This window comes from Kitasatospora sp. NPDC017646 (assembly GCF_044329365.1).
Classification (GTDB): domain Bacteria; phylum Actinomycetota; class Actinomycetes; order Streptomycetales; family Streptomycetaceae; genus Kitasatospora.
The window spans coordinates 1-53,395 of the sequence record NZ_JBIRJC010000001.1 but is presented as its reverse complement, the minus strand read 5'-3'; the positions used below and the strand labels follow the sequence as shown (position 1 = coordinate 53,395).

Annotated in this window: 59 protein-coding genes and 5 pseudogenes (1 of these 64 cut by a window edge); 34 read left to right on the top strand and 30 right to left on the bottom strand. The window is 73.8% G+C overall.

Going from position 1 to position 53,395, the window contains the following annotated elements:
- Positions 1-790, top strand: partial view of an aldo/keto reductase gene (locus ACH4J0_RS00320; protein WP_396235418.1) — the 3' portion only. The gene continues 224 nt to the left of window position 1, outside the view; 790 of the gene's 1,014 nt are visible here — the last part of the coding sequence; its start codon lies off the left edge, out of view; it ends in the stop codon at positions 788-790.
- 63 nt (positions 791-853) lie between these two features.
- Here ACH4J0_RS00320 and ACH4J0_RS00315 read toward each other — a convergent pair.
- A pseudogene (locus ACH4J0_RS00315) lies at positions 854-1,094 on the bottom strand (alpha/beta hydrolase); the annotation flags it as partial.
- Between ACH4J0_RS00315 and ACH4J0_RS00310 the strand changes: the two are divergent.
- Positions 1,005-1,478 (top strand): annotated as a pseudogene (locus ACH4J0_RS00310) (DUF4253 domain-containing protein); the annotation flags it as partial. The pseudogenes ACH4J0_RS00315 and ACH4J0_RS00310 overlap by 90 nt on opposite strands.
- A 30-nt stretch (positions 1,479-1,508) precedes the next feature.
- Here ACH4J0_RS00310 and ACH4J0_RS00305 read toward each other — a convergent pair.
- On the bottom strand, positions 1,509-2,114 hold the full coding sequence (locus ACH4J0_RS00305) for a hypothetical protein (protein ID WP_396235417.1): 606 nt from the start codon (positions 2,112-2,114) through the stop codon (positions 1,509-1,511).
- Between the two features lie 175 nt (positions 2,115-2,289).
- Between ACH4J0_RS00305 and ACH4J0_RS00300 the strand changes: the two genes are divergently transcribed.
- Entirely contained in the window at positions 2,290-2,619 is a 330-nt protein-coding gene (locus tag ACH4J0_RS00300) for a DUF1330 domain-containing protein (RefSeq protein WP_396235416.1), read from the top strand.
- A 152-nt stretch (positions 2,620-2,771) separates the two neighbouring features.
- On the opposite strand, the gene ACH4J0_RS00295 is transcribed toward ACH4J0_RS00300, so the two are convergent.
- Positions 2,772-3,719: an NAD-dependent epimerase/dehydratase family protein gene (locus tag ACH4J0_RS00295; protein ID WP_396235415.1), complete on the bottom strand. Its 948-nt coding sequence runs from the start codon at positions 3,717-3,719 to the stop codon at positions 2,772-2,774.
- Between the two features lie 152 nt (positions 3,720-3,871).
- Here ACH4J0_RS00295 and ACH4J0_RS00290 point away from each other — a divergent pair, with 152 nt between their 5' ends.
- Entirely contained in the window at positions 3,872-4,990 is a 1,119-nt protein-coding gene (locus ACH4J0_RS00290) for an ALF repeat-containing protein (RefSeq protein ID WP_396235414.1), read from the top strand.
- 205 nt (positions 4,991-5,195) lie between these two features.
- Here the strand turns inward: ACH4J0_RS00290 and ACH4J0_RS00285 are convergent, their stop codons facing one another.
- A complete protein-coding gene (locus ACH4J0_RS00285) occupies positions 5,196-5,321 on the bottom strand; it encodes a hypothetical protein (RefSeq protein WP_396235413.1) in 126 nt (41 codons plus the stop codon).
- A 35-nt stretch (positions 5,322-5,356) separates the two neighbouring features.
- Positions 5,357-5,581, bottom strand: coding sequence for a hypothetical protein (locus tag ACH4J0_RS00280; protein ID WP_396235412.1), 225 nt, complete (start codon positions 5,579-5,581; stop codon positions 5,357-5,359).
- A 100-nt stretch (positions 5,582-5,681) separates the two neighbouring features.
- Between ACH4J0_RS00280 and ACH4J0_RS00275 the strand changes: the two genes are divergently transcribed.
- Entirely contained in the window at positions 5,682-6,203 is a 522-nt protein-coding gene (locus tag ACH4J0_RS00275; RefSeq protein WP_396235411.1) for a peptidylprolyl isomerase, read from the top strand.
- On the top strand, positions 6,203-6,598 hold the full coding sequence (locus tag ACH4J0_RS00270; RefSeq protein WP_396235410.1) for a hypothetical protein: 396 nt from the start codon (positions 6,203-6,205) through the stop codon (positions 6,596-6,598). Before ACH4J0_RS00275 ends, ACH4J0_RS00270 begins: the two co-directional genes overlap by 1 nt.
- Positions 6,599-6,618: 20 nt before the next feature.
- On the opposite strand, the gene ACH4J0_RS00265 is transcribed toward ACH4J0_RS00270, so the two are convergent.
- Both ACH4J0_RS00265 and ACH4J0_RS00260 read right to left on the bottom strand, forming a co-directional pair.
- The gene (locus tag ACH4J0_RS00265; RefSeq protein ID WP_396235409.1) at positions 6,619-6,981 is read right to left on the bottom strand and encodes a hypothetical protein; all 363 of its coding nucleotides are present in this window, start codon (positions 6,979-6,981) and stop codon (positions 6,619-6,621) included.
- A gap of 118 nt (positions 6,982-7,099) precedes the next feature.
- Positions 7,100-7,423, bottom strand: a complete 324-nt coding sequence (locus ACH4J0_RS00260; RefSeq protein ID WP_396235408.1) for a cupin domain-containing protein — start codon at positions 7,421-7,423, stop codon at positions 7,100-7,102.
- A 71-nt stretch (positions 7,424-7,494) separates the two neighbouring features.
- Between ACH4J0_RS00260 and ACH4J0_RS00255 the strand changes: the two genes are divergently transcribed.
- The gene (locus ACH4J0_RS00255) at positions 7,495-8,469 is read left to right on the top strand and encodes a helix-turn-helix domain-containing protein (RefSeq protein WP_396235407.1); all 975 of its coding nucleotides are present in this window, start codon (positions 7,495-7,497) and stop codon (positions 8,467-8,469) included.
- Here ACH4J0_RS00255 and ACH4J0_RS00250 read toward each other — a convergent pair.
- Complete coding sequence (locus tag ACH4J0_RS00250) at positions 8,462-9,040, bottom strand: ADP-ribosylglycohydrolase family protein (protein ID WP_396235406.1); 579 nt, start codon at positions 9,038-9,040, stop codon at positions 8,462-8,464. The genes ACH4J0_RS00255 and ACH4J0_RS00250 overlap by 8 nt on opposite strands.
- 125 nt (positions 9,041-9,165) lie before the next feature.
- Here ACH4J0_RS00250 and ACH4J0_RS00245 point away from each other — a divergent pair, with 125 nt between their 5' ends.
- Positions 9,166-9,966, top strand: a complete 801-nt coding sequence (locus tag ACH4J0_RS00245; protein ID WP_396235405.1) for a hypothetical protein — start codon at positions 9,166-9,168, stop codon at positions 9,964-9,966.
- Between the two features lie 12 nt (positions 9,967-9,978).
- Here the strand turns inward: ACH4J0_RS00245 and ACH4J0_RS00240 are convergent, their stop codons facing one another.
- On the bottom strand, positions 9,979-10,401 hold the full coding sequence (locus ACH4J0_RS00240) for a carboxymuconolactone decarboxylase family protein (protein ID WP_396235404.1): 423 nt from the start codon (positions 10,399-10,401) through the stop codon (positions 9,979-9,981).
- 104 nt (positions 10,402-10,505) lie between these two features.
- The gene (locus ACH4J0_RS00235) at positions 10,506-11,069 is read right to left on the bottom strand and encodes a kinase (RefSeq protein ID WP_396235403.1); all 564 of its coding nucleotides are present in this window, start codon (positions 11,067-11,069) and stop codon (positions 10,506-10,508) included.
- 348 nt (positions 11,070-11,417) lie between these two features.
- Between ACH4J0_RS00235 and ACH4J0_RS00230 the strand changes: the two genes are divergently transcribed.
- The 6 genes from ACH4J0_RS00230 to ACH4J0_RS00205 all read left to right on the top strand — a co-directional run bounded on the left by ACH4J0_RS00230 (position 11,418) and on the right by ACH4J0_RS00205 (position 18,014).
- Positions 11,418-12,215 carry a hypothetical protein gene (locus tag ACH4J0_RS00230; protein ID WP_396235402.1) on the top strand — a complete coding sequence of 266 codons (798 nt, stop codon included), beginning with the start codon at positions 11,418-11,420 and terminating at the stop codon, positions 12,213-12,215.
- A 61-nt stretch (positions 12,216-12,276) separates the two neighbouring features.
- The gene (locus ACH4J0_RS00225) at positions 12,277-13,218 is read left to right on the top strand and encodes a hypothetical protein (RefSeq protein WP_396235401.1); all 942 of its coding nucleotides are present in this window, start codon (positions 12,277-12,279) and stop codon (positions 13,216-13,218) included.
- The gene (locus ACH4J0_RS00220; RefSeq protein ID WP_396235400.1) at positions 13,215-14,180 is read left to right on the top strand and encodes a hypothetical protein; all 966 of its coding nucleotides are present in this window, start codon (positions 13,215-13,217) and stop codon (positions 14,178-14,180) included. Before ACH4J0_RS00225 ends, ACH4J0_RS00220 begins: the two co-directional genes overlap by 4 nt.
- Positions 14,177-15,235, top strand: a complete 1,059-nt coding sequence (locus ACH4J0_RS00215) for a hypothetical protein (protein WP_396235399.1) — start codon at positions 14,177-14,179, stop codon at positions 15,233-15,235. The genes ACH4J0_RS00220 and ACH4J0_RS00215 overlap by 4 nt, the downstream gene beginning before the upstream one ends.
- Before the next feature lie 257 nt (positions 15,236-15,492).
- Positions 15,493-15,804, top strand: a complete 312-nt coding sequence (locus ACH4J0_RS00210) for a hypothetical protein (protein ID WP_396235398.1) — start codon at positions 15,493-15,495, stop codon at positions 15,802-15,804.
- A 2-nt stretch (positions 15,805-15,806) separates the two neighbouring features.
- A complete protein-coding gene (locus tag ACH4J0_RS00205) occupies positions 15,807-18,014 on the top strand; it encodes a hypothetical protein (RefSeq protein ID WP_396235397.1) in 2,208 nt (735 codons plus the stop codon).
- A 614-nt stretch (positions 18,015-18,628) separates the two neighbouring features.
- Here ACH4J0_RS00205 and ACH4J0_RS00200 read toward each other — a convergent pair.
- Together ACH4J0_RS00200 and ACH4J0_RS00195 are read right to left on the bottom strand one after the other, a co-directional pair.
- Positions 18,629-18,931, bottom strand: coding sequence for a hypothetical protein (locus ACH4J0_RS00200; protein WP_396235396.1), 303 nt, complete (start codon positions 18,929-18,931; stop codon positions 18,629-18,631).
- 86 nt (positions 18,932-19,017) lie between these two features.
- Positions 19,018-20,124, bottom strand: a complete 1,107-nt coding sequence (locus tag ACH4J0_RS00195; protein ID WP_396235395.1) for an NADH:flavin oxidoreductase/NADH oxidase — start codon at positions 20,122-20,124, stop codon at positions 19,018-19,020.
- 376 nt (positions 20,125-20,500) lie between these two features.
- Here ACH4J0_RS00195 and ACH4J0_RS00190 point away from each other — a divergent pair, with 376 nt between their 5' ends.
- A complete protein-coding gene (locus ACH4J0_RS00190) occupies positions 20,501-20,935 on the top strand; it encodes a DoxX family protein (protein ID WP_396235394.1) in 435 nt (144 codons plus the stop codon).
- Positions 20,936-20,945: 10 nt separating this feature from the next.
- Here ACH4J0_RS00190 and ACH4J0_RS00185 read toward each other — a convergent pair whose 3' ends face one another.
- From ACH4J0_RS00185 to ACH4J0_RS00160, 6 genes and pseudogenes are all read right to left on the bottom strand, one after another.
- A complete protein-coding gene (locus ACH4J0_RS00185; RefSeq protein ID WP_396235393.1) occupies positions 20,946-23,699 on the bottom strand; it encodes an ATP-binding protein in 2,754 nt (917 codons plus the stop codon).
- Positions 23,700-23,859: 160 nt separating this feature from the next.
- A complete protein-coding gene (locus tag ACH4J0_RS00180; protein WP_396235392.1) occupies positions 23,860-25,260 on the bottom strand; it encodes an MFS transporter in 1,401 nt (466 codons plus the stop codon).
- Positions 25,261-25,627: 367 nt separating this feature from the next.
- Complete coding sequence (locus ACH4J0_RS00175) at positions 25,628-26,227, bottom strand: TetR/AcrR family transcriptional regulator (RefSeq protein WP_396235391.1); 600 nt, start codon at positions 26,225-26,227, stop codon at positions 25,628-25,630.
- A 37-nt stretch (positions 26,228-26,264) separates the two neighbouring features.
- Positions 26,265-26,378, bottom strand: a pseudogene (locus ACH4J0_RS00170) (zinc-binding dehydrogenase); the annotation flags it as partial.
- A 363-nt stretch (positions 26,379-26,741) separates the two neighbouring features.
- Positions 26,742-27,230 (bottom strand): NUDIX domain-containing protein, encoded by a 489-nt coding sequence (locus ACH4J0_RS00165; RefSeq protein WP_396235390.1) that lies wholly within the window; start codon positions 27,228-27,230, stop codon positions 26,742-26,744.
- A gap of 50 nt (positions 27,231-27,280) precedes the next feature.
- Positions 27,281-27,526 carry a hypothetical protein gene (locus ACH4J0_RS00160; protein ID WP_396235389.1) on the bottom strand — a complete coding sequence of 82 codons (246 nt, stop codon included), beginning with the start codon at positions 27,524-27,526 and terminating at the stop codon, positions 27,281-27,283.
- A gap of 144 nt (positions 27,527-27,670) precedes the next feature.
- Here ACH4J0_RS00160 and ACH4J0_RS00155 point away from each other — a divergent pair, with 144 nt between their 5' ends.
- Entirely contained in the window at positions 27,671-28,498 is an 828-nt protein-coding gene (locus ACH4J0_RS00155; RefSeq protein WP_396235388.1) for a helix-turn-helix domain-containing protein, read from the top strand.
- A complete protein-coding gene (locus tag ACH4J0_RS00150) occupies positions 28,491-28,688 on the top strand; it encodes a DUF397 domain-containing protein (protein WP_396235387.1) in 198 nt (65 codons plus the stop codon). The genes ACH4J0_RS00155 and ACH4J0_RS00150 overlap by 8 nt, the downstream gene beginning before the upstream one ends.
- Before the next feature lie 50 nt (positions 28,689-28,738).
- On the opposite strand, the gene ACH4J0_RS00145 is transcribed toward ACH4J0_RS00150, so the two are convergent.
- From ACH4J0_RS00145 to ACH4J0_RS00130, 4 genes are all read right to left on the bottom strand, one after another.
- Positions 28,739-29,734, bottom strand: a complete 996-nt coding sequence (locus ACH4J0_RS00145) for an aldo/keto reductase (protein WP_396235386.1) — start codon at positions 29,732-29,734, stop codon at positions 28,739-28,741.
- A 141-nt stretch (positions 29,735-29,875) separates the two neighbouring features.
- Positions 29,876-30,607 carry a heparin lyase I family protein gene (locus tag ACH4J0_RS00140; protein ID WP_396235385.1) on the bottom strand — a complete coding sequence of 244 codons (732 nt, stop codon included), beginning with the start codon at positions 30,605-30,607 and terminating at the stop codon, positions 29,876-29,878.
- Between the two features lie 139 nt (positions 30,608-30,746).
- Positions 30,747-32,150, bottom strand: a complete 1,404-nt coding sequence (locus ACH4J0_RS00135; RefSeq protein ID WP_396235384.1) for a uracil-xanthine permease family protein — start codon at positions 32,148-32,150, stop codon at positions 30,747-30,749.
- Positions 32,151-32,373: 223 nt separating this feature from the next.
- A complete protein-coding gene (locus ACH4J0_RS00130) occupies positions 32,374-32,922 on the bottom strand; it encodes an SRPBCC family protein (RefSeq protein WP_396235383.1) in 549 nt (182 codons plus the stop codon).
- Here ACH4J0_RS00130 and ACH4J0_RS00125 point away from each other — a divergent pair.
- Positions 32,911-33,102 (top strand): annotated as a pseudogene (locus ACH4J0_RS00125) (TetR-like C-terminal domain-containing protein); the annotation flags it as partial. The gene ACH4J0_RS00130 and the pseudogene ACH4J0_RS00125 overlap by 12 nt on opposite strands.
- On the opposite strand, the gene ACH4J0_RS00120 reads toward ACH4J0_RS00125, so the two are convergent.
- Positions 33,060-33,626 carry an IS607 family transposase gene (locus tag ACH4J0_RS00120; protein ID WP_396235923.1) on the bottom strand — a complete coding sequence of 189 codons (567 nt, stop codon included), beginning with the start codon at positions 33,624-33,626 and terminating at the stop codon, positions 33,060-33,062. The pseudogene ACH4J0_RS00125 and the gene ACH4J0_RS00120 sit on opposite strands and share 43 nt — an antisense overlap.
- A gap of 160 nt (positions 33,627-33,786) precedes the next feature.
- Positions 33,787-34,665 (bottom strand): PIG-L family deacetylase, encoded by an 879-nt coding sequence (locus ACH4J0_RS00115; RefSeq protein WP_396235382.1) that lies wholly within the window; start codon positions 34,663-34,665, stop codon positions 33,787-33,789.
- Positions 34,666-34,905: 240 nt separating this feature from the next.
- Here ACH4J0_RS00115 and ACH4J0_RS00110 point away from each other — a divergent pair, with 240 nt between their 5' ends.
- Positions 34,906-35,625, top strand: coding sequence for an RICIN domain-containing protein (locus ACH4J0_RS00110; protein ID WP_360420087.1), 720 nt, complete (start codon positions 34,906-34,908; stop codon positions 35,623-35,625).
- Positions 35,626-35,806: 181 nt separating this feature from the next.
- Complete coding sequence (locus ACH4J0_RS00105; protein ID WP_396235381.1) at positions 35,807-36,217, top strand: hypothetical protein; 411 nt, start codon at positions 35,807-35,809, stop codon at positions 36,215-36,217.
- A 43-nt stretch (positions 36,218-36,260) separates the two neighbouring features.
- Here the strand turns inward: ACH4J0_RS00105 and ACH4J0_RS00100 are convergent, their stop codons facing one another.
- Positions 36,261-36,890 (bottom strand): hypothetical protein, encoded by a 630-nt coding sequence (locus ACH4J0_RS00100; protein WP_396235380.1) that lies wholly within the window; start codon positions 36,888-36,890, stop codon positions 36,261-36,263.
- 219 nt (positions 36,891-37,109) lie between these two features.
- Between ACH4J0_RS00100 and ACH4J0_RS00095 the strand changes: the two genes are divergently transcribed.
- Both ACH4J0_RS00095 and ACH4J0_RS00090 read left to right on the top strand, forming a co-directional pair.
- The gene (locus tag ACH4J0_RS00095) at positions 37,110-38,462 is read left to right on the top strand and encodes a M14 family zinc carboxypeptidase (RefSeq protein ID WP_396235379.1); all 1,353 of its coding nucleotides are present in this window, start codon (positions 37,110-37,112) and stop codon (positions 38,460-38,462) included.
- A gap of 38 nt (positions 38,463-38,500) precedes the next feature.
- Positions 38,501-38,905, top strand: a complete 405-nt coding sequence (locus ACH4J0_RS00090; protein WP_396235378.1) for a hypothetical protein — start codon at positions 38,501-38,503, stop codon at positions 38,903-38,905.
- Between the two features lie 125 nt (positions 38,906-39,030).
- On the opposite strand, the gene ACH4J0_RS00085 is transcribed toward ACH4J0_RS00090, so the two are convergent.
- A complete protein-coding gene (locus ACH4J0_RS00085; protein WP_396235377.1) occupies positions 39,031-39,624 on the bottom strand; it encodes a MarR family winged helix-turn-helix transcriptional regulator in 594 nt (197 codons plus the stop codon).
- A gap of 219 nt (positions 39,625-39,843) precedes the next feature.
- Here ACH4J0_RS00085 and ACH4J0_RS00080 point away from each other — a divergent pair, with 219 nt between their 5' ends.
- The 3 genes from ACH4J0_RS00080 (at position 39,844) to ACH4J0_RS00070 (ending at position 42,582) form a co-directional block, all read left to right on the top strand.
- Positions 39,844-41,043, top strand: a complete 1,200-nt coding sequence (locus ACH4J0_RS00080; RefSeq protein ID WP_396235376.1) for a cytochrome P450 — start codon at positions 39,844-39,846, stop codon at positions 41,041-41,043.
- Positions 41,044-41,137: 94 nt separating this feature from the next.
- Entirely contained in the window at positions 41,138-41,359 is a 222-nt protein-coding gene (locus ACH4J0_RS00075) for a ferredoxin (RefSeq protein WP_396235375.1), read from the top strand.
- Positions 41,356-42,582 (top strand): NAD(P)/FAD-dependent oxidoreductase, encoded by a 1,227-nt coding sequence (locus ACH4J0_RS00070; RefSeq protein ID WP_396235374.1) that lies wholly within the window; start codon positions 41,356-41,358, stop codon positions 42,580-42,582. Before ACH4J0_RS00075 ends, ACH4J0_RS00070 begins: the two co-directional genes overlap by 4 nt.
- Positions 42,583-42,626: 44 nt before the next feature.
- Here the strand turns inward: ACH4J0_RS00070 and ACH4J0_RS00065 are convergent.
- A pseudogene (locus ACH4J0_RS00065) lies at positions 42,627-42,905 on the bottom strand (tautomerase family protein); the annotation flags it as partial.
- Here ACH4J0_RS00065 and ACH4J0_RS00060 point away from each other — a divergent pair.
- A complete protein-coding gene (locus ACH4J0_RS00060) occupies positions 42,886-43,353 on the top strand; it encodes a hypothetical protein (RefSeq protein ID WP_396235373.1) in 468 nt (155 codons plus the stop codon). The pseudogene ACH4J0_RS00065 and the gene ACH4J0_RS00060 overlap by 20 nt on opposite strands.
- A 37-nt stretch (positions 43,354-43,390) precedes the next feature.
- Here the strand turns inward: ACH4J0_RS00060 and ACH4J0_RS00055 are convergent, their stop codons facing one another.
- Positions 43,391-44,035: a CatB-related O-acetyltransferase gene (locus ACH4J0_RS00055; RefSeq protein WP_396235372.1), complete on the bottom strand. Its 645-nt coding sequence runs from the start codon at positions 44,033-44,035 to the stop codon at positions 43,391-43,393.
- 281 nt (positions 44,036-44,316) lie between these two features.
- Between ACH4J0_RS00055 and ACH4J0_RS00050 the strand changes: the two genes are divergently transcribed.
- Positions 44,317-45,120 carry a GNAT family N-acetyltransferase gene (locus ACH4J0_RS00050; RefSeq protein ID WP_396235371.1) on the top strand — a complete coding sequence of 268 codons (804 nt, stop codon included), beginning with the start codon at positions 44,317-44,319 and terminating at the stop codon, positions 45,118-45,120.
- A gap of 46 nt (positions 45,121-45,166) precedes the next feature.
- Complete coding sequence (gene infA / locus ACH4J0_RS00045) at positions 45,167-45,391, top strand: translation initiation factor IF-1 (RefSeq protein ID WP_396235370.1); 225 nt, start codon at positions 45,167-45,169, stop codon at positions 45,389-45,391.
- A 163-nt stretch (positions 45,392-45,554) separates the two neighbouring features.
- On the opposite strand, the gene ACH4J0_RS00040 is transcribed toward infA, so the two are convergent.
- Positions 45,555-46,583 carry an AraC family transcriptional regulator gene (locus ACH4J0_RS00040; RefSeq protein ID WP_396235369.1) on the bottom strand — a complete coding sequence of 343 codons (1,029 nt, stop codon included), beginning with the start codon at positions 46,581-46,583 and terminating at the stop codon, positions 45,555-45,557.
- A gap of 371 nt (positions 46,584-46,954) precedes the next feature.
- Here ACH4J0_RS00040 and ACH4J0_RS00035 point away from each other — a divergent pair, with 371 nt between their 5' ends.
- The 3 genes from ACH4J0_RS00035 (at position 46,955) to ACH4J0_RS00025 (ending at position 49,084) form a co-directional block, all read left to right on the top strand.
- Positions 46,955-47,800, top strand: coding sequence for an SAM-dependent methyltransferase (locus ACH4J0_RS00035; protein ID WP_396235368.1), 846 nt, complete (start codon positions 46,955-46,957; stop codon positions 47,798-47,800).
- 170 nt (positions 47,801-47,970) lie between these two features.
- Positions 47,971-48,510 carry a hypothetical protein gene (locus tag ACH4J0_RS00030; RefSeq protein WP_396235367.1) on the top strand — a complete coding sequence of 180 codons (540 nt, stop codon included), beginning with the start codon at positions 47,971-47,973 and terminating at the stop codon, positions 48,508-48,510.
- Between the two features lie 166 nt (positions 48,511-48,676).
- On the top strand, positions 48,677-49,084 hold the full coding sequence (locus ACH4J0_RS00025) for a hypothetical protein (protein WP_396235366.1): 408 nt from the start codon (positions 48,677-48,679) through the stop codon (positions 49,082-49,084).
- 98 nt (positions 49,085-49,182) lie between these two features.
- On the opposite strand, the gene ACH4J0_RS00020 is transcribed toward ACH4J0_RS00025, so the two are convergent.
- Complete coding sequence (locus tag ACH4J0_RS00020; protein WP_396235365.1) at positions 49,183-50,196, bottom strand: YihY/virulence factor BrkB family protein; 1,014 nt, start codon at positions 50,194-50,196, stop codon at positions 49,183-49,185.
- A gap of 147 nt (positions 50,197-50,343) precedes the next feature.
- On the opposite strand from ACH4J0_RS00020, the gene ACH4J0_RS00015 reads away from it, so the two are divergent.
- The 3 genes from ACH4J0_RS00015 to ACH4J0_RS00005 all read left to right on the top strand — a co-directional run.
- Positions 50,344-51,567, top strand: a complete 1,224-nt coding sequence (locus ACH4J0_RS00015) for a PP2C family protein-serine/threonine phosphatase (RefSeq protein ID WP_396235364.1) — start codon at positions 50,344-50,346, stop codon at positions 51,565-51,567.
- An 85-nt stretch (positions 51,568-51,652) separates the two neighbouring features.
- Positions 51,653-52,744, top strand: a complete 1,092-nt coding sequence (locus ACH4J0_RS00010) for a VWA domain-containing protein (protein WP_396235363.1) — start codon at positions 51,653-51,655, stop codon at positions 52,742-52,744.
- A gap of 284 nt (positions 52,745-53,028) precedes the next feature.
- A partial coding sequence (locus ACH4J0_RS00005; protein ID WP_396235362.1) for a peptidoglycan-binding protein occupies positions 53,029-53,395 on the top strand: 367 nt, incomplete at its 3' end.

Genomic DNA, 53,395 nt, shown 5'->3' with positions numbered 1-53,395 from the left:
CGCCCGCTCCTACGGCCGCGCCGAGGAGTTCCTCGCCCAGTGGCTCGCCGCACACCCCGAGGCCGCGGCCGAGGTGACGGTCGGCAGCAAGTGGGGCTACACCTACACGGCCGACTGGCGCACCAGCGGCGTCGCCGCGCACGAGGTCAAGGAGCACTCGACGGCGGTGTACGACCGCCAGATCCGCGAGACCCGCGCCCTGCTCGGCCCCCACCTGGACGTCTACCTCGTCCACTCGGTCACCGCCGACAGCCCCGCCCTCACCGACCCCGCCCTGCACCGGCGCCTGGCCGCCCTCGCCGCCGAGGGCGTACGCGTGGGCCTGTCCACCAGCGGCCCCGCCCAGGCCGACACCATCCGCCAGGCCCTGGCCGTCACCGTGGACGGCCGCCCGCTGTTCACCGCCGTCCAGGCCACCTGGAACCTGCTGGAGACCTCCGCCGCCCCCGCCCTCGCCGAGGCCCACCGCTCCGGCCGGCTGGTCGTGGTCAAGGAGGCCATGGCCAACGGCCGCCTGGCCGGGCGCAACGCCACCGGCCCCGACACCGCCCCGCTGCGCACCCTCGCCACCCGCACCGCCACCGCCCCCGACGCCGTCGCCCTGGCCGCGGCCGCCGCCCAGCCCTGGGCCGACGTCGTCCTGTCCGGCGCCGCCACCCTCGACCAGCTCACCTCCAACCTCACCGCCGCCGAGGTCGTCCTCACCCCCGACGACCTCACCCCCCTCACCACGATGGCCGAACCCGCCGACACCTACTGGCGCACCCGCGCCTCCCTGCCCTGGGCCTGAGGAGGGCGGCGGGGCCGCCGCGCCCGGTGTCCGGGGGCGGCGGGGCCGGACCGGTTGTTCCGGTCAAGCCCCGGAGGGCAGCAGCGCGGCGAGCCCCTCCAGCACCCGGGCCGCCGGCGCCGGGCCGACAAGCCACTTCAGGTGGCTGCTGGTCAGCTTCCGGACGCCGTAGGGGTTCTGCGGCGTCAGCGCGTCGCCCTCGGATCATCCGGACCTGCACGGCCAGCGGCACGCCGGTGTCCTCGGTCAGCCGGACGTACGTCCCGGGGATCCGCCCCCAGCTGTCGGCCTGCGCCCGGTCCTCGGGCTGCCGGCGGCGAGTGCCTCAGCTGGCCCGCCCCCGCCCCCGCCCCCGCCGTCATCCTCCCCGAGGGCGCGGCCGACGCCGGGGCCCGGGGACTGGCCGAGGTGCTGCGGTCCGTCAAGGACGTGCGGCTCGGCCAACCACGAGAACGACATCGCCAAGACCGCCGCCGTCCTCGCCGACTGGGAACGCCGCTTCGGCGCACAGGTGGTCGAAGTGGGCTTCGACACCCTGCGGTCGAGCATCCCCGTGCCACCCGTCACCCTCGCCGACGCGCTGCCGGTGGCCGCCGAGCACGCCGCCCTGAGCCCGGACCTGATCCGCTCGGGCGCGGGCGGTCTCACCGCCCACGCCGAGCAGTTGGTCGGCTCCCACCAGTGGCACTTCCGGTGGGACCGACCGCCCCCGGGCGGCTCAGCCGTGCGGGGTGGCCGGGCCGAGGGTGATGACCGGGCCGATCGGGCGGCAGCCGGCGTAGGTCATGGCCTGCAAGGGCGGGCAGGGGGTATCGGTCCGCACCGGCCCGTACGTCGGCAGGGGCGGCCGGGGCGGAACGGTCCGGTCGGGTACCGGCTTCGCGGCGGGCTCCGGCGCCTGCTTGCCCGAGGGCTGCTTCGCCGCCGGAGCCGGGGCCGGAGCCGCCGGGGAGCCGGCGGCGCGGGGACGGGCCGGGGCCTGCCGGGTGGCGGAGGGCTCGGACGCGGCCCCGGTCTCGTCGTCCGCCGGAACGGCCGTGGGGGTCTCGGTCGGCAGCGGCACCGGCGCAGTGGTCGTCGCCTCCGCCGAGGCCGAGGCCGAGGCCGACGCCGACGGCGAAGGCGACGCCGCGGCCGAGGGGCTCGACGCGGCCGCCGCGTCCGCCGCAGCCGGGGTGGCGCTGCCCGGCGAGCCGGTCAGCAGCAGCGCCCCGCCGAGCCCGGCCGCGCCGAGGGCGCACGCCCCCGCCGTAACGGCCAGGACCCGCCGGCGCCGCGTCGTCGCCCCGCCGCCCTGCGGCCCGTCCCCGGCACCCTCCGGCACGCCGCCCCACCCCACTTCATCTCGATCAAGCGCTTGAGCTGGGCGGATGCTACACGAACCATCAGAGCCGACGTACGTCCCCCTTACCGATGCGTGACGGATTCGCCCGGCCCCCGCCGCCGCCTACCGTCGGAGACGTCAGCAGGAACGCCCCTCCGACACCACGGGAGCAGCCATGACCGCCTACGCCCTCGCCCAGGTCCACTCCGCCGAGATGTGCCCCGACATCGTCGAGTACCTGGAGCGCATCGACGACACCCTCGACGCCTTCGGCGGCCGCTTCGTTGTCCACGGCGGCAAGTTCGAGAACCCGGAGGGCAGTTGGGGCCCACTCGGCCTGATCCTGATCGAGTTCCCCGACTACGAGCGGGCCCTCGCCTGGTACGACTCGCCCGCCTACCGGGAGATCCTGCCGCTGCGCACCCGGCACATGGTCGCCGACGTGATCATCGCCGAGGGCGTGCCGGCCGGCTACCGGGGCGCGGACGCCCTCAAGGAGCACTGAGCCCCGGGGGTCGGCGGAGTCAGGGGGCGACGTCCTTGACGTGCTCGGCGATCGGGGGCCCGCAAGGTCAGTAGGAACCCAGGCCGATCCGGGACTCGCCGCGCCGCAACCGCCCGTGCGTCAGCTCGTCGACGTGCGTCAGCTTCCGCCCCTCAGGCTGCCCGCAGCCGCTCGCGCCACCAGGCGACGGTGGCCGCGAGCTGGTCCTCCAACGGGGTCGCCCGGAGGGTGAAGGCCGCCTCGTACGCGGAGGAGTCCATGACGAAGGGCCGGTCGAACTGGTAGCGGACTTCGCGCAGTTCGCGCAGCAGCGGGGAGAACAGCCCGGCCACGGCGAGCACGGCGGGGGACAGGCGCCGCACCGGGACGGGGCCGGTGCCGGCTTCGGCGGCCAGGCGCTCGACCATGGCGCGCACCGGCAGGGCGGGGGCGGTGGGGACGTGCCAGGGGCGGCCCCAGGCCCGTTCCCCGGTGGCGAGTTCGGCCATCGCGCGGGCCACGTCGGGCAGGTAGGTCCAGCTGTGGGGGGTGTCCGGGTCGCCGAGGACGGAGACCGGGCGGCCCTTGAGCAGGGCGGGCATCGCGCGGGAGGCCAGGTGGCCGCCGTCGGTGACGCCGGGGCCGAAGAAGTCCGAGGCCCGCACCTCCACGGCGCGGATGCGCCCGGCATCGTGCAGGGCCCGCGCGTGCTCCCAGGCCGCCGCCCGGACCCGGCCCTTGGGGCCGGTCGCGGCGAGCGGCAGGCCTTCGGTCAGCGGGCCCTCGACCGGGCCGTAGCCGTACAGGTTTCCGAGCATGACCAGTACGGCGCCGCTGTCCTCGGCCGCCGCGCACAGTGCGGAGGTGAGGGCGGGCCACTGCGCGGCCCACTGCGGCAGCGGCGGCGCGGCGCAGCCGTGGATCGCGACGGCGCCGCGGGCGGCCTGCGTCAGCCGGGCGGGATCGCTCGCGTCCAGGGCGAGGTGCTCGATGCCTTCGACGGCCGGTTCGCCGCCGCGCCCGCGGCGGGTGACGACCCGGACCCGGTGGCCCTGTTCGGCCAGCAGGCGGGCGGTGGCGGCCCCGGCGGGCCCGTGTCCGACGACGAGATGAAAGCTCACCCGCCCCACCTTAGAACCGGCCACCGACAGGAGTGACGCGCCGTCGGCGGGGTCCCAGGGAGGTGGTCAATATCTGGTATGGCAAGCGCAAAAGAGGATCTATGCTGTGGGGCATTCATGATCCCTTCACAGGAAAAATCAGGTTCCCCTGCATGAAGCTGCCCCGGGTGTCCACCGTCGTCGCCGCCGCCGTCCTGGCCCCCGCCGTTCTGTTCCCCTCCTCGGCCTCCGCCGCCGACGCCCCCCAGCCGACCGGTGTCTCCGGGCCTGACACCGCCTCCGCTTCCACGCCGGACGCCGCCCCCGGCGGCGCTGAGGCCGGCGACGGGCAGGAGCAGCGCGACCGCGCCGAGATCCAGAAGATCCTGGCGGACCCGAACACCGGCCGCGGGGTGCGCGAGGCAGGCGAGAAGGCCCTCAAGGGCGGCGCGGCCGAGCTGCGGCACTTCCTGACGGTCGAGCTGGCCAGGAACCGCATGGACGACCTGCGGGTGAAGCTCTCCCAGCTCATGGCCTCCGGCGGCCCGGCCGTGCGCGCGGCGGCCAACAAGGCGCTGGACGGCGGCGACGCGGCGGTCCTGAAGTTCTTCGCGGAGGATCTGCCCGCCGCCCAGGCCGAGGACGCCGACCGGGCCGAGATCCAGAAGATCCTGGCGGACCCGAACACCGGCCGCGGGGTGCGCGAGGCAGGCGAGAAGGCCCTCAAGGGCGGCGCGGCCGAGCTGCGGCACTTCCTGACGGTCGACCTGGCCAGGAACCGCATGGACGACCTGCGGGTGAAGGTCTCCCAGATCATGGCCTCCGGCGGCCCGGCCGTGCGCGCGGCGGCCAACAAGGCGCTGGACGGCGGCGACGCGGACGTCGCGAAGTTCCTCGCCGAGGGCTGGGCCACGGCCCGCGCCGCGGACGAGGCCGCCGCGAACAAGTCGGCGGACAAGCCCGCCGACAAGCCGGCCGACCAGGGCGCCGGGCAGCAGGGCCAGGGGGCCCAGCAGCCGCAGACCGTCCAGCAGGCGGGCCTGACCACGGCCACCGACACCACCGCCGCCGCCGCTACCACGGGCACCGGCACCAACACCGGTGCCGTCGGCACCGCTGCCGCCGGCACCGGCTCGCTCGCCGCCACCGGCACCGCTGCCGCCGGCACCGGCTCGCTCGCCGCCACCGGCACCGAGGGCCTCGGCTGGGAGACCGGCGGTGCCGCCGCCGCCCTGGCCGCGGGCGCGGCGCTGGTCGCGGTCTCGCGTCGCCGCCGCTCCACCGAGAGCTGACACCCGCTCGCGTCCCCGGCCGCCGCACACCCCGCGGCGCCGGGGACGCCCGCGCTCAGCGACGGCGTGCGGCGAACCCCCGCGCGAGTCGCGCGCGCCAGCTCGCCGCGTTGGAGCCGTCCAGCTGTCCCTCGAAGGCCTGCCGGGCGGCCGCCACCAGTTCCTCGACCGTCCCCGGCCCGGCGCGGTAGCCGATCGCGGCGTCCTACACCGCCCACAGCGCTTCCTCGGTCTCCTGGTCCAGGCGCGGGCAGCTCGCCATCCCGCGCCCGGCCAGAGCCTCGGCCAGTACCGCCTCGAAGACACGGCGCAGCCGCTGCTGCGCCGTCACGGCTCCGCCCGCCAAACCCCTCAACCCCTCAACCCTCAGTCCCCGTCGCCCTCGCCACTGCCGCCCTTGCCCAGGAGCCACCGCTCCCGCCGTTCCCGCCGCCGCCGGCGCTGCTCCGCGCTGCGCAGCAGGTCGCCCGCGCCGAGCGTCAGCGCCGCGACCGCACGCGCCCAGCGCGGACCGCCGCGCTCGGCCCACACCACGCACCCGCACCCGGCGAGCACCAGCACCAGCACTGCGACCAGCACCGCTCCGACCATGACGGACCCTCTTCTCTCTCACCGGTTCGGTCACGAATCCTGTCATGTGCCAGGATCTCCGTCCGAGTACCGAACAGGACCGACGAAGAAGGAGACACCCGTGGCCAACGCCCGGTTCGCCACCCTGCACACCACCGCGGGCCCGATCCGGCTGGAACTGTTCCCGTTCCACGCGCCGAAGACGGTCCGCAACTTCGTCGAACTCGCCGAGGGCACCCGGGAGTACACCGACCCGCGCACCGGCGAGCCGGGCAGCGGCCCGTACTACGACGGCACGACGTTCCACCGGGTGATCAAGGGCTTCATGATCCAGGGCGGCGACCCGACCGGCACCGGCACCGGCGGCCCGGGCTACGCCTTCGCGGACGAGTTCCACCCGGAGCTGTTCTTCAGCAAGCCGTACCTGCTGGCGATGGCCAACTCCGGTCCGGGCACCAACGGTTCGCAGTTCTTCATCACCGTGGGCACCCCCACCCACCTCAACCGCCGGCACACCATCTTCGGCCAGGTCGCCGACGCCGCCTCCAAGGCCGTGGTGGACGCGATCGCCGCCGCCCCCACCGAGGACGAGCGCCCGGTCGAGGACGTGGTGATCACCAAGGTCGAGATCACCCACTCCTGATGGCCGCCGCGACCGCCGGACCGGAGGCCTTCCCGCCCCGACCGGTGCGCGGCGTGCGGGCCCGCCACGTGCGGCAGGCAGGCTGCCCGAGCTCGGTCGCGGACGCCACCGTCGACTTCGAGCCGTGGGAGGAGGGCGTGCACCTGGAGGTCGCCACCGACGCCACCGTGCACGGCGGCCCGGTGCCGCAGGAGGACCTCGCCCGCTACCACGCGGCCCTGGCGGAGGGCGTGCGCGCCGAGCTGGCCGAGCAACTGCCGGGCATCCCCGTGGCGTTGGCGCTGGTGGTCCACCGCACCGTGGTGCACGACGTCGACACCAGCGAGTACGCCTACCGCAGGGCCGGACAGGTGGCGGTGCGCGAGGTGCTCGCCCTCCTCGGGACGTCGGCGTAGCCGAGCCACCGCCGGGCGGCTCAGTCCCGAGCCGCCCGGCGCCACCACCCCGCCGCGTCCTGGGCCGCCCAGCGGCCCAGGAACACCGCGCCGTACAGGGCGAACGGGACGGGCGCGGCGAACAGCGGCACCGACAGCCAGCTCGGCCGCCCGGTGCTCATCCGCCCCCGCTCGTCCAGCCACACCGTGACCTCCTTGCCCTGCGGGTACGGTCCCTCCGGCCGCTCCGCGCTGAACTCCCGCCCGTCGACGCTCCAGCGGAAGGTGCAGGCGTAGGTCTTCGCCCCCAGGCCGCTGCCCTCCCCGCCCGGCTCCTGGCCGCTCACCCGGCAGCCCGTCACCCGGGCCGTCGTGCCGCGCGGATGGCTCAGCCGCTCCCGCACGGTCCCGTCCCCGTGCCCGAGTACCGGAGTACCGATCCTCGGGCCCGCCGGCCCCCGCGACCAGGCTTGCTCCCCAACGGTGACGAGGCCGCGACTCACGACCGGCCTGGGCACCCCGTCACACGGCGGCCAGGGTGATCCCCAGGATCCGCGCGCCGGTCTCGGTGCGCGGCCGGTGCCGGCTGCCCGGCGCGAACACCACGTAACTGCCCGCCGGATGGCGCTCCTCACCCTCGATCACCTCGCCGCTGAGCACGTAGTACCGCTCCTCGGTGTCGTGCACGTCGACCTCCGGCCACCGGCTGCCCGGCGCGAAGTCGATCAGCCAGGCGCGGGCGTACCCGGTGGCGGTCAGCCGGCGCCGCAGGATCCCCGGCCCGACCTCGACCGCCTCCACGCCCTCGGCCAGCAGGGTCGTCTTCAGTGCGCTGTTCTCGTCCATGCCCCCACGGTGGCCGCCCGGACCCCCGCCGCCCCAGTGTCCGGAAAGACATTCTCAGGTACATTCCTGCCATGGACGCCCCTGCCGTGAAAGCACGCCGCCACCGGGTGGTGGCCCTGCTCGGCGCACCCCAGGCACCGTTCGAACTCGCCTGCGCCGCCGAGGCCTTCGGCACCGACCGCCCCCCACTGCCCTCCCACTACGACTTCGCCCTGTGCACCGCGACCCCCGGCCCACTGCCCACCACCCTCGGCGTCCCCCTGCTGGTCGAGGACGGCCTCGAAGCCCTGGAACGGGCCGACACCGTCGTCGTCCCCGGCTGGCAGCCACCCGGCTCACCCGCGCCCACCGCCGTCCTGGACGCGCTGCGCACCGCCCACGCCCGCGGCGCCCGGATCGTCTCCATCTGCACCGGCGCCTTCGTCCTCGCCCAGGCCGGACTGCTCGACGGCCGCCGCGCCACCACCCACTGGGGCCGCACCGCCCAACTCGCCGCCCAGCACCCGGCCCTGGAGGTCGACCGGGACGTGCTGTACGTCGACCACGGCGACGTCGCGACCAGCGCCGGCTCCGGCGCCGGCATCGACCTGTGCCTGCACCTGCTGCGCCGTGACCACGGCGCCGCCTACGCCGCCCAGGTCGCCCGACACATGGTGCTGCCCCCGCACCGCGAGGGCAGCCAGCTGCAGTACGCCGCCGCCCCGCTGCCCGCCCGTGCGGACGAGTCGCTGGCCCCGCTGCTGGACTGGGCACAGGAGCGGCTGGGGGAGCGGCTGACCCTGGACGAGCTCGCCGCCCGCGCCGGCCTGTCCGGGCGCACCCTGGCCCGGCGCTTCACCGAGCAGCTCGGCACCAGCCCCGGCCAGTGGCTGCTGGCCCGGCGCATCGACGCCGCCCGGGCCCTGCTGGAGCAGACCGACCTGCCGGTGGAGGCCGTCGCCACCCGGGTCGGCCTGGCCTCCGCCGTCAACCTGCGCCGCCGCTTCCGCACCGCCCTCGGCACCACCCCGGGCGCCTATCGGCGTACCTTCGGAGGCGTCAACTAGCCGTTTCCGTGCGGCAGTTGGTCAGACAGTCCGAGGGGCGTCCCGGGCGGGGATCTCGTCCTCGGTCCGGGCCACCCAAAGCGTGGGTCACCTCTGCCGACAGCACGGCCTGTTCCGCCGCCGCGTCCAGGTCCGCGCAGAACCAGGCGCCCAGCGGCGCGACCCGCATCGCCGCGCCGTTGCCCAGACTGCCCTGCCCGTCGAACAGCCCGCGCGACTCGGCGCGCCAGCTCGACGGCCGATCGGCCAGCCTGGGCAGCAGCAGGCTCATGCCGTTGCCGTTGCCGTTGCCGTTGCCGTAGCCGCGGTAGGCGTCGGCCGGGTACGTCGCCCCGAAGGCCCGCGCCAGCCGCTCCCGGTGCACCGCCTCGAAGGCGGTGAGGATGCCGTACACCGACAGCGCCATCGCGGTGTCGTCGGTCCAGTGCCACGGGGACTCCGGCGGCACCTGCCGGGCCCGGATCTGGGTGAACGCCGGCTGCGGCCTGCGGAAGTGCGGGAACCACCGCTCCCCGAAGCCGTCCCCGAGCGCCAGGCCCTCCAGCGCGTCACGTGCGGCGGAAAACGTCATCCCCGCATCCCCGCATCCTCGCACCGCACCCGGCGCGGCGGACGGGCCCGGACGGCACAAGTTGATCAAGATGTGACCGTCCGGTGGGCCGGATGTGTCAGTCGCGACCACTACGGTACGTCGGTATGCGAAACGATGACCCGGGCCCGGGCCAGGACAAGATCGATGACGAGCAGTGGAACGAATTCGTCAAGGCCGTGGCCGCGGAGGAGCAGGCGCTGCGCCCGGCCGCCGAACCGCGGCCCAAGCGGGTCTGGCCGCGCAACGCCGCCCTGGCCCTGGGCACCGCCGCCCTGACCCTGCTCGGCTTCAAGCTCCTGCAGCCCGCCGCGGACACCGCCGCCCCGGCCGCCGCGGCCCCCCTCGCCGCCCTCACTCCGACCGCCGCCGCGGGCACGCCGGCCTCCGCCGCCGGCCGTCCGCCGATACCGCTGGACCAGGTCTTCCCCGCCGAGGTGAAGACGGCCTCCGGTACCGTCTACACCAGGGTCGCCTCCGCCGCCCTGCCCTCGTGCACCGAGCAGGACTCGGTCGCCCCCGCCCTGATCGCCGTGATCAAGGCGGGCAAGGGCTGCGTGGGCGAGCAGGTCGCCCTCTACAAGGACGCCCAGGACGACCAGTTCAATCTGGCGCTGTTCACGATGAAGGACCCCATGGAGGCCGTCGACCTGGTCACCCGACTGTCCATGCACTTCGAGGACTTCGAGGTCGGCGCGCAGGCCCCACCGCCAGCCTCCGGGCTGCGGACCCTCCCGCCGGACAGCGGAATGGTCCAGGCCTTCAGCAGTGCCGGCCGCGCGATGCTCGTCTCCCTCGGCCAGTGGTCCGACGGCCGCGCCACCGACCGCCAGCAACTCGTCGATCTCCTGACCCCGCTGCAGAACCCCGTCATCAAGACCGTCTTCGCCTACGAGTCCAAGCTCTGACCCACACGGCCGTCAGTTCGCGGTGACCGGGAGCAGGCCGCGCTCGCCGAAGACCTTCTTGGCGACGAAGGTCGCGTTCAGGGCCTTGGGGAACCCGCAGTACACGGCGGAGTGCAGCAGGGCCTCGGTGATCTCGGTGGGGGTGAGGCCGACGTTGAGAGCGGCGTTGATGTGCACCTCCAGCTGCGGTTCGCAGCCGCCCAGTGCGGTGAGCATCCCCAGGGTCACCAACTGGCGGTCGCGCGGGGCGAGTTCGGGACGGCTGTAGATCTCGCCGAAGCCCCAGGCGACGACCTGGTGGCCCAGCTCGGGGTTGATGTCGGCCAGCGCGTCGATCACCCGCTGGCCGCCCTCGCCGTCGACCCGGGTGAGCATCTCCATGCCCCGGTCGAAACGCTCCTGCCGCTGCCCGGCCCCGTTCGCGGAAACACCCATGGCGCCTGTCCTCTCCTCGTACCCGTACTCGTGCTCGTGCCGTGGTCCCGGCCGTTGCGCCGGTGACCACGGCATGAACCGTAGGACTTGGAGTGCGCTCCAACTCAAGCCGAGGCCGTACGACACCTCGTCAGGGCCGGGGGCGTCCACCCGGGCGGGGTGAGCGCGGTGTCGGCGAGGATCCGCGCGAGCGTCCCGTCCAGCGAGCCGGCCTGCGGGACGACCTGCTCGGCACCGCCCGGCAGCAGGTCCCGCCCCCGGTACCAGCCGGCCATGTCCTCGGGTGAGAACTCGGCCGCCTGCGGCCGGGTGGCGTGACGGCGCACCGTCTCCGCGAAGTCGACGTCCAGGTAGTACAGGTGGCTGCGCCCCCGGTGGTCGGCGACCAGGCCCGCCAGCATCGGGCCGTAGCGCTCAGCGGCGAGGATGCCCTCCACCACGACGTGGAAGCCGCTGTCCAGCGCATGCCGGGCCACCAGGGAGATCAGGCCGATGTTCGCCCCGCCCGGCACGTCGCGCTCGCGCAGCACGGTGCGCCGCAGCAGGTCCTGCCCGACGACGGCGAGGCCTCGCCCGTACGCGGCCCGCAGTCCGGCGGCGACGCTGGACTTGCCCGCCCCGCCCGGTCCCCGCACCACCATCGGCACCGTGCCCCGACTGCCCGTCACCGGGCCACCGTAGCGCCGCCGCCGGGGTGGTGTTGCGGTTGGATCACGGAGCGTCCGGTTCGTCAAGCATTGGGCGGGAGTGCGGTGATTGATTTTGTTGGCGTGAATGTCATCGGACTCTCATAATCCCTGCTGAGACACGTGATGGACGGTCCGGAGAGCCGCTGGGGAAGCGGAATCCGACAGTGGCCCGCGTGCGAAATCCCATGTTTTCCCTTTGGGGGGAGTCCTTTGTCCGCGCCCGAGAACGAGAGCGCCGCCTTCACCGATCCGCCGCCGGAGCCGGGTGCTGCGGTGACGGAACCGGTTGCCGCAGCCGCAGCCGCAGCCGCGCCGGAAGCGGCTGCCGTGCCCCTGCCCGCACCCGCGCCCGACCAGGCCTCGGCCCAGCGCCGCCTGCCGCGCGCCGTCGGCGTCGCGCTGGCCACCGCCGGACTGCTCGCCGTCACGGCGGCCAGCGCCGCGGTGACCGTCGCCGTCGGCAAGCCCGACACCCGCCCGGCCACCGCGCCCGCACCCCGCACCACCGCGGCCGCCACCGCCGCGCCGAGCGCCGGGGCGAGTGCGGGCACGACGCCCTCCGCCGTCCCGGTGCCGACCGTCGTGCCGAGCGAGCCCGCCCCGGCCAGCACCGTCAAGGGCACCGTCAGCAACGGCAAGCACGACGGCGACCTGCGCTACTTCCTGCTCCCGATCCCCGCCGGCGGCGAGTCCTACGGGCCCGCGGACGGGATGCCGATGACCCGCGACGACGTCTCCGAGATCTTCGGCAAGCAGGACGACATCGACACCATCCTCAACCGCCTCGGTTACCGGGACGGAGCGACCCGCACCTACCGCACCGCCGACGGCAAGGCCGAAGTGACCGTCACCCTCCTGCACTTCGGCTCCGCCGACACGGCGAGCAGGTTCGTCCAGGGCTACACCATCAAGTCGCAGGAGCCGATCGACATCGACGGCGACCCCAACGCCCACGGCTTCCGCCGCACGCCCAAGCACGAGGCGTACACCGGCTCGATGACCGGCATCTCCAGCCAGGGCGACGTCCAGTACACCATCGACGTCGACGTCAAGGGCACGCCGGACAAGGCGCTGCTCAACGACCTGATGAAGCGCCAGCGCGAGTGGCTCGCCTCCGGCGGCTGAGCCCGCGCCCGCGCCCGCCCCACGACGTCGTCCTCCCTTCCTCCTGTCTGGAGCCACTTCCGTGACCACCGAACCCGAGCAGCCGCCGCCCGCGCCTGCCGAGCCGTCCGCGGCGGCCGTCCCGCCGCTGCCGCCCGTCCCGCCGGTGCCGCCCGTCCCGCCGGTGCCTCCCGTGCCGCCAGTGCCTCCCGGGCCGCCCGTCCCGCTCGTCCCGTCCGGCTCCGGCGATCCGTCGGCCGAGCCGTCCCCGTCCGCCGAGCAGACGCCGCACCAGGACCCCTGCACCGCCGACCTCCTGTCCGCCGGCCCCGAGCAGGCGCCGCGCGCCCGGCGCCGCCCCCGTCCGGTGCTGCTGTCCGTCTGCGCGCTGGTCGCCGGCGCCCTGGCCGGCGGCGGCGTCGGCTACGCGATCCAGGCCCAGCGCCCGCCCACGCCCCTGCCGCCGCTGCAGGTGGCCCTGCCGGCCTACCCGGCCGAGGCGGTCGACCCGGCCGCCCTCGCCGCCGTGCAGCCCGCGCCGCCGGTCATCGAGGGCGACCTGGTCAAGTTGCTGGTCAGCGCCCCCGACGGCAGCACCGCCTGGGGCGACTACCCGGACAAGCCGGGCTGGATGTCGATCGGCGAACTCGCCGAGCGCAAGAGCGACGCGGCCCAGGTCTTCAAGGACCTGGCCTCCTCCGGCTTCCGGCGCGCCGCCGAGGTGGACTGGATGAAGGGCGACGTCCGCTACCGCGTCTCGCTCACCCAGTACACCCCCGAGCACATCGACGAGGCCGAGGTCGCCTCCGGGTACCGGATGCCCTTCGCCAGCGACGCCAACGGCGGCTACAGCGTGGACTTCACGCCCAGGAAGTGGTCCGACACCCAGGACCAGTACTACTACGGGCAGGCCCAGGCCCAGCGCGGCACGGTGCAGATGAAGGTGGAGATCTTCAGCCCGAAGCCGGTGGACGGCACGGACCTCAAGGCCCTGGCCAAGCAGCAGTGGGAGCGACTGGCATGACCGACGACGACTCCGTGACCGCAACGCCGGCCACCGCGCCCGCACCCGCCGCGCCCGCACCCGCCGCCACCGCACCCGCCGTGCCCGCACCCGCCGTGCCCGCACCCGCCGTGCCCGCACCCGCCGCCACCGCACCCGCCGCGCCCGCACCCGCCGCCACCGCACCCGAACCCGCCGCGCCCGCAGCCGGGTCCGCCCCCGAGCGGCCGCCCGCCGCGCCCCGCCCCGCCTCCCGCCGCCTGCTGCGCGCGGGCGCCGCGACGGTGGCCGCCGCGCTGGTGGGCGTGGTCATCGGCGTCGGCATCATCAAGACCCGCTACGACGACCCCGCCCCGGCCACCGCCGCCGGCCCCACCGGCGCCCCCGCCCCGACGGCCACCCCCACGCCGTACGGCGCCAAGTCCAACGGCAGCCACTTCGGCTCGCTGCGCGACCTGCTGTTGCCCGTTCCGGCCGGCTTCGAACCCGGCCCCGACGAGGGCGGTTACGGCAACGACACCGAGATCGGCGCCGGGCAGATCTCGGACGAGCTGGACGCCGAGCTCCAGCAGGTCCCCAAGGACAAGCGCGACAAGCTGCGCTCCTACTGGGAGGGGCTGCACGTCAAGGGCACCGGCGTGCGGACCTACCGCAACGACGGCAACAACCTGGTGGTCGGGCTGCGGCTGCGCCAGTTCAACCAGCAGGAGGTGCAGCGGATCAACGAGTACACCGCGGTGTTCACCGGCGACACCGGCATCTTCCGCTCCGGCCCGCAGATCCCGGGCCACCCCGAGGCGCACTGCTACCTGATGCCCGCGCCGCCGTCCGCGCCGATCGACTACCTGGAGTGCTCGGCCGCCGAGGGAGACCTGCTGGTGGTCATGAGCGTCGAGGGCGTGGCACCGCTGCCCAAGGACAAGATCGTCGGCCTCTTCACCATGCAGCTCGACCGCCTCGCCAGCCCGGGAGCCTCCACATGACCGACCACGCCGCCGCGCCGCAGTCCGGGCCGGAGCCCCACGACCGGGCCATCGCCGGCCCCGGGGCCGACGCCAACCCCTGGGCCGCCATCACGATCGACGACCCGCAGCCCGAGGCCTTCCAGGGCCCCGCGCCGACGGAGAGCCCGCAGGAGCGGGCCGCCCGCCGCACCCGGCGCCGCAAGGCCGCGGTGCGCTGGAGCTGCGCCGTCCTGGTGTTCGCGCTCGCGGGCACCGGCACCGCGCTGGCCGTCACCGCGCCCGAGCGCACCGACATCCCCGGTCTGGCCACCGCCAACGACGGCCGCTACACCTTCCCGCCCCTGACGCTGCCTCCGCTGCCCTCGGGCAAGGCCGCGCCGGACCTGAAGGACAAGAGCAAGGGCCTGCACCAGGCGGATCTGCGCTACCTGCTGCTGCCCGCCCCCAAGGAGGCCGGCGGCTCGGTGAACCGACCGGTCTTCCCGGCGCCCACCGCACCCACCACCACCGCCGCGGCCCCGGCGACGGCCGCGCCCTCGGGCACCCCCTCGGGCACCCCGTCGGCGGACCCGGGCGTCTCGGCCTCCGCCGCGCCGTCCGCCTCCGCCGCCCCCGGCGGGACGGCCCCGGCCGACTGGGTGCCCTGCGAGGCGATGGGCTCCGAGCTGCAGAACCCGGCCCGGCTGCACGGCCTGCTGCTGCAGAACGTGTGCCGCGCGGCCACCGCCCGGGAGTGGACGGCCTCCGACGGCACGCTGACCCGGATCCGGCTGCTTCGCTTCGGCTCCCCGAACGAGGCCCGGGAGACCTACTTCCGCGGGCGTACGGACCTGCAGCTCAAGGCCGCCCCCGACGCGAAGATCGCCTCCGACGGCAGCTGGGACACCGTCGAGGGCGTCGAGGTGACCCGCAAGGACTCCCAGGAGAGCGCGGGCAAGGGCGTGCCGACCGCGCGGGTGGCGTACGTGTCGGCCTCCGACGTGGTGGCCGTGATCACGATGACCAACCCCCGCGGGGTGCCCGCCACGGCCTTCCGTCAGGTCGTCACCCTCCAGTGCGACCTGCTGGCCTGAGAGCGGACCGTCCCAGGGCCCCTCACCCCTTCCACGGGGGGAGGGGCCCTGGCTGTCACAGACGGCGATCCGATCGCACCCGAAGGACCCTTGTTTCGTAAGGATTCCCGTCAGGTGCCGCCGACTCGCCCCCGTTCGGAGACGAAACGGTGACAAATCCCTGATCAATTCCGTGCCCATTCCGGTACCCGGTCGATCTACGATCATCGGCGCCCGGTGACCACACCATCGGGTCACCACACATGGGGGATCAACGGATGAGCACACCAGCACCAGGCGGATTCGGGGTCAACCACGGCGCGTTGGACAAGGCGCACGCCACGCTGGCCAACCTGGCCCACGACTGCCCCGGCGCGGGCCAGGTCGCCGACGACGCCACCGGCACGGCCGTCGCCGCCCTCAAGGGCTGGGACAGCGCCGGGGCGTTGAAGGACTCGCTGGACGAGTGGCACCAGCAGGTCCAGGCGCTGACCGGCCGGCTGAACGCCAACGCCGCCGCGATGCAGGGCACCAGCGCCAACTACCGCACCACCAACCAGTCCATCGCCCAGTCCCTCCAGGTGCCGTAACGATGCTCGGATACGAAGACGTACTCAACGCCAACCCCGACGCGCTGGGTGCCGCCGCCACCCAGTGGCGCGCGATGGCCACGCGCTTCCACACCATGCAGACCACCATGGAGCAGGACGTCCTGGGCGGCAGCGGCACCAGTACCGGCATCGGCGGCGGCAGCGGCCTGTTCACGGGCGGCGCCGGCGGCCTGGGCACCGGCAACGGCCTGGCCGGCGGCCCCTGGTGGACCGGCGACACGGCGAACCTGGCCAACACGGCGCTGCTGGCCACCAAGGGCCAGATCGTCGACGCCCAGACCGAGGCCAACGCGATGGCCTCGCTGCTCGACGAGGCGCACACCGACTTCGCCGCCGCCCAGAAGCAGACCCGAGACGCCGCCGACGGCGCGGTCAAGGACGGCTTCAAGGTCACCGGCACCGGCACCGCCGTGTTCGACGAGAGCACGCTCGACCCCGCGACCCGCCAGGCGCTGCACCACGACCCCGAGGCCCGCCAGTCCTACCAGGACGCGGCCGACAAGTGGACCAAGGCCATCACCGCCGGCGTCCAGGCCGCCACCCGCGCCGACCAGCGCATCGCCGCCGCGCTGCGCGGCGCCTCCAAGGCCGGCAACCCGCTGGACACCACCTTCAACGGCAAGGCGGTGGGCGGCGGAGACGCCGGAGACGCCCAGCGCGCCGCCGACCTGGCCACCAACCTGGACCACCTCACCCCCGAGCAGCTCACCGAGTTGCAGGACCTGATGAAGGACAAGGCCGACCACCCCGGCTTCTCCCAGGGCCTGCTCACCCGGCTCGGCCCGGACGGCATGATCAAGCTGTCCCAGCAGCTGAGCAGCCCCGGCGACGACAAGAAGGCCGCCTACACCGACCTCCAGGGCGGCCTCACCCACGCCCTGGCCTCCGCCACCCAGGACACCGACACCGACTTCTACCGCCGCTGGCGCCAGGGCGTGAAGGACGTCGGCTACAACAACTACGGCTCCAACACCGATCCGGTGTACGGCTACCAGATCCTCACCACCCTGATGACCAAGGGCGACGCCAAGTACTCCGCGCCGATGCTCGGCGACCTCGCCGACGACATCACCGAGACGGAGAAGAAGCACCCCGACGCGTGGAGCTACAAGGCCGGCCACAACGGCGGCGCGCTCGGCGCCGACCCGCTGGACAACGTGCTCGCCGTCATGGGCCGCGAGCCCGACGCCGCCACCGCCTACCTGGACCCGAACTCGGGCGGCGGCAACCAGCACCTGCACTACCTGCTCAAGGACCGCAAGTGGCCGGACGGCTGGATCGCCAACCCCTACGCCGGCGTGGTCAAGATGCCCGACCCGCTGTCCCAGAGCGGCCTGGGCGCGGCCCTGGAGGCCGCCACCACCGGCCAGCCGGCCGGCGCCCCGCACAGCGGCCACCACACCGAGGCCCAGGCCCGGATCATGCAGGACACCGTCACCACCCTGGACGAGGGCCAGGGCGGCAACAAGATCAACGCCAACCTGCGCCAGCCGCTGGCCAACGCCCTGGCCGACTACACCAACGACACCCACGAGATCTTCAACGGCCGCAACTCCCAGTACATGGACCACGGCAGCACGGTGTGGACCGACGCGGGCGGCACGGTCCACATGGGCGTCGGCGAGGACAGCCTGGTGCGCGTCATGCGCGGACTGTCCGACAACCCCGACGCCTACGCCACCCTGCACCAGGCCGAGAGCGCCAAGATCGCCCAGGAGCTGTCCTCGATCGGGCCCAACCCCTCGCAGAACGACATCCAGGACGTCATGAACAAGGGCGCCGCGAGCCTGGGCGTCTACGACGCGATCCGCGCCGACGTCTCGATGGGCCAGCGCGACGACGCCAACCTCCAGGCCGACTGGAAGGCCAAGGTCGCCTACCACGTCGTCGGCGCGCCGCTGACCCCCATCCCCTGGGTCGGCGACAGCGCCCAGCGCCTGGTCGACACCTGGGCCTGGGAGTGGGACAACCAGATGAAGGACCACAACAACAGCATCGCCAACGCCCAGATCTCCGACACCTACCTGGACGCCAACAACGAGATGACCCACCTGGTCAGCGGCTGGGCCAAGGACCGCGGCATGGACCCGGACAGCAGCATGATCCACGTCGTCGAGGACGCCTCGCACGACCGCCGCTCCACCAGCGCCACCACCGCCGGCCACTTCCTGGGCCGCGGCAACTCCTGACCCGCCGCCAACGGATCCGACCCCTTTGGACGTGAACCGGCGCAACCTGCCCGTCCGTTGACCCGGTGGGAGCGAAAAGGTGGACGGGCGCCGCAGGACAGCAGTCCTGCGGCGCCCTCTCCGAGGCTCCACGCCAGTGGTTCACCGAATGCCGCCGAGCGCCCGCCCGCGGTCGAGTCTGCCCGGACGGGGCCGGAGGACATGTGAGCACCCGCGCCGGGAACACCGCGCCCACCGCCACAACGGCACCATCGACAACGGCACCGGTGAAGCCGGCCGGCGCACCACCACGGTGGTCGGCCTCTACCAGGTCGACGACCCGCTGGACCAGTTCTGGGACGGACTCGGCTGCCCCGACCGGGCCTGCCTCAACGTAGGCCCCCGGGCCAGAACTGGTGGCAGACCAGCCGGAGTACGCCACCGTGCCCGAGGCGTTCACCCGGGCCGCCGCCGGCCTGCCCGGCGTGCGCGCCGCCACCCCCGCCCTGCCCGACCCCGGCAAGCCCTTCGTCGTCGTCCCGGCCGGCCCGGCCGCCGAACGACAGCCCGAACTCAGGCCGGCCAACCGGTGGCTGACCGCCGGCGACATCGATCCCGAACAGGTCAGGGCGCTGCTACGGGAACGGGGCCTGACCCAGCCCACCGGCATCCTCGCACTCATCCAGGACGACGCCGCCGCGGCAGGCCGTGGCAGCCACGGCCTGCCACCGGGCTACACCGTCCGTAGCAGCCGTGAACTGGCCGCCCAGCTCGCCGACGACCCCCTCCAGCAGGCCGCCGGACGCCTGTTCCGCCACGCCGCCGCCGCGGCCGCCGGCTTCGCCCTGCTCGCCGTCCTGCTGACCCTCCTGCGCGCCGCACCCGAACGCGCCACCGTGCTCGCCCGGCTGCGCACCATGGGCCTGCGGCGCCGCCAAGGCCTCGCGCTGGTCACCACCGAGGCCCTGCCCCAGGTACTGGCGGCCGCCCGGGGCGGTGGACGGACCACCCCGGGCGGCCGCGCTCAGGCGCGGTGGTACTGGACGGGGGAGTGGACCGCGCCGCCCAGCTCGCCGGCCGCGTGGCGTGCCCAGAACGGGTTGCGCAGCAGCTCGCGGCCGATCAGGACGGCGTCCGCCCGCCCGTCGGTGACGATGGCCTGGGCCTGGGCCGGGTCGGTGATCAGCCCGACGGCCGCCACCGGCAGGCCGGCCTCGTTGCGCACCGCCTCGGCGAAGGGCACCTGGAAGCCGGGCGCGGCCTCGATCCGGGCGTCGGGGACCAGGCCGCCGGTGGAGACGTCCAGCAGGTCCACGCCGTGTGCCTGGAGCTCCTTGGCGAGGCGGACGGTGTCCTCGCTGGTCCAGCCCTCGCGCCCGTCCTGAGGGTTCTCGGTGAGCCAGTCGGTGGCCGAGACGCGGAAGAACAGCGGCAGCTCCTCGGGCCACACCGCGCGCACCGCGTCGACGACCTCCAGGGCGAAGCGGATGCGGCCCTGGAAGTCGCCGCCGTAGGCGTCGGTGCGGTGGTTGCTCTGCGGGGAGAGGAACTGGTGGATCAGGTAGCCGTGGGCGCCGTGGAGTTCGACGGCCTGGAAGCCGGCCTCCAGCGCGCGCCGGGCCGCTTCGGCGAACTTGCCGACCAGCTCACGGATCTGATCGACCGTCAGCTCGTCGGGTGTGGTGTGCGCGGGGGAGAAGGGCACGGCGCTGGGGGCGACCGGGGTCCAGCCGTGCTCCTCCTCGGGGGCCAGTGCCCGCCCGCGCTCGACCCACGGCCGCTCGGTGGAGGCCTTGCGCCCGGCGTGGCCGAGCTGGACGGCCGGGACGGTGCCCTGCTCCTTGAGGAAGGAGGTGATCCGGCGGAAGGCCTCGGCCTGGGTGTCGTTCCACAGTCCGAGGTCGTAGGGGCTGATGCGCCCCTCGGGGCTGACCGCGGTGGCCTCCACGATGATCAGCCCCGTGCCGCCCGCGGCCCGCGCCGCCAGGTGGGTGTAGTGCCAGTCCGTGGGCACCCCGGCCGCCTCGCCGGCCGGCGCGGCGCTGTACTGGCACATCGGCGGCATCCAGACCCGGTTGGGGACGGTCAGCTCCCGCAGGGTGTGCGGGGTGAAGAGGGTGGTGGCGCTCATGTCGGGCTCCCGGCTCGGTCTGAGGCGCCCGCGGGCGCGGGCTGGCATAGCTTGTTGCGGATGAAGTCTACGAGCCTCAACAATAGTTGCGGACTCATTAAGTTGCAAGAGCCGCATATTTTTGGGATCCCCGGGCTCCCGGGGATCGGGGACCGGGCCCCGCAGGCCCGCCGGAAGCGCGGCCCCGGCGGGGTGCGGCTGTCGCGGAACTCAGAGGAACCTCAGAGCTTCGCACCGCTGCCGCCGGAGCTGACGTGAAGTCAGAATTGGCGCCACCGCGTCAACCTCGACCGGGCCGCCCCCGTACGGCCCCGGCACCGACGCGCGCACACCCGGTACCCGACCCCCCAACCCCCACCTGACCGAGGAGCTCCCCGTGGCCGTCGACCCCTCGCCGCTCGCCGAACGCACCCGCCCCCTCGTCCTGGGGCTGTTCCGCATCGTGGTCTCCCTGCTGTTCGCCTGCCACGGCGCGGCCACCCTCTTCGGCGTCCTGGGCGGCGCGCACGGCAAAGCACCCGAGTTCGGGCAGTGGCCCGGCTGGTGGGCGGCCGCCATCCAACTGGCCGGCGGCGTCCTGGTCCTCGTGGGCCTGGCGGTGCGCCCGGCCGCGCTCCTGTGCTCCGGGTCGATGGCCTACGCCTACTTCAGCGTGCACCAGGGCAACGCCCTGTGGCCGATCCAGAACGGCGGCGAACCCGCCGTGATGTTCTGCTGGGCCTTCCTGCTGATCGCCGCGGTCGGGCCCGGCGGCCTGGCCCTGGGCCGGCTGCTGCGCCGCGTGCCCGGCAGAGCGGCCCTGTCCGTCTGACCGCCCCGCCTCAGCCGCCCGCCCCGGCCCCCGACTCCAGGAGGCCGCGGGCCCGGGCCGCCAGGCCGTCGGCGCCGCACCCGACGGCCAGCTCCAGCCCCCGGGCGAGCGCGGCACGGGCGTGCGCAGCCGGGCCCAGCGCCTCGCCGAGGTCGACCAGCGCCATCGCGTGCTCGTAGCGGGCCGGCGAGCGCTCCAGGTGCCGCACCGCCTGCGCCAGCAGCTCGGCCGCGCGCGGTCCCTCGTGCACCGAGGCGCACAGCCGCAGCGCGCTGCCGACGGCCGAGTCCGTCCGGGACTCCCGGGCCCGGCGCACCGCCTCCCCGGCCAGCTCGCGGGCCCGCTGCGGCTCGGCCGGGGCCACCGCGCGCGCCAGGTGCCCCAGCCACGGCGCCCACACCGTGTTGCGCCACCCGCGCGCGTCCAGAGCCGCGCCGGCGGCCGTCAGCACCTCGGCCGCGCCCGGCGCGTCGCCCGCCGCCAGCAGCAGACGGCCGTACAGCGTGGGAGCGTCGGGCAGCACCATCACCGTCGGGTACGGCGGACCGAAGGCGTGCTCGCGCGCGAGCTCCAGGGCCTCCTCCAGCCGGCCGCGCGCCGCCAGGGTCTCGGCCAGCGCCCCGACCGCGTCCCAGTGCAGCGGGGTGCCCGGGCCGATCCGCCCGGCCGTGCGCAGCGCCCGGCGCAGGTAGTCCTCCGCCTCGACGAGCGCGCCGCAGCGGAAGCGCAGCATGCCGGTCAGCAGGTAGGCGAAGCCGAGGTGGCCGCCGCTCCACCCGGCGACCTCGTAGGCGCGCACCGCCTCGGTGAACAGCTCCTCCGCCCGGTCGACCCGGTCCGCGTACAGGTAGCTGATGCCCAGGATCCCCGGCAGCTCGAAGCCCCAGGTGGTGTTGGTCCAGCCCAGGCTGCGCGGCAGCCGGCCCCGCGGCAGGGCGGAGTCGGCCAGTGCGAGCGCCCGCGCGCGGTCGACGCCGCGCAGCGTGAGGTCCCAGCAGCGCAGCACGGCCACCGCGTGGGCCAGGCCGTCGTGTTCGAACACGGCCCCGCCCGGGGCCGCCACGGATTCGCCGACGTCGGTGAAGGCCAGTCCGACGGTGTCCAGCATCCGGTGGAACTGCGCGAGGCGCCGGGAGCGGCCGGGGCCGTCCGCGTCCTCGGACTGGAACGTGGTGAACATGAAGTGGGCGACCTCCAGGCGCAGCCGCCCCGGTCCGGGCAGGGCGCGCGCGGCCTCCTCGGCGCACAGCGCGGCGGCCTCGCCGAGCCGGTTGCTGTGGGCGAGGGCCTGGGCGAGCCGGAAGGTCGCGTCCACCCGCAGCCCGGGCTCCAGCCCGTACGGGTCGGCGAGCGCCAGGCGCAGCTGGTTGACCGTGGTCGCCGGGTCGGTGAGCAGGGCCGAGCAGCCGAGTTCGTAGAGCACCGAGGCCCGGTCCCGGTCGGCGGGCGGCTCGCTGACGGCACGGCGCAGGCAGCGCTGCGCGGCCTCGGGCGCGCCGATGGCCAGGTGTTCGCGGGCCGCCCGGCGCAGCTTGTCGACGATGACGCCGTCCCCTTCGGGCAGGATCTCCAGCAGGTGCCGGGAGGCCGCCGGCAGGCCGAGGCCGGCGTTCTCGACCTCGACGGCGGCGACCCCGTGCATCCCGGTCCGGGCGGCCGGCGGCATCGACTGGTAGACGGAGGTCGCGATCAGCGGATGGACGAACTCCAGCCGGCCCGCCGGCGTGCCGGTCAGCACCCGGTGCCGGCGCAGTTCCCGGACGGACTGGGCGGCGGTCTCGGGCCCCTGGGCGCAGATGGCGGCGGCGAGGTCGGGGCGGATGTCGGTGTCCAGGACGGACGCCGCCCAGGCGAAGCGCAGCGTGGTGGGGCCCAGACGGTCCAGCCAGTGCCGCAGCGTCATCCCGCGGGCGGTGGCGGCGATCTCGCGCAGCAGCCCGGTGCTCTCCTCGACCGGGTCGAGCTGCTGGTCGGCCACCTCGCGCAGCAGGGCGGCGGTCTCGTACGGGTTCCCGGCGGTGACCGCCCAGACGTGGCGGCAGAAGGCGTCCTCGGCCCGCGCCCCCAGAGCCGCGCGGACCAGGTGCGCCACCGAGGCGGGCTGCAGCGGGCGGAGTTCGTGCCGGCGGTCGGCCCGGGCGGCGAGGCCGCGTTGCAGCGCCAGCGCGTCGTCGGGGAACTCGTCGCGGCAGGCGAGCACCAGCAGGGCCGGCAGCTCCCGGGCACGGACCGCGAAGCCGGCCAGCCAGCCGAGCGACTCCGGGTCGGCCCAGTGCAGGTCGTCGACCAGAACGGCCACCGGCGAACGCAGCTGCACGAGGCGGGTCAGGACGAAGTCCAGCCCGTCCCGCACCCCTTGCGGGTCGAGCTGCCTGCCGGGCGGCAGCAGACCGGCCGCGGGGCCGACGACGTCCTCCCACGGCCCGAAGACCCGCGCCCGCTCGTCGTCGGACAGGGCCGACAGCACCGGCCGCACCAACTGGCGCACCACGTGGAACGGCTCGTGGCACTGCCGCTGCCCGCCCCGGGCGAACAGCACCGTGCAGCCCGCGCGCTTCGCCGCCCGGCGCACCTCGGTCAGCATCGCGGTCTTGCCCAGTCCGGCCGCCCCGGTGTAGAGCAGCAGCTCCCCGACCCCGGTGCCGGCCGGCCGGGTCAGCACCTCGATCGCCTGCGCCGCCGACCGCAGCTCGGCCTCACGCTCGTGCAGCGGCCCGTCCTCCCGCCCCGTCCCGTCGCCGCCCCCGGCCTTCCCCTCGGCCACCGCCGCCTCCAATTCGCCCTGCCGGGCCCCTCGTTGCAGAGGGCCGAGGTTACTGCCGATCGGCCGGCCCCGCTGCGGGCTTGACAAAGCCACCCGGCTGCCAGGAACGACGGCGGCGCCGCCCGGGAACACCCGGGCGGCGCCGTCCACGTGCCGGCCGTCAGCCGCGCGCCGTCTGCGGCACGCGCTGCGCCGGAACGGCCTGCGTCGCCTTGGCCGTACCCGTACGGGCGGCGGTCGGGGCGGCGCCCAGCGCCGTGCCGCGGGTCTCCTCCGCCCACAGCGCGCACACCAGCAGCCCCAGCGCCGTCGTCCCGGCGGCGATCAGCATCGTCGGCCCGGTGCCCAGCCCGGTCAGCGACAGCGGCAGCAGATAGGTGCCCACCGCCGCGCCGATCCGGCTCACCGAGGTCGCAACCCCCACCGCCGTGGCCCGGATCTCGGTCGGGAACAACTCGTTCGGATAGGTCCAGTCGAGCACGTTCGGCCCGCCGCACAGGAACGCGTACGCGCACAGCGCCGTCAGCGCCACGGCGGCCGGCGCGGTGGGCCAAACCCCCAGCAGCGCCAGCGGCACGGTCATCAGCGCGAACGACCAGATGATGACGGGACGCCGGCCCCTGGTGTCGATCAGACGCAGCGCCGGGTAGCAGCCCAGCAGGAACACCAGGCTGATCAGCCCCGTGCCCAGGGTCTCCATCACCGTGCCGCCCGGCATGCCGAAGGAGGACAGGATCTGCGGGCCGAAGGTCAGCATCGCGAACAGCGGGCCGACCTGGCACAGGAAGAACAGGCCGCAGAACAGGGTGCGGCGCCGGTAGGGCGGGGTCATCAGCAGCCGCAGCCCGCTGCTGCGCCGCGCGCGTCCGGCCGGGTCGGGCATCAGCTCCCGGCCGTCGACCCGCACCCCGAGGTGCTTCTCCACCACGCGCACCGCATCGCCCACCCGCCCGTTGGCGGCCAGCCAGCGCGGCGACTCCGGCGAACCGCGGCGGATCACCAGGAAGACCACGCACAGCACCGTGGAACTGGCCAGCATCCACCGCCAGCTGCCCGGCCCGGCCAGCTCCAGGAACAGGTAGCCCACCACGTAGGCGAGCACCGAGCCGGCGTACCAGGCGACGATCTGCTGGCCGAGCAGCCGCCCGCGGTGCTTGGCGGGCAGCCACTCGGCGAGCAGGGAGGTGGCGATCGGGTAGTCGGCGGCCACCGCCATGCCGAGCACGAAGCGCAGCACGGCGATCGCCCACACGTCGTCCACCCAGAAGGAGAGCACCGAGCAGACGACCATCACCAGCAGGTCGGCGGTGTACATCACCTCCCGGCCGATCTTGTCGGTCAGCACGCCGAACAGGGCGCCGCCGACGAACATGCCCACCAGCGCGGCGGCGCCGATCAGGCTGACCTGCGCGGTGGACAGGCCGAGGTCGGGGCGCATCCCGATCAGGGCGACGCCGACGATGCTCAGGATGTAGCCGTCGAGCAGCGGCCCACCGGAACAGGCGAGGGCCAGCCTTCGGTGGAAGGCGGTATACGGGGCGTTGTCGATGGTCTGGGACATCTGTCTGGGGTCCTCCGGAGCGTACGGCCGTGCGCTCTTCACACACGCCGTGCGCCGGGTAGACGGCAGGGAACGGCGCCGCCCACGCTGGACGGCGCCATCGCCCGATCACACCGGGCGACCAACCACGGTTGCCCGGATCCGCCGGGGTGACCACCGGGCCGAAGGTCAAACGGATCGATGACCTTGGTCCCGAAGCGGACAGGGCCTTCGCCCGTGCCGAACCCAGGCTCGCCCAGTGCTCGTGGGCGTCCTCGCCGTCCACCGGCCCGATCGCCCGCCGCGGGTGAGCCTTCTCACGACCAGCGCCCCCGGGCGTGTCCCTCGCCACAATTCCGGCCCCTGGTCCAGACCATCAGCCCCGGGATCAGGCGACGGGCCGCGCCCCGCGCAACCGGGCCAGGCCCGAGTCCAGGGCCGCCTCCAGGTGGACGGTGGAGCCCGTGGTCAGCAGGATCAGCACCCCGCCCTGGACGCCCGCCAGCAGCGCCGCCGCCTCCCGCTCGGCATCCAGTTCCGCCGCGACCTCGCCACTGCCCTGCAGGCGGCGGATGCCCGCGGCCAGCTCCCCCTGCCACCGCTCCAACAGCCGCGCCGCCACCGCCCGCGCCCCATCGCTGGCCGGCCCCAGCTGGGACAGCGCCGTGTGCAGCGGACAGTTCACGCCCTGCGCGCGGTAACGGGCCACCACCTTGTCCCGCCACCGCTGCCAGGCCTCCCAGGACGTCAGGGCGCCCAGCTCCGGCTGCTGGTCCTCCAGCACCCGCTGCGCCTCGTGCTCCGCCACGGCCAGCAGCAACTCGTCCTTACCGCCGGGGAAGTAGTGGAACAGCTGACTCTTGCTCGTCGCCGTGCGCGCCATCACGTCCTCCAGGCGCAGCGCGAACACGCCCTGCGCACGGATCTGCCCGGCCGCGCCCTCGACGATGCGCCGCCTGGTCGCGGCGCCCTTGCGGGTCAGCGTCACGTTGCCCTCCCTGCTGTACGGTCCCGCCGCCCTCCGCTCAGGGCAGCAGCACCAGCTTGCCGGTCGTACGGCGCGACTCCAGGTCCGCGTGCGCCCGGGCCGCCTCGGCCAGCGGGTAGCGGCCGCCGATCCGCTGGGTCAGCCGCCCCTCGCCGTCATTCCCTGGGGACCGCCGCGGTACGGCCCAGCCGGGTGCTCCGCCGGAAGCGCGGCAGCACCAGCGCTAGCCGGCGGGGAAGAACTTCACGGAACGGAACCGGTCCGAGTTGAGTTCAGGGATGTCCCAGCACCCGTCGTCGGGGTCGGTGAGGGTTCCGCTCAGGGTGTTTCCCTCGTCGTCGTCGAGGTGGTGGCTGAAGTCTGGTGCGGCCGCGTGCGCGGCGCCGGGGAGGGCGACAGACAGCGCGAAAAAGGTCGGCAGAGCGCCGTCGTCCCGACAGTCGCCCCGATCGTGCTGAGTCCTCGGCCGATCGCAGGCGTGAATCACCTTTTGGGCCCAGCCCGTCCACCGGGATCAGCCCACGGGGACCGGCACGCCCTGGATGAGGAGTGGGATGCCGGCGCCGTGCTCCCAGGCGTCCCAGGCGTCCTCGACGCGCCGGTACTGGTCGTCGGCCATGACCTCGCGCAGCTCGGACCGGGGTACCCAGTGCAGGCCGCGGATGTCGGCCGGAGGCTGGTGGCGGCGGACGGTCTCGGCCTCTCGGGGCGTGAGCATCCCGCCCGCGTAGACGAGGTTGACGCCCTCGGGGAACCTGGCGGCGGGCACGTAGTCGATGGTGAGGATCGTGCGCAGGCCCAGCACGAGCCCGGTCTCCGTTTCGAGGTGGCGACGGGCGGCGAGGTGGGGGAGCTCGTCCTGCTCGGCGCTGCCGCCGGGCAGGGTCATGCCCTCCCGGTAGACGGGGTCGACCAGGAGGACGGAGAACTCGTCCGCCCGGTCGGGCTCTTCGAGGAGGACGAAGACCTGCTGGCCCGATCGGCGGGCGGGGGGACGGCTCATGAGGAGGGTCCTGCTCAACTCTGCTCCAGATGTGAGGAATCGGTGGTCGGTCACAGCGACCGACGACGCGGCTTGCCGCCGGTGCCCGGCGCGGTCTCCCGAGGGTCGAGGGCCCGGAGCAAGGCCGGGTCGACCCGCCACTCGGGCCCGGTCGCCCCGAGGGGCCGGAGAATCGCCTTTCCGAGCAGCACCTCGACGAAGACCCCTTCGCGTGGCTCTCCGTTGTCCAGGTAACTGAAGTCCTGCACCACTTCGTGGAGTTGGAAGGGGCAGGGGGGATTCTGCGCGTCAGGCATGGGGGTCTCCGTGAGGGATGTACGCATTGCCGTCTTGGCCGATGACTTCGGTCAGTGACCGAATCGCTACCAGGATGGCTCAGCCTCCTCTAGGATCGGAAGAGTTTCAAATCTCTGGTCCGGTGGATTTTAAAGAGAGCGATCTTGGTTCGTCGCACACTTGATCCAACGTCATCACCGCTTGAAGCACTGGCAGTTCAAATCGGCAGGGCGCGCCAGGCCAAGGGGCTGACGCAGATCGAACTTGGCAAGCGAGTCGGGTACTCCAACGTCTATATCTCGAACGTCGAGCGAGCCAAACAAGCTCCCTCTTTAAAGTTCGTAGAACGCGTCGACGCCGCCCTCGATGCAGGTGGCGCCCTGACGGGGCTGTGGTGGAGTTGGAAGAACGGTGCTCTTCTGCCCGGGTTCTCCGAGTACCTTCGCCGGGAACGCGAAGCGATCGCAGCCAGACTGTTCGACACGGACATGGTGTCGGGCATACTCCAACATCCGAGGTACAGCGCAGCATACGAAGCCGGTATCGTCCGACGTGGGGAAGCGACTCAGGAGCAGGCTGACGGGAGACTCGGCTTGCTGGCCCAACGCCAACTGATGCTTGACCGGGGCACGATGATCCATGCTGTTCTGGATGAGGGGGTCCTGCGCCGGCCGATCGGCGGTCGGGAGATCATGGTCATGCAGCTCTCTCACCTGGAGAGTCTGAGCCACCGCTCGAACGTGATCATCCAGGTTGCCCCGTACCGCCTCGCCGAGGATCGACCCCTATCCCACCCCGTCACGCTTTTGACCCTTCCGAATCGGGCTTTGGTCGGCTACACGGAGACGCTTCAGCGGGGATACCTGGAACAAGACGCCGAGACGGTGGCCCGATGGGTCGATAGATACGATCGACTCCAGGTCAACGCGCTCAGCCAGCCGGATAGTTTGGCCATGATCCGGGAGGCACGGAAGGAACTGGACCATGCATGACCCAACGGGCGCCAAGTGGCGCAAGAGCACCTATAGCAATGGTGGGGGCGGCTGCATCGAGGTAGATGACGCGCACCCGGGCAGGGTCCGTGACTCCAAGGACCCCAAGGGGCCGGTCCTGACCTTCCCGTCGGAGGCCTGGAAGTCGTTCGTCACCGCCGTCCGCAGCGGGGAGTTCGGAGACATCTGAAAACGACGGGCCCGGACCGCACACTCGGCGGTCCGGGCCCGGGGAGTGCCTCAGTGCTGGCCCGGCCACTGGGTGATGGGGTGGCCGACGACCTCGTGCGGCTGGTACGGCTCCTCCAGGTAGCTGATCTCCTCCTCGTCGAGTTCCACGTCCACCGCCGCGATGGCGTCCTGGAGGTGGCTCATCTTGGTGGCGCCGACGATGGGGGAGGTGACCGTCGGCTTGGAGAGCAGCCACGCCAGCGCGAGCTGCGCCATCGGCAGCTCACGCTTGGCGGCCAGCCGTCCGAGCCGGTCGACGATCTCACGATCGGTGTCGGGGTAGAGGGTCTTGCCGAACGCGTCGCTCTCGCTGCGGGCACTGACGCTGTCCCACTGCCTGGCGAGCCGTCCCCGGGCCAGGGGACTCCACGGGATGACGCCCACACCCTGGTCCGCGCACAGGGGCAGCATCTCCCGCTCTTCCTCGCGGTAGATCAGGTTGTAGTGGTTCTGCATCGTGCTGAACGGAGTCCAGCCGTTGCGCTCGGCGACGTACTGGGCCTTGGCGAACTGCCAGGCCCACATCGACGACGCGCCGATGTGCAGGGCCTTGCCCGCCTTGACCACGTCGTGCAGCGCCTCCATCGTGATCTCGATCGGCGTCGCCGGGTCCCACCGGTGGATCTGGTACAGGTCGACGTGGTCGGTGCCGAGCCTGCGCAGGCTGTTGTCGATCTCGGCCATGATCGCCTTGCGGGACAGTCCCACGCCGTTGGGCCCCGGGCGCGTCCGGCTGTGAACCTTGGTCGCCAGCACGATCTCGTCGCGGTGGCCGTATTCGCGCAGGACCTGCCCGACGATCTGCTCGCTGCTCCCGGCGGAGTAGACGTTGGCGGTGTCCACGAAGTTCACCCCGGACTCCAGGGCGTGCAGCATCATCGGCCGTGACCGATCGAGGTCCAGGGTCCAGCTGTGGTCGCCCTGGCCGGGGGCGCCGAAACTCATGGCACCCAGGCAGATCCGCGACACGTCCATGCCCGTGGAGCCCAGCTTGACGTACTTCACGATCTTCCCCCTTGACGTGGATCAACAGCAGAACGATCAACGCCCAATGCTGACAACGACCCAGACGCCCCGCAAGGCCGCCTGGACAACACAGGCCCGGACCGCACCACCGCGGTCCGGGCCTGCCGTCGTCTTCCTCCCCTACGAGCCGACGACGGCCGTCTCCAACGTGGTCGCCATCACCGGGCTGGTGAACGTGTTCGTCGCATCCCCCGACGACTCGTGGTACGAGCCCCACTTCAGGTAGTTCCGGTCGCCGTCCCAGGTCGTCCCCTTGAACGTCCCCGAACCCGTCCTGAACGTCTGCTTCTTGCCGTCGAACCAGAAGTCGATCGTGCCGTCGGTGCGCCCGAGGTGGATCTTCAGCGCGTAGGCGTGCCACTGGCCGTTCTTGACCGGCGCCGTCCACAGCGGGTGCGCCACGTGCCGGGTGTCCCACTCCTGCAGCCGCACGCGCCCGTCGGTGATGTCGATCTCGATCGGGTGGTTGGCCGTGCCGGTGCTCGGCGAGCACTTGAGCTGGAAGACGTACCGGCTGTTGTCGTCGCCGATCTCCGCCTTGGACGACCAGCCCAGGTAGAACGTGTCGCCCTCCTTCAGGTCCGGGCCGAGCGTCTCGCAGCGCTCCTGGTTCGCGGCCTGGAACGCCTTCCACACGCTGCCCTTCACCGGGTCCTTGACCACGCCGAAGCCGCTCGGGGCGGCGCACTGGACGCCGACGAAGGACGACGGCCCCTCGGCGGTGCTCGGGGTCCACAGGACCTTGCCCGTGGCGGCCGCACTGCTGGCCGTCGCCGAGCCGCAGGAGATCGCGAAGGTGGCCAGGGCCAGGGCCCCGACGGCGAGTTTGCGGTGCTGGGGCAGAAGGGACATGCCTCTCCCGGGTCAATGGGTGGTCAAGAAGGGCGTGCGGAGCGATTCGACCATCTGACGACCTCTCGGACCAGGCGAAAAAGACCGGCGGAAGTACCTTTCGGTTACTTCCGCCGGTCTTCGCTGCGCGGGAGCCGCGCTACGGGGCGCGCCGTTCCCCCTCGCCCTGGGACGGCTCGTCGTAGGAGGAGGTGCCCTCGTCCAGCAGCGGTTCCTGGGCCTTGAGGTGCGCGGGGGCCAGCGCCCGCAGGGCGTGGTAGCCGGTGATGACGACCAGGGTGCCCAGTGCGATGCCGCTGAGGCTGAAGGTGTCGGTGAACTTCAGCGTCACGTTGCCGATGCCGATGATGATGCCCGCCGCGGCCGGCACCAGGTTCAGCGGGTTGCGCAGGTCCACCCCCGACTTGGTCCAGATCTGCGCGCCGAGCAGGCCGATCATGCCGTACAGGATGACGGTGATCCCGCCGAGCACCCCGCCGGGGATCGCGGCGACGACGGCGCCGAACTTCGGGCAGATGCCGAACAGCAGTGCGAAGCCGGCGGCGGCCCAGTAGGCGGCGGTGGAGTAGACGCGGGTGGCGGCCATGACGCCGATGTTCTCGGAGTACGTGGTGTTGGGCGGGCCGCCGAGGGCGGTGGAGAGCACGGAGCCGACGCCGTCCGCGGAGATCGCGGTGCCCAGCTTGTCGTCCAGGTTCTCGCCCGTCATCTCGCCGACGGCCTTGACGTGCCCGGCGTTCTCGGCGACCAGCGCGATCACCACGGGCAGTGCGACCAGGACCGCGGACCACTGGAAGGAGGGGCCGTGGAAGGCGGGCAGGCCGATCCAGTCGGCCTTGCCGACGCCGGAGAGGTCCAGGCGCCAGTGGTCGGTCATGTGGCCGCCGCCGTCCACCGAGTGGATCTTGCCGAAGACCCGGTCGAAGACGAAGGAGATCCCGTACCCGAAGACCAGTCCCAGGAAGATCGCCACCCGCGACCAGAAGCCGCGCAGGCACACCACCGCGAGGCCGGTGAACAGCATCACCAGCAGCGCCGTCCACTGGTCCTGCGGCCAGTACGTCGAGGCGGTCACCGGGGCCAGGTTGAAGCCGATCAGCATGACGACGGCGCCCGTGACGATCGGCGGCATCGTCGCGTGGATGATCCGCGCTCCGAAGTACTGGACCGCCAGGCCCACCAGGAACAGCACCACGCCCACCACGAGCACCGCGCCGGTCACCGTCGCACTGGTGCCGCCCTGCGCCCGGATCACCGCGGCGACCCCGACGAAGGACAGCGAGCAGCCCAGGTAGCTGGGCACCCGGCCGCGGGTGGCCAGCAGGAAGATCACGGTCGAGACGCCGGACATCATGATCGCCAGGTTGGGGTCCAGCCCCATGAGCACCGGGGCCACGAAGCTCGCGCCGAACATGGCCACCACGTGCTGGGCGCCGAGCCCTGCCGTGCGGGGCCAGGAGAGCCGTTCGTCGGGGCGGACGACCGCTCCCGGTGCGGGCGTGCGCCCGTCACCGTGCAGCTTCCAGCGCACGCCGAGATCCATGTGGGGGTTCCTTCTCTGAACTTTCGGGGGGACTGTCCGCACCATTCTCATGGTCATCCGGCCCCCGCGCACACCTGGCCCCGCCCCTGACCTGGGCACTCGCGCCGGGCGGGGCCGGCGGCGGGGCGGCTCACGCCTCGGCGGCGGCCTTCGGCCCCCGCGCACACCTGGCCCCGCCCCTGACCTGGGCACTCGCGCCGGGCGGGGCCGGCGGCGGGGCGGCTCACGCCTCGGCGGCGGCCTTCAGGTCGCCCAGCCAGGCCTCCAGCCCCTGGCGCAGGATCGCCGTCGCGGTCGGGACGTCGGCGTCGACCTGCGGCCCGGAGTGGGTCTCCTCGGTGCGCACCAGGACGCCGCCGGGCACCGGGCTGAAGGTCCACACGTGCACGCCGTCGATGTGCAGTCCCTCGGCGACGGCGGGGCCGGTCCAGCGGACGCAGACGCCGGGGCGAAGCTGCCGGACGGTGGAGGTGATGTCCAGGTCGGGGGCGGTGGTGGCGGGGTTGGGGGGCAGCGGGGTGGTCCAGTGGAACGCCGAGCCGGCCCGCAGCGGGCCGTGGTCCAGGCGCTCGGCGCTCGCCACGGCCTGCTGCCAGGACGGCCGGCGGGCGACGTCGGTCTGCAGCCGCCAGACGGTGTTCAGCGGCGCGTGGATCACGGCCTCGGTCCGGTAACGGACCCGGGCGGCGGGATCGACGCCCTGCCCGTGGCAGGTGAGGGGAGCAGCGGGGGAGCGGGAGCCGGAGCGGGCGGTGGCGGCCTGGGCGGGCACGGCGACTGGGCCCTCGGCCACCCCGCCCCGCCCGAGGCGCTGCACCGCTTCCTGAGCCTGTGGACCCGCCTGCACGGCGTGCTCTCCCTCGAACTGGCCGGCCACTTCACCACGATGGGCTTCGACCCTGCCCGGCTCTACGCCGCCGAACTCGACGACCTGCTCGCGCCCCGGCCGTAGAACCCGTACAGGCGGGCACAGAGCGAGGTCGGTATCTCGACCATGTCCCGCACGGGATCGTCTTCGACCTCACCCTCGTCCAGGACGACCAGGCGCCGGCCCGACGCGGCGAGCACGGCTTCCACGAGTTCGACGTTCATCCGGCCGAGGCGGTCCTTGTGCTCGACAACGACCGTTGTCACAGCCGGATCGGCCAGCAGACGACGGGCCTTCGACCGGCCGCCGTTCATCCCGGAACCGATCTCCGATTCGACCCGGACGACACGGTGACCACCCTGGGCCGCCCATCCGGCGAGCCGGGCCGTCTGCCGCTCAAGGTCCGACTTCCGGTCATGTGAGGAGACCCGGGCATACAGGCCGACGCCGCCGGTTGGGCCGTCGGATGCGGCGTTGGCCTCGATGTTCACCGGGATCGTGCGCGGCCCCACCCGCTCAGCCGGAACCGGCAGAGTGCCCTGACGGAACCAGCGGTAAGCGGTATGGGGACTGATCCCCTGCGCTCGCGCCCACTCCGTCAGATTCACGAACGCGACCATAATGCAACTGGACTACGCTCACGCACACTTACGCACAGTCAGACGTCAACAGTTCACCACCCCCGCCTCAAAAGGGCGGACGGCCCCCGGCGCCGCCGTCGGGGCCCGGGCTCCGGCGGCGGCGCCGGGGGCCGGGCTCCGACGGGCGTCAGCGCAGGCCGGCGAACAGGTCCTGCTCGGGCAGCGGCGCGCCGGTGGTGTCGCGGACGCGCACGAAGGTCTCGACGCCCATCAGCTGGGTGAAGCGCTCCTTGCCCATCCGCAGGAAGAAGATGTTCTCGCCCTGGCTGGCGTGGGCGGCCAGCGCGTCGAACTTCTGGCCGCCGTAGGCGCTGGTGTCCACCCAGGTGGTGACCTCCTCGTCGGGCAGCCCGATCGGCGGCAGCTCGGGGGCCTCGACGGCCGACCCGGCCCCGCCCGTGCCGCCGGTCTCCTCGGCCGGCTCGGCCGGCTCGTCCCAGTCGGCGCCGAACTCCCGCATCGCCTCGCCGAACCGCTTCATCGCCGAGTGCGGCGCGGTGGTCCAGTACACCTTGGGCGCCAGGTCGGGGGCCAGGTCCAGGGCGGCCATGGTGATGCGGTGGGCCTGGATGTGGTCGGGGTGGCCGTAGAAGCCGTTCTCGTCGTAGGTGACGACGACGTCCGGCCGGTAGTGGCGGATCAGCTCGGCCAGGCGCGTGGCGCCGTCGGCGACGGGGGTGCTCCAGAACGAGCCGGGGGCGTCGTTGGCGGGCCAGCCCATCATCCCGGAGTCGCCGTAGTCGAGGGTTTCGAGGTGGTCGACGCCCAGGACGCGGCAGCTGGCCTCCAGCTCCTTGCGGCGCAGGGCGGCCACCGCCTGCGGGTCGTGCCCGTCCTCGCCGGGCTTGGCGCCGCCGGGGCCGTCGCCGCAGGCGCCGTCGGTGCAGGTGACGAGGACGGTGCGGATGCCCTCGGTGGCGTAGCGGGCGAGCACGCCGCCGGTGCCGGTGGCCTCGTCGTCGGGGTGGGCGTGCACTGCCATCAGCGTCAGGGGCCGGTCAGCCATGGTTTCGTCCTCGCTTCGCTCGGGTGGTCCGCTCCCAGTCTGCCGGGCGGGTGTGACAGCCGGCCCCCGGCCCCGCCCCTCGGGCCGGGCCACCGGTGCACTGCTAGCTGACATGAATCGTTTCCGGACAAGCCATTCACAACAGTTGACGCCCGCTCAGCTCATCGCCCACGCTGGGCGGCACCAACCACACGATCCACACATCCGGTTGGGCCCCGTCGACCAGAAGGGACCCCGCGCATGCGCCTGCGACGAACCCTCGCCGCCCTACTGACCACCCTGCTCACCCTGGTGGGCGTCGCCGCCCTGTCCTCCACCGCCCAGGCCGAGACCCCGGGCGCCTGCGGCACCGGCCGCGGCGGCCCGATGGCCTCCGCGACCTGCAACAACGTGCCGCCCGGCACGGTCTGGCAGGTCCAGGTGGTCTGTTTCTACGTCGTCCAGAGCCAGCCGATCACCTACTGGGTCGCCGGCAACACCGTGGTCGGCGACGGGACCTCCACCGCCGTGTGCCACCCCGGCGACACCGCCACCGACACCATCCGCCCGGTCGTCATCGGCATGCAGGGCAAGCAGGGCCGCCTGGTCGGATACGGCGGCAAGTGCGTGGACATCGCCCACGGCAGCAACAACAACGCCACCCCCGTGCAGATCTACGACTGCAACGGCACCGGCGCCCAGTGGTGGACCCTGGGCCTGGACAACACCGTCCGCGGCCTGGGCAAGTGCCTGAACGTCGTGTGGGGCAGCGCCTCCAGCCCCAACGGCACCAAGGTCGAGATCTACGACTGCGTCGGCAGCCAGGGCGAGCAGTGGATCCCGCAGCCCGACGGCTCGCTGAGGAACGTGCTCACCGGCAAGTGCCTGGACGAGCTCGGCTTCGACACCTCCAACCGCGCCCAGCTGGGCATCTGGGACTGCAACGGCCTGGCCAACCAGAAGTGGGTCCTCACGCCCTGACGCCCGAGAACGGCGCCGGCCCCGCCCGCACGGGGCCGGCGCCCGGCCTCACCCCCTGAGCCCGACGCCCGGCTGAGCCCGACGCCCGGCGCCCCGCCGGGGCCGCACTTCCCTCGGCGCGCCGGATGCCGGAGCCTGGCAGGGGACGGCGCCAGGCCGGGCCCGCGGGAGGAGGACCGTCATGCTGGTCGCGAGCTTCGACAGGTACGGCCGGGGCGCCGAGTTCGATCCGGCCACCGGACGGCTCGGCCCCGAGCGAACCGTCGACTCCCGGCAGGTGATCAACGGCCACTACGGCCAACTGGCCCTCGCCCGTGTGGTGTTCCACCGGGGCGCGGACGGGCTGCGGATCCGGGTGGGCGAGCGTGACATCCGGCTCGGCACCGCCACCGTCGTGCGGCACCGGGTCGACGGATCGCACTTCGTCTTGACGGCCGGTCAGATCACCGAGCTGCGCTACCCGGTGCCGCCGGAACGGGCCGGCCAGGAGCACGACCCGACCCCGTTCGTCGAGGCCGAGGACTTCGACCCCGGCCTCTTCGTCGCCAACGTCTCGGCCGACCCCGTCCGGGCCGCGGGCATCTACCGCTGACGCCCCCGCCCGCGCCGGCCCTGACCCGCCGCAGGCAGGCGCCTCAGGACGGCTGCGGCCCGTCACCGCCCGCCCAGTACAGGGCGGTGTCGAGGTCGCGGGCCGTCCAGCCGTCCGCCCGTGTCCCGCCGTGCAGCAGGAGGCCGTCGAGGAGCCGCAGGTAGCGGCCGTACCGTCCCGGCGCGGGGGTGAGGGTGAACCCGAGGGCGTCCAGGGCGCCCTGGACGCGGCGGTCGTAGACCGCCATCCGGGCGGGCGCCGCCGCGGTCAGCACGGCCGAGGCGAGAGCGTCCCCGGTCCGGAAACCGGGCAGCTCCCCGAGGACGGCCCGCCCCGCGCGGGCGGCCTCACCGCGCGGGAGGGCGCGGTTCCGCACGGCCGCGACGGCCCGCCCGGTGACGGCCCGCACCTGGGCATCGGACAGTTCCATCAACTCCGCCACCCACGGCGTTCGCGCCGTCAGCCGCTTCCAGACCGTCAGCGCCGCGATGTCGGTCTTCCCGAGGCTGCCGCTGCTGCGCACCCGCTGCGCGACCTCGTCGAAGACCTCGTCGTAGTGTGCCGAGACGCCGGCCAGGCAGCCGGCCCGAGCGGGGACCAGGACGTCCCACGCCCGAGCGCACAGGGCGGCGAACTCCCCGTCCACCGCCGTTGTTTCCGTGGTTTTCTCCATCCCCGCATCATGCCCCGGGCGGGCCGGCGGGAGGGGCACGGCCGAGAGGCCGCCGGCCGGCCGCGGCGCTCGGGCGATCCGCATGCCAGCAGGCGGTCCTCCGGTGACCCGCCGTTCGCCCGCACAAGGGCCCGGACACCCTGGACGGACCCGCGTCCGACCGGATCTAATGCCACCCCCGGGCCCACCGGCCGCCCGGACCCAGGGGAAGGAGACCCGGTGCTGACCGACACCTCGACCGGCGCGGGCAGGGCGATACTGCTCCACGACCGCTACCCCACCCTCGACGAACTCATAGACGCCGCCCACCGACTGGCCGCCCGCCACCCCCGGCGCTGCCGGGTGCGCACCCTCGGCACCTCCCGCGCCGGGCGCCCCCTGCACCTGCTGTCCATCGCCCCCGAAACCGACACCGACGGCCAGGAGACCCCCGGCAACGTCCTGGTCGTCTCCGGCGCCCACGCCGACGAGTTCTCCGGCCGGGCCGGCATCGTCGAACTCGCCCACCGCGCCCTGGCCCGCCCCGTCCCGCGCCGGGCGACGACCTGGCACTTCCTGCTCTGCCTCGACCCCGACGGCGCGCACCTGGCCCGAGGCGGCCTCCTCGCCCGCACCCTGCCCGCCTACTTCGCCGGCTACTACCGCCCCGCCGCCGACGAACAGCCCGAATGGGCCCCGGCCGTCGGCGGCCGCCTGCCCGAGAGCCGGATCCTCCTCGACCTGATCGACGAACTGCGCCCCCGCCTCCAACTCTCCCTCCACACCGCCGACGTGGGCGGCACCTTCCTCCAGGCCACCGCCGACCCCGGCGCCCTCACCGACCCCGGCGCCCTCGCCGAACCCTTCGCCCGCTCCGCCGCCGCCCTGGGCATCCCGGTCGAGACCGGCTCCTTCGACACCTACCGCCTGCCCGCCGCCGGCCCCGGCGTCTTCCTGATGGAGCCCCACCACATCGACACCCAGGAGAACACCACCGGCATGCTCGCCCCGCACGAGAGCCCGCACGGAACCCCGTACGAGCCGCCGCCCGGTGCCCGCGCCGCCACCTGGTTCGCCCCCCGGCGCCACGGCGGCCGCACCGTCGTCGTCGAAGTGCCCGCCTGGACCACCGACCGACTCGGCGACACCCACCCCGCCGAGGACGCCGACCAGCGCCTGCGCGCCAGCGCCGACCGCCTGCGCGAACGCGGCCGCCGGCTCACCGACCTGCTCACCGACGCGGCACCCGCGCTCCCGCCCCACGACACCCCGCTGCTGCGCGCCGCCCGCACCCAGCTGACCGCCCTCGACCAACTCGCCGACGCCTGGGACCCGCGCACCGCCGAGCGCCCCTTCCCCCCGCCACCCCTGCTCACCCGCGCCCACCTGGCCGGCATCGACCTGTGGGCCCACCGCATCCCGGTACGCGCCGCCGCCCTCCTGCGCCGCGCCACCCCCGACCCCCGCCTCGACGACCTCCTGCACACCTGGTGCACCCACTACCGCCGCCGCTTCCGCCCCACCTGGCTGCCCGTCCCCCGCCAGGCCGCCCACCACGCCAACACCGCCGAAGCCGCCGCCCGACTGCCCTGACCGGCACCCGGCCCGTCGCCTGCGGCAGGATGGCCCGGATGAGCCCCCTTCGCCGGCGGCCCCCCGCCGCGCCGCCCCACGTGTACCGGATCACCAAGTACGACCCCGCCGACCGCGACGAGCGGGACGTCTACACGGGAACGCAGGAGGCGGTCAGCGACCACGGGCCGGTCGAGGCCGCCTACCTGGAGGCCGTGGCCGCCCTCCCCGACGACGGGCTGGTCGAGCTGGTCCGGGAGGGCCACGACGGCAGGATCACCGGCGAGGTCGACGACCCGCAGGAGTTCAGGGCGCGGGCCGCCGAACTGTCCGGGGCCCGGGCCGCCGCCGTCCTGTCGGTGTACACCGACGAGCGCACCCCGCTGTTCACCGCCGTGCTGCCCGACGCCGACGGCGTCCTGCGGGCCCGCTGGCGCACCGAGCCGACCCCGGCCGACCTGTAACGGGCCCGCCCGCGGACCGCGCGATGGGACGACGACCACCCCGCCCGAGGTGACCCCCGCGCCGCCTCACCACCCTGACCGACCCGCCGCCGACCACAGCGCCCCGACCGGCCCCGCGGGGGCGCTCAGGACTCCACGGCCCCCTCCGCCACCCTCGCGGCCCCGCCGTCCCCGCCCGCGCCCGCCGGGGGAGCGGGGCAGTCCTCCTCCGACAGCATGGTGCTGCGCACCCGGTGCACGTAGCGCTCGATCAGGTGCCGCAACACGCCCACCGTCGCGGCGACGTCCGGCTCCGCCACCCCGTCCAGCGCGCTGGTCAGGCCGATGATGTTGGCCTGTTTCAGCCGCTCCAGCATCGCCCGCCCGTCGGCCGTGAGCGCGACCCGGCGGGCCCGGCGGTCCAGCGCGTCCGGGGTGCGCTCCACCAGCCGCTGGCTCTCCAGGCGGTCGATCTGCCGGGTGACGTGGGAGGGCTTGACCATCAGACTGGCGGCCAGGTCGCCGACCCGGCTGGGCCCCTCGGCCTCGGCGAGCGCACGCAGCAGGTAGACGTCCGAGCGGGCGGCCGTGATGCCGGCCCGGGCGGTGCGGCGCTCGTGCTCCTGGGAGCGGGTCAGCAGGTAGGCCAGCGAGGCCAGTACGGCCTCCAGGTCCGCGGTGGCGCTCCGATCGTCTGCGGCGTCCGGTACGGGGGAGGGGGCGTCTGCGGCGTCCGACATGGGCGAACTGTAGCGAGCCGGTGCCCGCCGCCGCTGCGGTGCCGACCACTGACCGGATTTCGGACAGATTCGGCGCCCCCCGGACGGGCTCTTCCACCGCCACGGACCGCGAGTTAGCGTGACGGCGAGTTAGTTGCTTTTGGCACATAAATGCCCCAGGTCCCACCCCTACCCCCACCCGGCACCGCCAGCACCCCCGCTCCGAGAAGGGAGCCCCCGATGGCCACCGCCGCCCCGACCCCCCGCTTCACCCACCCCGCCGCCCGCGGCACCTGCCCCTTCGCCCCGCCGCCGCCCTACCGTCAGGCCCAGCAGGAGGAGCCGGTCAGCCGCATCTCCCTGTGGGACGGCGCCCCCAGCTGGCTGGTCACCCGCCACGAGGACATCAAGGCGGTGCTCTCCGACCCCCGCTTCAGCTCCGACTCCACCCGCCCCGGCTTCCCCTTCATCAGCGCCGGCGCCCGCTACCTCAACACCGGCCAGCCCACCTTCATCCGGATGGACGACCCCGAGCACGCCCGCCTGCGCCGGATGCTCACCGGCGAATTCATGATCAAGAGGGTCGAGGCGCTGCGCCCCGGCATCCAGCGCATCGCCGACGACCTGCTCGACCGCATGACCGACTCCCGCGCCGAGGCCGACCTGGTCCGCGCGTTCGCCCTGCCCCTGCCCTCCCTGGTCATCTGCCTCCTGCTCGGCGTCCCCTACCAGGACCACGAGTTCTTCCAGGAGTGCAGCCGCGTCCTGCTGCGCCGCGACTCCGCCGCCGAGGACGTCGCCGCCGCCCAGCGCCGCCTGGTCGACTACCTGGCCGACCTCACCGAGACCAAGCGCACCCAGCCCGACGACGGCATCCTCAGCCGCCTGGTGGAACGCGGCGAACTGAACACCGCGGAGATCGGCGCCATGGGCCGGCTGCTGCTGGTCGCCGGACACGAGACCACCGCCAACATGACCGCCCTGTCGGTCCTCGCCCTGCTGCGCAACCCCGGCCAGCTCGACCACCTGCGCCGCCACCCCGAAGCCGTCACCGGCGCGGTCGAGGAACTGCTGCGCTACCTGACCATCGTGCACTCCGGCCTGACCCGGGTCGCCACCGAGGACGTCGACCTCGCCGGGGTGCGCATCCGGGCGGGCGAAGGCGTCGTCTGCATGATCAGCACCGCCAACCGGGACGAGGGCGAGTTCCCGGACGGCGACCGACTCGACCTGACCCGCGACGCCCGCCGCCACCTGGCCTTCGGCTTCGGCGTCCACCAGTGCCTGGGACAGCCCCTCGCCCGGCTGGAACTGCAGATCGCCCTCAACACCCTCCTGCGGCGACTGCCCGAACTGCGCCTGGCCGTCCCGTTCGAGCAGGTCCGCTTCCGCGGCGACATGCTCATCTACGGCGTCCACGAGCTGCCGATCGCCTGGTGACGGGCACCGCCCCCAACAGGCCCGCAGCCAACCGGAGTTGACACACCGGAGCTCACCCGCACCCAGAGCGGTCCCACCCCGAAGGGAAACCCCCGTGCTCGTCCGGATCGACCAGGAGAAGTGCTGCGGCGCCGGACACTGCGTCCTCGCCGCCCCCGACGTCTTCGACCAGCGCGAGGAGGACGGCATCGTCGTCCTCCTCGACGCCCGCCCGCCCGCCGAACTCCACCAGGCCGTCCAGGACGCCGCCGCCGTCTGCCCGGCCGCCGCGATCCGGCTGGACCAGGCACCGGCGCAGACGCCGGAGCAGGCGTGACCTCACTGCGGGAGGTGGCCGTCGTCGGCGCCGGCGCCGCCGGACTGCACGCCGCCGAGGCGCTGCGCCGGGCCGGCTACGACGGCCGCCTCACCCTCATCGGAGCCGAGGACGAACCCCCGTACGACCGGCCGCCCCTGTCCAAGCACCTGCTCGACGGGCAGTGGCCACCCGAGAAACTGGCCCTGCGCAGCCCCGCCGCCCTGGAGGAACTACGGCTCGACCTGCGCCTGGGCACCCCGGCCGAGCGCCTCGACCGCCGGACCCGGACGGTGCACCTCGCCGACGGCCACCGGGTGCGCTGCCAGGCCGTCATCCTCGCCACCGGCGTGCGCCCGCGCCGACTGCCCGGCGCCCGGACCCCGCTGCCCGGCGCCCACGTGCTGCGCACCCTCGCCGACGCCCTCGCCCTGCGCGAGGAACTGCGCCCGGCGTCAAGGCTGTTGGTGGTCGGCGGCGGGCTGCTCGGCGCCGAGGCGGCGGCCACCGCCGTCGGACTCGGGGCCGAGGTGAGCTGGCTGGTGTCCGCCGCCGCACTGCTGGCCGCCGTCCTGGGCGCCGAGACGGCCGCGCTGCTGACCGGCCTGCACCGCGAACACGGGGTGCGCATCCACCGGGGCACGGCAGCCGCGGTGGTCGAGCGGCGCGGCCGGGCGGCCGGCGTGCGGCTGGCCGACGGCTCCGAACTGGCCGCCGACGTCGTCCTGACGGCGATCGGATCCGAGCCCGCCACCGAGTGGCTGGCCGGCAGCGGGGTGCCCCTGGAGGCGGGCGGCGGCGTGGCCTGCGACGCCCACTGCGCCGCCGGCCCCGGCGTCTGGGCGGCCGGCGACGCCGCCTCCTGGCCCGACCCGCGCACCGGCCGCCGCCGGCGCCTCGAACAGCGCACCAACGCCACGGAACAGGCCCTGCACGCCGCCCGCAACCTGCTGGCCGGCCCGGACGGCACCCGGCAGGCCTACGCGCCGGTCCCGTACCTGTGGACCGACCAGTACGGCCTGCGGGTCCAGGCGTTCGGCAGCCCCGGCGGCGCCGACCGCTTCGAACTCGTCGACGGCGGCGTGGCCGACCACCGCTTCGCCGCCGCCTGCCTGCACGAGGGCCGGGTCACCGGCGCGGTCGGCATCGGCTCCGCCCGGGCCCTGCGCGCACTGCGCACCCAGGTCGCGGCCCACGCCCCCTGGCAGCCCGTCCCCCACCAGGAGGCCGCGCGGACCGGCTGAGCGGTCCGGCTGAGCGGTCCGGCCGAGCGGTCCGGCCGAGCAGGTCAGCCGCGCGGTACGCCCTCCCCGTCCGGGAGGGCGTACCGGGCGAGCCCGTGGCCCAGCGACCAGTTGGCCGGAGCGTTCTCCGTCAGGACGACGAACACGTTGCGCGGCTCGGTGCCCGCGTACGCGTGGGCGAGCTCGGCGATCCTTCCGTACAGGGCCCGCTTCTGCGCGTCCGTGCGCCCGGCCCGCAGCGTGATCGCCACGTACACGATGCCCTCGTCGCGCCGCACCCCGAGGTAACCGCCGTAGCGCAGCGTGCCGTTGGTGCCGTCATGCCTCGCCCTGCTGGACGCCGCCGGCCCCATCGCCAAGGAGGCCGCCGCCCAGATCCCGCACGGCGGCCTGGCCCGGGCCGACGTCGCGACCGTCCAGCGGGTGGTCGAGCCCGCCGTCCGCGCCCACGCCGAACGCGAGGTCGGCGAGGCCCTCGCCCAGCTCGACAAGGCCCGCGGCCGCCAGGAGTTCGCCGCCGGCCTCGACGAGGTGTGGCGGGCCGCCGGCGAGGCCCGCATCGCCCGCCTGGTGGTCGAGGAGAACCACCGCGCCACCGTCCGCGACGACGGCGACCACCTCGTCCCCGCCCGGGCCGAGGAGGACGGCGCCCGCGAGGACATCGTCGACGAGGTCATCGAGCGCGCCCTCGACACCGGCGCCCTGATCACCTTCGTCCCCGACGACACCCTCGCCGACAGCCACCGCATCGCCGCCGTCCTGCGCCACTGACCCCGGCCCGCCGCGCCCAGCCACACGCCTGACGCCCTCACGGCCCGGGCGCGGCAGCCTCCAACTCCTCGACACTGCCGGACATCACGGTGCGCAGATGACGCGTCAGGTGCTCCACCGGCCAGTCCCACCACGCGACGGCCAGCAGCCGCGCCACCTGCGCCTCCTCGTAGCGCAGCCGGATCACCTCGGCGGGGTTGCCACCGGCGATCGCGTAGTCGGGGACGTCGGAGGTGACGACCGACCCGGCGGCCACGATCGCGCCGCTGCCGATCCGCACCCCCGGCATCACCGTCGTGCGGTACCCGAGCCACACGTCGTGCCCCACCACCGTGTCCCCGCGCCCCGGCAGTCCGGTCAGCAGGTCGAAGTGCTCCGCCCACGCGCCGCCCATGATCGGGAACGGGAACGTCGAGGGCCCGTCCATCCGGTGGTTGGCGCCGTTCATCACGAACCGCACCCCCTCGGCGAACGCGCAGAACCTCCCGATGACCAGCCGCTCCGGCCCGTAGTGGTACAGCACGTTGCGCGTCTCGAACGCCGTCGGGTCATCCGGGTCGTCGTAGTACGAGTACTCACCCACCTCGATCAACGGCGAGGTCACCAGCGGCTTCAGCAGCACCACCCGCGGCTGCTCGGGAAACGGGTGCAGCACGTCCGGATCGGGCACGACGGGAACCACGGAGCCACCTCTTCCACACGACGGGAACGACCCCCCTCATGATCCACCACGCCGGCCAGGACGCCGGGGCGCAGGCTCCGGCCCGTCCCGCCGGTCGGTAAATCGCTTGGGCCCCTGCCCGGTCGGCTGCTACCGTCAGCGCAGCCGTGAGAGAAGAGCGAGGAGGTGAGACCCATGAAGGCGGTATCCGTGTGGGTGCTCCCCCTCGTCGTCACGGTGGGCGATTGACGTTGGTGTCGCCAGGGAGCGCCTCGGACAAGGCACTTCCGAAAGGCACCACCATGAACCCTTCGCACTCCGCCCCCGACGGGCGCGACACCAACCCCCACGCCCTCACGCTCACGCGGGTCTCGGACACCGAGTGGCACGCCGTGGAGGACGGCCGGGTGGTCGGCCGCGGCGACGCCTCGCGCCGGCCCGACGGGCGGCTGTTCGTCAGCATCGACGCGTGGCACGACACGGTCTTCGACCGGATCGCCGCCGCGTTGCCGGCCGACCTGCCGGGCCCGCTGCACACCGTGGTCGACGAGAACGACCACGCCACGGCGTCCGCCTGGCGGCGGGCCGGCTTCACGACCGCGGGCCGCGAGTGGGGCTACCTGGTGCCCACCGACCCGCGAGTCACCGGGCTCGGCCCGGCGCGGCCCCCGGCAGGCGTGACGATCGTGCCCGCCGGCCTGGCCGAACAGGGCCCGCTGCGCGCCCTGGAGCGCGTCGTCCACGACGAGATCGAGGCCGGCGCCGGCTGGCGGTCGGTACCGGCCCAGGTCCTGCCCCGCCCGGCGGGGACCATCGTGGTCGACCCCGCGCAGTACGCGGTGGCGCGACAGCACGACCGGTACGTGGGGCTGGTCCGGGTGCCACCACCCCGTCGCCCGCGCATCGGCCTGATCGCCGTACGCGCCGAACTGCACCGCCACGGCATCGCCCGGGCCCTGCTGGCCCACGCGCTGGAATCACTGCACCACAAAGACACCACCGAAGCCCGGGCCGAGGTCGCGGAGTCCAACACGGCCGCCACCGCGCTCCTCGAGGGCATCGGCGCCCGACGCACGGGCAGCACCCTGGAGCTCGTCCGCCACTGACGCGTCCCCGGGACGCGTCGTCATCGAACCGAAGAGGAGAAGGACCATGACCAAGACCACGAACGGCATCGAAGTCGAAGGCACCGTCGTCGAGTGCCTGCGCAACGCCCACTTCAAGGTGGAACTGCCGAACGGGCACATCGTGCTGGCCCACATCAGCGGGAAGGTCCGCAAGAACCACATCAGGGTCCTCCCGCACGACCGGGTGCTCGTGGAGCTCAGCCCCTACGACCTCACCCGCGGCCGGATCCGCTTCCGCTACCGCAACTAGCAGTCCCGGCGGCCCGGCACGCTCCCCCGTGGCGTGCCGGGCCACCGGTGGTTCCGCCGCGCCGGGCCGAGCGGCCCGGGCGTGGCGCGGTGTTCCCCGTGGAGGATGCCAGGCCCCCGCCCCGCCGTGTTGGCACCGCGTCGCCACTTCCTTGGCAATGCGTCTACACGCCGCCCGGGCCACCCGCGCCGGCGGCCAGCTCCCGCTGCCGGTGCTCGCACGGCGAGAGCCCGTACGCGGCCCGGAAGGAGCGGCTGAAGTCGGAGGCCCGCGGGATGCCCCAGCGCGCGGCGACGACGTGGACCGGCAGGGCCCGCAGCGCCGGATCGGCGAGGTCGCGGCGCGCCCGCTCCAGCCGCTGGCCGCGGATCCACGCCGCGAGCGTCACGCCGTCGCGCGAGTGCTGGGTGAACACCCGGTGCAGATGGCTGACCGAGACGTGGTGCGCGGCGGCGATCACGGACGGCGACAGCTCCGGATCGTGCAGGTGGCGCCGGACGAAGGCCCGCACGCTCTGCGCCAGCGCCCGCCGCCGGGCGTCGTCCGGGAGCATCGCCTCCGCGTCCAGCTCCCGCGCCAGCCAGGCGGCCACCAGGTCCACCACGACCGTCCCCAGCCGGGCCGCCTCGGCCGGCCCCAGGGCGGCGGCCTGCCGGTCCAGGCCGACCAGGAACTCCGACAGCAGCGCACACGTCCCCTCCCGCGCCGAAAACCCCCGGCCCAGCAGGTCACGCAGCCGGTACGGCGCCAACGGCAGCAGCGAGACCGGGAAGTCGACGCCCACGGCCTCGGTCCGGTGTTCCCGGCGGCCCTCGGCCCGCACACCGACGGCCCGCACGTCGTACGGGTGCGAGCTGTCGACCAGGTACAGGTCGCCGGGCCCGAACGTCCGCGTCCCCTCCCGGGCGCCGCGGGTCAGCGACAGCCCGCCGCCGAGCGGCATCGTCACGTGGTACACCCCCGGGTCCGCGCGCCGCACCATCGCGGCGGTGCGCCGGAACCGGGTGGGCGGGAACGAGGATCTCAGCAGGGTCACCGGCCCCAGTTCCAGGCGCCGCATCTCCGCCCGGAAGTCGTCGGCGTGCACGCTGGTCATCTCGCTGGCCCGGGTGCGCCCGATCAGCTCCCGCCAGCAGTCGAACCGTTCCTTCGCCGGCACTCCCTCACCCCGGAACACGCTCCCCGCGGCCACCCCGCGCCCCTTCCTGTCGGCTCCCCGCCGGGCCGGACCCGCCCGGCCCACCCGGCCCGCCCGCCCGGCCGGGACAGCCCGGGCCGGACCACGGACGGCTGACCGTAGTCGATCCCGCCCCGACCCGGAACGACCGACCACCCCCGTGCCCCCCGGTCGAGCTCCCACCCCACCCCCGACGGCCCTCTACGCCCGCCCACCGGTACCGGCGGGTCGTCGTCCCGACGGCCCCGGCGCCCGCCGCCGGCCGCTCCGCCACGGGAACCGGACCCACTCCCCGCGCCCCACCGGCCAGTTGGCTAGACTGCCCCGGCCCGGTGCGATCACCAAGGGACAGGGAAGGGACAGGGATGAGCATGGGGGAGACCTGGATGACCGCGACCGATCCCGACCCGGCGCAGCCGACGGCCCCTCAGATACGCCAGGACATCCCGCACAGCGCCCGGATGTACGACTACTTCCTCGGCGGCAAGGACAACTTCGCCGTCGACCGCGAAGCCGCCGAGCGCGTCCTGACCGCCTTCCCCACCATGCGCACCGCCGTGCGCGCCAACCGCACCTTCATGCACCGCGCCACCCGCGCCCTGGCCCGGCGCGGCCTGAGCCAGTGGCTGGACATCGGCACCGGCATCCCCACCTCGCCCAACCTCCACGAGGTCGCCCAGGCCGTCGAACCGCGCGCCCGCGTCGTCTACGCCGACAACGACCCCGTCGTCCTGGCCCACTCCCGCGCCCTGATGACCAGCACCCCCCAGGGCCGCACCGCCTACGTCCACGGCGACGTTCGCGACCCCGCCTCGATCCTGACCACCCCCCAGGTCGCCGAGACCCTCGACCTGACCCGGCCCGTGGTCCTGTCGATGGTCGCCCTGCTCCACTTCGTCCCGGACCTCGACGACGCCCACGCCATCGTCAAGCACCTCCTGGACCCCCTGCCGGCCAGCTCCGCCCTGGTCCTCTCCCACGCCACCGCCGAACTCGACCCGCCCGGCGCCTCCAAGGTCGAGGAGATCTACAACCAGGCCGGCACCTCCCTGCGGCTGCGCCCCGAGGCCGAGTTCGCCACCTTCTTCGAAGGCCTGGACCTCCTGGACCCGGGCATCGTCCCCGCCCACCGCTGGCACCCCGACGGCACCGACGACACCACCGACCTGCTGCCGGCCACCGTCACCGACGCCCAGGTCTCCTTCTACGCCGGCGTCGCCCTCAAGCCCTGACCGGCCGCGAACACCACCGACACGGCGTCAACGCCCCGGCCCCCACCGGGATCCCGTCCGGGTGACGCGGGCACGGTTTCCCCTCCGGGCCGGGCCCGCCTCCGCTGTCATGGAGCGGCCCGGCCCACGGGCACAGCGAAACCCGCTACGCCCCTTGGAGGAGGAGCCCCGTGTCCTCGCCCTGCGACCCCCAGTACGCTCCCGCCGGCGACGTGAGCGCAGCGCTCATGGTGATCGACTCCCGGCTCAAGGCCCTCTACGACGGCCGCACCGAAGCCGACCCCGAACACCGCCGGATGGTCGACCAACTCGCCGCCTCCATGGGCCCCGACGAGTTCACCGCCCTGCTGGAAGGCGCCTGCACCCTCATCTACATGTACATGAACTGGCTGTGCCGGGCCTGCGAGGACCACGGCAAGGACGTCATCGAGTACGTGGTGCCCACCCTCGTCGCCACGATGCGCATGATGCCCAGGACCTTCCGCCCCGAGGTCATCCCCACCATGGCCGGCCTGCTCATCGCCGCCGGCAGCGGCCTGAGCCCCAACCTGTGGCGCGCCCAGTACGGCCCCTGGACCGACGCCGAGATGAACCCCCTGGAAGCCACCGCCACCCTCCTCGCCGAGTACGTCAACCGTATCTGCGGCGACGACCACGACTTCGCCACCCGCCTGATCACCGACGCCCTCACCCGCGCCGACGAGGACTGACCCGCCCCACGGCCCGACCGGCACCCGTCCCGACTGTTACATGACAGTGACGTTCCGCACACAACCGGTGGCACCGGGCGAGGCGTCTTCAGGAAGGACAGTGCCCGAACCGCACCGAGCGTGCCTCCGGGCCGAACGACCACCTCCCCCTGAAAGGGGTGCACCCGTGATCGTCACCAAGCGGAACTCCCTGCGCCTGGCCGCCGTCGCCACCCTCAGCGCGCTGTTCCTCGGGGCGGCCGGCACCGCCATGGCGGCCGCCCCGGCCGCCGCCTCCGCGCCCGCCGCCTCCGCCTCCGTGTCCGCCGGCATCAGCGCCGAGCCGTCGGCCACCTCCGTCCAGGCCTGGCAGCTGTTCCGGATCACCGGCACCACCGCCGGCCTCAAGGCCGGAAGCACGGTGACCCTCCAGCAGAAGCAGCACGGCACGTGGGTCACCCTGCCGGCCTCCGTGCACACGACCCGCAACGGCTCCTACAACCTCGGCGTGAAGCTCGGCATCAAGGGCCCGAACGAGCTGCGCATCGTCAGCGGGAACACCGCCTCGCCCGTGTTCACCGTGACCGTCCGCTGACCCGGGGTCCAGGGCCCGGGTCCTGGACCCGCACCAGACGGCCCGCCGGATGCAGCGCCCCTGCGCCCGGCGGGCCGCCGCCGTCCCGGGTGGCGTCCCTACCCGGACGGCGACGCCTCCTCACCGCCCCCGCCGTCCCCGCCGCCGTCCCCGTCCCCCTCCTCCTCGAACTCGACGCGGACGCGCTGCTCCGGCCGCCGTTCCTCCTGACGTGCGATGGACGACAGGACCTCCTGGTCCGGCCCGGTCAGCGGGGGCTGCAGGATGCTGCGCGGCCACAGCCGCCGGTGCAGGACCACGTTGGCCTCGGCGGCGTACACGGTGATCTGGGCGTTCAGGTACATCCAGGAGAGCAGCCCGATCACGGTGGCGAAGAACCCGTAGACGGCCGTGGCGTGCCGCAGCTGGTGGGCGACCAGGAGGGCGCCGAAGGCCTGCAGCACGGTGAACAACGGGCCGGCGAACAGGCACCCGGGCAGCAGCGCGCGGGTGGGCACGGTCTTGGGCGTGAGGACCCGGAAGCAGGCCAGGCACAGGGCGATGTTGACCAGGGCCGACAGGACGAGCCCGCCGATGCGGGCGACCGGCCCGGTGAGGGCGACGGCGACGAGGGTGGCGGCCGCGGTGGCGAACAGCAGCCCCACCGCCAGGACGGTGAACAGCAGCAGGCTGCGGGCCAGGCGCGGCCAGTAGCCGGGACGGACCACGCCCGGCACGTTCCAGATCTCGGCCATGGCGTGCTGGAGGACCTGGGCTATGCCGAGCGTGCCGTACAGCAGGCCGAGCACGGCGACGACCAGGGCCAGTCCGCTGCCCTGGACGGAGTGGACGTTCTGGCGCAGCTGGTCGCCGATGATGGGGAAGTCGGAGAGGGCGGAGTTGACGACGGCCTGCTGGGCCTGCGGATGGCCGTGGAGGACGAAGCCCAGGACGGTGCTGAGCAGGAGCAGCAGCGGGATGAGGGCCACGAAGCCGTAGTAGGTGATCAGTGCCGCGAGCAGGCCGCAGCGGTCGTCCCCGTACTTCTTGATCACCCCGACGGCCATGCCGGGGACCCGGTGGTGCTGCTGGGCGCGGTCCAGGACGCGCAGGGCGCGTTCGACGGGGTTCATCTGCCACCTCCGAGCCGTTCCCCCCGTTCGCCCCGCGCCTACCCGCCGGTGCGCCGGCCACCGCCCGCACCCCCAACCCCTTCACCGCCGGCCGCAGGATCGGCCCGCCACTGGGTACACGCCACCCCCGACAGGAGGTGGACGGCGGTGACCTGCGACGACGCGGTGCTGGGCGCCGTACTGGCCCGGCTGCTCGCCGGTTCCCGGGCGAGCGGACCGGCCGAGCTGCCCGCGCTGGTGCGCGACGCCGCCCGCGCGCTGGGCGCGGACGGCGCACGGGTCTTCCTCGCCGACGTCCAGCAGCACTCCCTCGTCCCGCTGCCCGGTCCCGGGCCGGGGGAGTACGACCGCCGGGTCGACATCGAGGGCACGCTCGGCGGCCGCGCCTACCGCCTGCAGCGGACCCAGCTGTCCGCCGGGCCGCCGCCCACCGGCTGGTTCCCCCTGGTCGACGGCGTCGAGCGGATCGGCGTGCTGCGGATCGAAGGCGCGGCGCAGGACCGCCGCACCACCGGATGCCACGAGGCACTGGCCGCCCTGGTCGCCCTGCTGGTGGTGTCCAAGAGCGCCTACAGCGACGTCATCGTCGAAGCCGTCCGCCGCCGGCGGATGAGCCTGCAGGCCGAACTGCTGTGGGCCTTCCTGCCCCCGCGCACCATCGGCACCCGGGAGGTCACCTCCAGCGCCGTCCTGGAACCGGCCTACGACGTCGGCGGCGACGCCTTCGACCACGCGGTGGCCCACGGCCACCTGCACGTGTCCGTGTTCGACGCGATGGGCCACGACCTCGCCTCCGGCGGCGCCAGCTCCGTCGCCCTGGCCGCCTGCCGCTCCACCCGGCGCGGCGGCGGCGGCCCGGCCGACATCGCCCGCACCATCGACCGCACCCTCGCCCGGTGGATCCCCGACCGACTGCTCACCGCGGTCATCGCCGACCTCGACACCGGCACCGGCGAACTGTCCTGGGTCAACTGCGGCCACCCGCCGCCGCTGCTCATCCGCGACGCCCACGTCGTCCCGGACGCCCTGCGCCGGCGCCCCGAACTGCCGCTGGGCCTCGGCTTCCACCAGGACGGGCCGCCGTCGGTCCACCACGCCAGACTCCAGCCCGGCGACCGGCTGCTGGTCTACACCGACGGCGTCACCGAGGCCCGCTCCAGCACCGGCGAACTCTTCGGCGAACACCGCCTGACCGACACCCTCGTCCACCACATGGCCGGCGGGGACCCCGCCCCCGAAGTCCTGCGCCGCCTGGTCCACGCCCTGATCACCCACCAGGACCACCAGCTGCGCGACGACGCCACCATCGCCCTGGCCGAGTGGCACCCCCACCGGGCGCGCAGCGAACGCCCTGTCAGTGCCCCCGCCTAGTGTGGGAACCACGACGCAGGGGGCGCCGGAAAGGCGCCCGAGGAACCCGCCGAAAAACCAACGCCAGAAACAGGGGGGCACACCCATGTCCGCGAACAGGATCAAGCACAAGGTCAACCACGTCTCACTCGTGGTCGACAAGTCCGGCTCGATGCGCCAGCACCAGGCCCAACTCATCCGCGTCGTCGACGAGTTCGTCAAGGGCCTGCAAGAGGAGTCCGACCGCCTCGGCCACGAGACCCGGATCAGCCTCTACGCCTTCGACCACGAAGTGCAGAACCTCGTCTGGGACATGGACGTCAAGCACCTGCCCTCCCTGCGCGGCCTCTACCGTGTCGACAACGGCGCCACCGCGCTCATCGAAGCCGCCGTGAAGTCCGTCGACGACCTGAAGAACATCTGGGAGGGCTACGGCGAGCACTCCTTCCTCCAGGTCGTCGTCACCGACGGCGAGGAGAACGCCTCCGGCTTCTCCCAGACCGGCCAGATGCACACCCGCATGAACAACGGCCAGGGCGCCACCGTCCTGCACACCTGGAGGGACCGCATCCAGGGCGCCATGGACGAGCTGCCCGACCACTGGACCTCGGCGATCCTGGTCCCCAACTCCCTGGCCAAGCGCACCGCCCAGGAGTACGGCTTCCCCGCCGGCAACATCGCGATCTGGGACGCCGACTCCAGCAAGGGCGTCGAAGAGGCCATCGGCACCGTCAAGTCGGCCGCCACCAGCTTCCTGCGCGGCCGCGAACAGGGCGTACGCGGCACCAGGAACCTCTTCGCCATGGGCCAGGACCTCAACACCGCCGAGGTCAAGGCCAACCTCGACGCCCTCGACACCGGCAAGTACATCCTGATCCCCGTCGACCAGCCCACCCCCATCCGCGACTTCGTCACCAGCGCCGGCCACCCGTACAAGACCGGCTGCGCCTTCTACGAACTCTCCAAGCGCGAGAAGATCCAGGGCAACAAGCAGCTCGCCGTGGCCGAGAAGGACCCGGCCACCGGACGGATGACCGGACGCGTCTTCTCCGGCCCGGCCGCCCGCCGGCTCCTCGGCCTGCCCGCCGCGGAAGCCACCGTCAAGCCCGGCGAGAACCCCGCCTACACCGTCTTCGTCCAGTCGACCTCCGTCAACCGCAAGCTCGTCCCCGGCACCAAGCTCCTCGTCATGCTCTGACCCCCGCACCGGTGGCCGACGGCGCTTCGCCGCCGGGGCGGGGCCCGGCCCGGCGGAACGCGCGGTACGGACACGCCCCGGGGTCCACCAGAGCGACGGTGTCTCCAATCGGCGCACCGCCGTGGTACCAAATGCCCGGTCAGCGGTGTGGGACGTTTGGGACGGGCACGATCGGGCCTTGTGCCCGGGCGGTTCGCGGGCAGACTGGCGGGACCGGCGGCAGTGGACCGAGTCCTGCCGGCGGCTTCCCTCTGACGAAGCATCACGGACCTGGAGTGTTTTCTGTGAGTACCCTCCTGCCCGCCCGGCGCCGCATGTCGCTGGGCCTGGCCCTGGCGGCCGCACTGACGGGCGTCGGCGTGTACACCGCCTCGGCCGCGTCCGCCGCGACGGCGCCGGCCCCGATACCCCTGACTTCCTCGGCCTGTCCGGTCGACCTGCAGCAGGGTGAGGCCGACGGCTGTGTCACCCAGCTCCAGCTGGAGCTCAACCTGACCGGCGCCCGCCTCACCGTGGACGGGCAGTTCGGATCGGCCACCGACACCGCCGTGCGCACCTTCCAGGCCGCCCACGCCCTTGGCGTCGACGGCATCGTCGGCCCGGCCACCAAGTCCGCGCTCGACGCGGCGGCGGCCGCCGCCTCCGGCACCG

Bases quoted from the DNA above. Each gene is read 5' to 3' on its own strand.
- ACH4J0_RS00300 (WP_396235416.1), top strand. From the start codon at position 2,290: ATGACCGCCTACGCCCTCGCCCAGGTCCACTCCGCCGAGATGTGCCCC.
- ACH4J0_RS00290 (WP_396235414.1), top strand. From the start codon at position 3,872: ATGAAGCTGCCCCGGGTGTCCACCGTCGTCGCCGCCGCCGTCCTGGCC.
- ACH4J0_RS00280 (WP_396235412.1), bottom strand. From the start codon at position 5,581: ATGGTCGGAGCGGTGCTGGTCGCAGTGCTGGTGCTGGTGCTCGCCGGG.
- ACH4J0_RS00270 (WP_396235410.1), top strand. From the start codon at position 6,203: ATGGCCGCCGCGACCGCCGGACCGGAGGCCTTCCCGCCCCGACCGGTG.
- ACH4J0_RS00260 (WP_396235408.1), bottom strand. From the start codon at position 7,423: ATGGACGAGAACAGCGCACTGAAGACGACCCTGCTGGCCGAGGGCGTG.
- ACH4J0_RS00255 (WP_396235407.1), top strand. From the start codon at position 7,495: ATGGACGCCCCTGCCGTGAAAGCACGCCGCCACCGGGTGGTGGCCCTG.
- ACH4J0_RS00250 (WP_396235406.1), bottom strand. From the start codon at position 9,040: ATGACGTTTTCCGCCGCACGTGACGCGCTGGAGGGCCTGGCGCTCGGG.
- ACH4J0_RS00245 (WP_396235405.1), top strand. From the start codon at position 9,166: ATGCGAAACGATGACCCGGGCCCGGGCCAGGACAAGATCGATGACGAG.
- ACH4J0_RS00240 (WP_396235404.1), bottom strand. From the start codon at position 10,401: ATGGGTGTTTCCGCGAACGGGGCCGGGCAGCGGCAGGAGCGTTTCGAC.
- ACH4J0_RS00220 (WP_396235400.1), top strand. From the start codon at position 13,215: ATGACCGACGACGACTCCGTGACCGCAACGCCGGCCACCGCGCCCGCA.
- ACH4J0_RS00215 (WP_396235399.1), top strand. From the start codon at position 14,177: ATGACCGACCACGCCGCCGCGCCGCAGTCCGGGCCGGAGCCCCACGAC.
- ACH4J0_RS00210 (WP_396235398.1), top strand. From the start codon at position 15,493: ATGAGCACACCAGCACCAGGCGGATTCGGGGTCAACCACGGCGCGTTG.
- ACH4J0_RS00205 (WP_396235397.1), top strand. From the start codon at position 15,807: ATGCTCGGATACGAAGACGTACTCAACGCCAACCCCGACGCGCTGGGT.
- ACH4J0_RS00195 (WP_396235395.1), bottom strand. From the start codon at position 20,124: ATGAGCGCCACCACCCTCTTCACCCCGCACACCCTGCGGGAGCTGACC.
- ACH4J0_RS00180 (WP_396235392.1), bottom strand. From the start codon at position 25,260: ATGTCCCAGACCATCGACAACGCCCCGTATACCGCCTTCCACCGAAGG.
- ACH4J0_RS00165 (WP_396235390.1), bottom strand. From the start codon at position 27,230: ATGAGCCGTCCCCCCGCCCGCCGATCGGGCCAGCAGGTCTTCGTCCTC.
- ACH4J0_RS00160 (WP_396235389.1), bottom strand. From the start codon at position 27,526: ATGCCTGACGCGCAGAATCCCCCCTGCCCCTTCCAACTCCACGAAGTG.
- ACH4J0_RS00150 (WP_396235387.1), top strand. From the start codon at position 28,491: ATGCATGACCCAACGGGCGCCAAGTGGCGCAAGAGCACCTATAGCAAT.
- ACH4J0_RS00140 (WP_396235385.1), bottom strand. From the start codon at position 30,607: ATGTCCCTTCTGCCCCAGCACCGCAAACTCGCCGTCGGGGCCCTGGCC.
- ACH4J0_RS00135 (WP_396235384.1), bottom strand. From the start codon at position 32,150: ATGGATCTCGGCGTGCGCTGGAAGCTGCACGGTGACGGGCGCACGCCC.
- ACH4J0_RS00115 (WP_396235382.1), bottom strand. From the start codon at position 34,665: ATGGCTGACCGGCCCCTGACGCTGATGGCAGTGCACGCCCACCCCGAC.
- ACH4J0_RS00110 (WP_360420087.1), top strand. From the start codon at position 34,906: ATGCGCCTGCGACGAACCCTCGCCGCCCTACTGACCACCCTGCTCACC.
- ACH4J0_RS00105 (WP_396235381.1), top strand. From the start codon at position 35,807: ATGCTGGTCGCGAGCTTCGACAGGTACGGCCGGGGCGCCGAGTTCGAT.
- ACH4J0_RS00100 (WP_396235380.1), bottom strand. From the start codon at position 36,890: ATGGAGAAAACCACGGAAACAACGGCGGTGGACGGGGAGTTCGCCGCC.
- ACH4J0_RS00090 (WP_396235378.1), top strand. From the start codon at position 38,501: ATGAGCCCCCTTCGCCGGCGGCCCCCCGCCGCGCCGCCCCACGTGTAC.
- ACH4J0_RS00085 (WP_396235377.1), bottom strand. From the start codon at position 39,624: ATGTCGGACGCCGCAGACGCCCCCTCCCCCGTACCGGACGCCGCAGAC.
- ACH4J0_RS00080 (WP_396235376.1), top strand. From the start codon at position 39,844: ATGGCCACCGCCGCCCCGACCCCCCGCTTCACCCACCCCGCCGCCCGC.
- ACH4J0_RS00050 (WP_396235371.1), top strand. From the start codon at position 44,317: ATGAACCCTTCGCACTCCGCCCCCGACGGGCGCGACACCAACCCCCAC.
- infA (WP_396235370.1), top strand. From the start codon at position 45,167: ATGACCAAGACCACGAACGGCATCGAAGTCGAAGGCACCGTCGTCGAG.
- ACH4J0_RS00035 (WP_396235368.1), top strand. From the start codon at position 46,955: ATGACCGCGACCGATCCCGACCCGGCGCAGCCGACGGCCCCTCAGATA.
- ACH4J0_RS00020 (WP_396235365.1), bottom strand. From the start codon at position 50,196: ATGAACCCCGTCGAACGCGCCCTGCGCGTCCTGGACCGCGCCCAGCAG.
- ACH4J0_RS00010 (WP_396235363.1), top strand. From the start codon at position 51,653: ATGTCCGCGAACAGGATCAAGCACAAGGTCAACCACGTCTCACTCGTG.